We start from the raw sequence: 57,041 nt of genomic DNA, 5'->3' as shown, positions 1-57,041 counted from the left end.
GGAGCAGCGTGCTTTTCCCGCACCCGCTCGGCCCGATGACGGCGATGAACTTGCCGCGGGCCGCTTCGAAGCTGATCCCGTCCAGCACGCGAATTTGGGTTCGCTGCCCTGGCGACGGAAAATCCTGTCCTATCCCGTCGAACACAAGCACGCGATCGTCCATGCCGATCAACCCTCAAGCCAACATGTCTATACATATTCCAAGCCGCCGAAATGAGCAAGCCGAGGCCGGTGGCGAGAGTTTGAGCTTCGTTGCCCGAATGAAATGCATGTGCCGGCAGCCGAACCCGCAGCCTACCGCCTGCAAGCTGCAACGCGCGGTCAACGTCCGTCCGGTCGTGCCAGGCGCGCCAGCCGACGCTATCGAATGTAGTCAGCTCTGACATCTGGAGCGCGGCACGTTCGGGAACCATCTGAATCCGACCGGATTGGTTCGACCATGACGGACCCACTTCGACCGATCAGTTCTAGAGCCGGGCCAAGGCTCAACCAACGTGCTTTCAGCTCGCCTCGTCAGACAACGCATTACCACGAATGTGGGCCGGCCGACGGACCGCTGATGATCTTCGTCCATGGCTGGCCGACCATCGGCTTGATGTGGCGCGCTCAGATGGATGCGTTCGCCGCCGTCTGCGCGGCTACGGCGGCTCCTCCACGCCTGCAGACAACGACGCCTACGCCATCGAGGAGGTCGTGGCAGACATTGCGGAACTCCACGACCACCTTGGCGGCAAGTCTGCGATCTGGGTTGGCCACGACTGGGGCTGTGTTGTGGTCGGTGAACTGGCCGCGCATGAGCCCAGGCGCAGCCGTGGCGTCGTGCTGACCTCGCTGGCCTATCAACCCGCGGGGCACGCCCTGCGCACGGTCGTCCCGCTGGTCGACCGAACGATTTACCCGGCCGACCAATATCCGGACGGCCAATGGGACTACTACCGCTACTACACGACGCACTTCAAAGCGGCAGTCGCAGACCTCGATGCAGACCCTGCCGCATCGCTGGCGTCGATCTTTCGACCAGGCAACCCCGCTGGGATCGGCAAGCCTTCGCCGAGCGCGACGATTACGCGCAACGGAGGGCGCTTTGGCGCCGCACACCACGCCCCGCCGACTGAGCCCGATCCGGCTCTTTGGCCGCCGGGGGACCTCGACGTGCTGGTGCAGTCGTTTCGGGCTCACGGCTTCCGTTCGTCCTGCGCGTGGTACCTGAACGACGATGCCAACATCACCTACGCGCGCAAGGCACCCGATGGCGGCCGCCTGTCGCAGCCGGTGTTGTTCATCAACGGCGACTTCGATCAGATCTGCAGCATCACCGGAAATCGCCAAGGTGACCCGATGCGCGCGGCCTGCCCGGACCTTACCGTGACGAGTTTGGCCGCCGGGCATTGGCTGCCGCTGGAACGCAAGGCGGAACTCATCGAGGCCATCCGCACCTGGCTTCAGAGCAAAAAGCTGTGATGGTGTCGTGCCGGTGTTTTGCCCGACGTGTCAACGTCGACGCGATTCGAGGGGTCGTTGCCTCCACCTCTGAAGAAGCCCTTTACTTTCAAGGGCGTTCTACTGTGCATGGGGTTGTTTTCGGTCTCTTGTTCTGGCCGTCTGACAAAAGCAGTTGCGGCTCACTCCGCCTGCAGGATCTCCGCGATCGCAGCGCCCGCTGCGATCGTGCCGAGCCTGCCGCCGACGTCGCGCGTCGCCCTGCCCTCACCTAGCGCCTTCGCCACCGCCGCCTCGATCGCACGCGCCGCTTCCTCGTAGCGGACCGCGCCGCTCCTCTCGCCATGCCAGGCGAGCAGCAGCGCGGTCGAGAGGATCAGCGAGACCGGATTGGCGACGTCCTGCCCTGCGATATCGGGGGCCGAGCCATGGGCGGCCTGCGCCATGGCGTAGCGGTCGCCGACATTGAGCGAGCCGCCGAGACCGAGGCTGCCCGACAGCTCCGCGGTGAGATCGGACAGGATGTCGCCGAACATGTTGGTCGAGACGATGACGTCGAAGCGCTCGGGGCTGCGCACCACATGCGCCATCATGGCATCGACGAGGATGTCGTCGACCGCGAGCCCGGGATACGCCTTCGCCACCGCCCGGCAGATATCGAGGAACATGCCGTCGCCGATCTTGAGTACATTGGCCTTGTGCACGATGGTGAGATGCTTTCGTCGTTTCATCGCCAGGCGGCAGGCCGCGTGCGCGATGCGCTCACAGCACGCCCGCGTGATCCGGCGCAGCGAGATCGCAACGTCGGGCGTGACCAGCATCTCGCCGCTGCCCTGCTCCATGTTGCGGTCGGCGTAGAAGCCCTCCGTGTTCTCGCGAACGACGACCAGATCGAAGTCACCGACGCGGCCGGGACGGCCTGCATAGGTGCGCGCGGGCCTGACATTGGCGTAGAGGTCGAGGTTCTTGCGGAAGTGCCTCGACGGATTGATCTCGCCATGCGCCTCGTCCTTGAAGTCGAAGGTCGCGGTCGGTCCGAGGATCAGGCCGTCGGCGGCGCGGACGATGTCGAGCAGCTCCGGGCGCACCGTCGTGCCCGACAGCTTCAGGCTGGCATGTCCGACGGCGTGCTGCTCCAGCCGCAAATTGAGCTGGAAGCGCTCGGACGCGGCGCGCAGCACGCCCGATGTCGCGGTCGTGATCTCCGGCCCGATGCCGTCCCCCGGCAGAACGACGATTTGCATGGGTGATCTCCCTTCCGAAAGCGGCGTCTGATCGTCGCGCATACAATGCATGCAAGCATGCGCCTGTGGAAGCAGCCTCAGGCGTAGTACATGCCTCAGACCATCGACGCCAGACCGCCGGAGCAAAGCGCTGAGGCAATGACATCAACGTTACCTGCCGCTGCGCGCCAGCCCGATCACCCTGTTGCCGATGGCCTGCCGGCCGAGCAGCGCCGCTGGGCGATCGCGGCGATCTTCACCGCGCTGGCGATGGCCTCGCTCGACACCGCGATCGCCAACATCGCACTGCCTGCCATTGCGGCCGATCTGCATGTCAGCCCGGAGCAGTCGGTTTGGGTGGTCAACGTCTACCAGATCGCGCTGGTGGCAACGTTGCTGCCGCTCGGGGCGCTCGGCGAGATCGTCGGGCACCAGCGCATCTATCTCGGCGGCCTCGTGCTGTTCACCATCGCCTCGCTGTTCTGCGCGGTAGCCTGGTCGCTGGACAGCCTGCTGGTCGCGCGCACCCTGCAGGGCCTCGGGGCCAGCGGCATCATGAGCGTCAACACGGCGCTGGTGCGCTTCGTCTATCCCGGCCGGATGCAGGGCCGCGGCTTCGGCCACAACGCGCTGGTGGTCGCCACCGCCTTCACCTTCGGCCCCTCGATTGCGTCGGCGATCCTGGCGGTCGGCCCGTGGCCGTGGCTGTTCGCCGTCAACATCCCGTTCGGCCTCGTCGCTGCCGGCATCGGCTTTGCGATGCTGCCGAAGACGCCGCGCGCCGATCACGGCTTTGATTTTCCCGGCGCGCTGCTCGCCGCCGCCTGCCTCGGCCTGTTCATCACCGGCATCGGCAGCGCCGCGCATAATCTGTCGCCGATCATCGTCGGCATCGAGTTGGTCTCGGCCCTCGCGCTCGGCTTCATCCTGACGCGCCGTCACGCCGACCACCCCGCACCGATGCTGCCGATCGACCTGTTCGCCCGGCCGATGTTCGCGCTGTCGGCCGCGACCGCGGTCTGCTCCTTTGTGGTGCAGGGCCTCGCCTTCGTCTCGCTGCCGTTCTATTTCGAGGACGTGCTCGGACGCTCGCAGGTCGAGACCGGCTTCTTCATGACGCCCTGGCCGCTGGTGGTCGGCATCATGGCGCCGATCGCCGGTCGCCTGTCCGACCGCTACGCGGTCGGCCTGCTCGGAGGCATCGGGCTCGTGCTGCTCGGCCTCGGCATGGCGCTGCTGGCGTTGCTGCCGGCGAGCCCGAGCGTTCCTGACATCGTCTGGCGGATGGCGATCTGCGGCATGGGCTTCGGCTTCTTCCAGGCGCCCAATATGAAGGCGGTGATGGGAAGCGCGCCGCCGCATCGCAGCGGCAGCGCCTCGGGCATCGTCGCCACGGCGCGCCTGACCGGGCAAACCACCGGCGCGGCGCTCGCCGCGGCGTGCTTCGCCCTCGCCGGTCACAGCGGTGCGACCGTCGCGCTGGCGCTCGGTGCCGGCTTTGCCGCGCTCGGCAGCGTGATGAGCTTCTTGCGGCTGGCGGTGAAGTAGGCCGTATCTCACGGCGCCTTCTGCACGATCGGACGGGTCACGACGGAAGCCGCATCGAGCGGCCCGCATGTGATCGTCCGTCTCAGCTTTGGCGGACCGGCCCAGCCCGCGGTGTCGCTCACGGGCACGAATGTATCTCCCTGCGGCGCGAGAATGATCGGCTCCGACTTCAGGCAGGCATCGGGAAACGCGATGGCGTGGCCCGCGCTCTTCGAGAAATGGCCGACCAGCATTTGCGAGGCCTGCATCCTCGCGGCCGGCGAGGCCCGCATCGAACGATCGGGATCGAATGGGCGATAGCAAGGCCAGTCGGTGTGGTGAGGTGCGAACTCATAGGTGATGCGGCACGTCGCGCCGGCTGATTTCACGAACGGCGCATCCGACGGCGCCGCGGCGTCGCGCTCGAACACCAGCGTCTGCAACGTCAGCGCTTCCGTCGTTGCGTCGGGCCGGACCGGCTTGTCGGGATCGATCGCGATTTCGCCGCGCGAGAACACCAGCCTGGTCTTGGCCTGCGCCTCCCGGGTTTCCAGCACCATCATCGGCCTTGCCACCCAGCTGCGATCCAGCTCCACGTCCCCGCCGCCGATTGTCAGCCTGATAGTGCCGATGGCGGGATTGTCCTCGGCGAAATCGATCTGCCGAAGGCGCACAGTCTCTTTCGATGCCTCCAGGCTCAGGAAGCGCAAATCGTCGACCTTGCGCGTGAGCGGCATCATTGGGTCGAAGCGGTCGTCAATGTTAAAGCGGACGATCTTCTTCAGCTTGGCCAAAGCGGGCCCCTTGGGCGTGGCCGGCGCTGCGACGTCGATCACGAGTAGCGCCCCGCCCGGCGAAAAGGTATTCCCGAAGGCCCGCTGCCAAAGCGCCGTCAGCGCCGAATCCGTGCGCTGATCGACGTCACGTGCGAAGACGATCTGCTGTCCGGGACGGATGACCGGAAAGTCCTGGAATGCGCCGAGCGCTGCTCCCTTGGAGACGTCGTCCCCCGTGAAGTTGATGCATTTCGATTGGTCGTCACCACCGGCTTGATCGACCGGCCTGGATGCCGAGCGGGAGCAGAAGCTGAGATCGTTGTCGACCGTCTTCTGCGGGCTGATGGCCGTCGCATAGATCGGGTCCGCGGCACCTGGAATTTCCATCGGCAGCGGCGAGGTCGCGAACATGTCGACCTCCACCATGGTCAGCGACGAGCCGGAATCGACCGAGCACAGATCCCGCCGTGGCAATGTATTGGTCAGAAGCCGCGCGGCATCGGAACGGACGATGCAGGACATGGTGTCCTGCGGATTATTCCGGCTCATCCAGATCAGGTGATCCTTGCCCGCGGCATCAACCAGCAAGTGCGGCGCTGCATGATGGCGACGCGGCGGCAGCCAGATCGGAACAGTTTCCGACAAGATCGGCTCGCGCTTGAGCAACGCCTCCGGCAGCTTCGTCACGCCGACCGAGCGCAACTCGGCATCGACATCGTTCGGATCCTGCGTGTATTCGAACACGGGCTGTTGTCCGCAGGTCATGCAAGTGACGGCGATGTCGGATCGAACGTTCTCAAACGACAGGATGACCTGATCGGGATCGTTGCGATATTTGACGGGATCGACGGTCTTGAACGGATGGTCCACGACGCGGCTGGCCTGGTAACCAACGGAACGGAACGGATCGGATTCGAACTCGAAATAGGTCGATCGATCCCAGCCGCGAAAGGCGTTGTATCCACCCATGCTGACACCTGCCAGGACCATCTTCGAATCGGTCTGGCACCGGGTCGCGCTGCCGGTCCCGCTGCCGTTGCGGATATAGACGCACAGCCGGAACGCCGCATTCTGCAGGATGCGGTCGCAATCGTTCTGGTTATAGCCGTAGGTGGCGAGGCCGTGGCGGTAGCAGAGGTCGTGGAAGACGCAGGCCTGCCGGAAACGCTGCAACACGAGATGGCGTTTGCCCCGGGAATCCCTGCTTCCGTCGAAGAAGATGTTGGTCAGCGCAGGAAGGCTGCAATTCAGTCCCTCCCCGCTGCCGCCGATCGTGCTAACGACGTCCGGTCCCGATTCAAAAGAGGTGACGGTGGCAGGCATCTCCCCGTCGGTGATGTCGTCGACGTTCTTGTAGAGGGAGTCGGCGACGAACGAAGGCAGGTAATTGAAGAGGAAAAAGATCGCGACGATCGCCGCGATTGACCCACCGATCACCTTCCTGAACATGCCGCGCTCCGCTGCCGCCGCAATCCGGGCTATCCGGAGAACGATCGCCTCCAGGTTGTTGCGCTGTCAAGCATCGGGCTCACAATCGCGGCTGAGAATTTCGGCGGCAGCGTCTGATGTCAGGTCAGATTCCGCACCGCGGCGGTGCCGGCGGCAACGGCCCGAACCGGCATCTGCTCATCCAGCGCAGCCAGGCGCGCGTCGATGGCATCGATGACCTTGCGCGAGAACGGCCCGAGATGGGCATAGGCCGCGATCATCTGCACGGCAATTCGTGCCGACGAGGTATCTCGCTTGGCGCAATTCATGAAGGTCTGCCAGAGCGGCCCGCGCGCCTCGGGAATCGCGGTGACGACGCGATGCACGGTCTCCATCGCGCCGACCCGCGCGCGGATGTCGCCTTCGGCAAGCTCGTGGCGCTGCCTTGATCGGTCGAGCAACGTCATCAATTTATCGACACGGCCGGCATAAGCGGCCGGGCTGTAGATCCGCTCCAGCACGGTCCTGTAGTCGATCAGGATATCCCGCAGCGGCCGCACCGGATCGAAATTGATGCCGCCTGTGCACTGATCGCCGCCCTGCGTCGAGGCGAGATCGTGACCCGCGTGCAGCCGGCCCTCCTTGGCAAGCCGGCGAGTGAGTTGGGTGTTCGGCAACGCGTAGAGCAGGCCGACCATGGCGACGGGAATGGCGGCCTCCTCGATGAAGTCGATCATCGCTTCCGCCATCGAGACCTTCTCGTTGTCGAAGCCGACGATGAAACCCGCGGTGACGAGCATGCCGGCGGCGTAGATCTTGTGGATGCTCTCGGCGATGTTGCGCCGCGTGTTCTGTTTCTTCCGCATCGCGACCAGGGTTGCCGGATCGGGGCTTTCGATGCCGACGAAGATGCCGAAGAAATTCGCCGCTCCCATCAGTTCCAGGAGCTCGGGGTCATCAGCCAGATTGACCGAAGCTTCGGTCGACAGCTCGAAGGGATAGCCGTGTGCGCGCTGCCATTCGGCGAGCCGAGGCAGGAACTGGCGCAGCGACTTCTTGTTGCCGATGAAATTGTCGTCGACGAAGTCGAGATGGCCGCGATAACCCATCTGATAGAGCCGCTCGAGCTCGACGAACATCTGCTCGGTCGTCTTGGTGCGCGGCACACGGCCGTAGAGCTCGATGATATCGCAGAACTCGCAGGTGAACGGACAACCACGCGAATACTGTACACCGAGGTAGAGATAGTCTTCGAATTTGAGCAGGTCGAAGCGCGGCACCGGCGTCTTGGTGACGTCGGCCTGGAATTTCGGCGCGGTAAAGACGCCGGAGCGCTTCCCGCTCTCCCAGGCCGAGATGAACTCGTCGATCACACCTTCGGCCTCGCCCAGCACCTGAAAATCGGCACGAGCGTAGACGTGCGGGCTCGACGTCGGATCCGGACCGCCAACCACGACCGGCTTGCCCGCGGCTCGGCACGTCTCGATCAGCCGCAGCGTATCAGCCTGCTGCGGCAACATGCCGCCCGTGAAGACCACGTCGGCCCAGGCGAGATCGTCGTCACCGAAAGGCTGCGTGTTGCAGTCGATCAGCTTGACCGTCCAGCTCTCCGGCAGCATGGCCGCAACGGTGATCAGCCCGAGGGGAGCCGCCGGGCGCCGGACGCCCATCAATTTGCAGGACTCACCAAAACTCCAGAAGGATTCCGCGGTGAACAGCGGATAGAGCATGAGCACGTTGCAAGGCTGCGGCACGTTCGGGGAACTCCCAGGGAACTTTCGAAAGCTTCGCCTCAGTGTAGCAAAGCGTCGCGGTCTTGCATCCGGGCAAAAGGGACAAACTGTCGCTCACACCGCTCGCCCGGGCGTCGCCTCAGGCCATCCCATTGACGTTCAGGGAGATGGCGCGATCAGGGTGCTGGCCGGACTTTCTCAAGGCGTGCACAACACCGCCCCGTCCGAAATCTTCCCCAAGCTGCGAGAATCTTCGATAGCTGCCCCTCGGACTCTTGATTTGAAAGGTTCCAATTTGCCGGACACATTGCGTGCCTGAGTCCATCGGTGGATGGGCCAATCAGGGGACTTGCGATGGCAAACCTAACAATCAACGGAAAATCCTTCACGCTCGATGTCGAGCCGGACACGCCGCTGCTCTGGGCGATCCGCGAGAATGCCGGGCTGACCGGCACGAAATATGGTTGCGGCATTGCACAATGCGGCGCCTGCACCGTGCACATGGACGGAGTTGCCATCCGCTCCTGCGGAATCTCGGTCGCCGAGGCCGAGGGCAAGAAGATCACCACGATCGAGGGTCTCGCCTCCGGCAGCACGCTGCACAAGGTGCAGCAGGCCTGGATCGCCAAGGACGTTCCGCAATGCGGCTACTGCCAGAGCGGCATGATCATGGCTGTGGCGGCGCTGCTCAACGAAAAGCCGAAGCCGACCGACGCCGACATCGACGAGGCCATCACCAATATCTGCCGCTGCGGCACCTTCCAACAGGTGCGCGAGGCGATCCACACGATCGCAAGCGCGTAAAGGAGCCGGCACATGAACAAGCATGTCTCTCCCAGGATGAACCGCCGCGCCTTCGTCATCGGTACCGCCGCGGTCGGCGCCGGCCTTGCCATCGGCCTCGATCTGCCCTTCGGCGGCCCCGCCGTGGTCCGCGCAGCCGACGGCTCGCCCGAGGTCAATGCCTGGGTCGTGGTCCGGCCCGACGACACCGTGGTGATCCGCATTGCCCGCTCCGAGATGGGCCAGGGCTCGCTCACCGGCCTCGCGCAACTCGTCGCCGAGGAACTCGAATGCGACTGGTCGAAGGTCACGACCGAATATCCAACGCCCGGCCAGAGCGTCGCCCGCAAGCGCGTGTGGGGCGATTTCTCGACCGGTGGCAGCCGCGGCATCCGCTCCTCGCAGGACTATGTCCGCAAGGGCGGCGCCACCGCGCGCGTCATGCTGATCCAGGCCGCCGCCGACGCGTGGAAGGTGCCGGCGTCCGAATGCACCGTCGACAAGGGTGTCATCACCCACAAGGCCTCGGGCAGGACGACGACCTACGGCAAGGTCGCGGAAGCCGCGGCGAAGCTGACGCCGCCGGCCGACGTCAAGCTGAAGGATCCCAAGGACTGGACCATCGCCGGCAAAGGCCTGCTGCGGCTCGACACCGCCGACAAGACCACGGGCGCGATGGTCTACGGCATCGACATCAAGCTGCCGGGCATGCTGAACGCCGCGATCAAGGATTGCCCGGTGTTCGGCGGCAAGCTGAAGAGCTATGACGAAGCCAAAATCACCGGCATGAAAGGTGTCAAGAAGGTGGTCAAGGTCGGCGATTCCGCCGTCGCGGTCGTTGCCGACACCTGGTGGCACGCCAAGACCGCACTGGAAGCGCTGCCGATCGTCTGGGACGAAGGCGACAACGCCAAGGTCTCCAGCGAGACGATTGCGAAATGGCTGGCGGAAGGCCTCGACGATGCGCAGCCCGCCTATGTCGGCAACAAGAACGGTGACGTGAAAGCGGCGATCGCCGGTGCCGCCAAGAAGATCGAGGCCGTCTACAACTATCCCTATCAGAACCACGCCACGATGGAGCCGATGAACGCCACCGCGCTCTACACGGCGGACAAATGCGAGGTCTGGTGCGGCACACAGAACGGCGAGGCGGCTTTCGCCGCCGTGCTGGAAGCGTCCGGCCTGCCGGCCGAAAAGTGCGACGTGCACAAGGTGATGTTAGGGGGCGGCTTCGGCCGGCGCGGCATGACGGACTATATCCGCCAAGCCGTCGCGATCGCCAAGCAGATGCCGGGCACGCCGGTCAAGCTGCTGTGGTCGCGCGAAGAGGACATGACGCACGGAAGGTATCACCCGGTCACCCAGTGCAAGATGACCGGCGCGTTCGATGCCGACAATAATCTGGTCGCGCTGCACTACCGCCTGTCCGGGCAATCGATCCTGTTCTCGCTGCGCCCCGAAGCGCTGCAGAACGGCATGGATCCGGCGGCGTTCCAGGGCGTCGCACAATCCGGCGAAGCCGCACTCGGCTACTCAGTCCCGAATCTGCTGATCGAGCATTCGATGCGCAACCCGCACGTTCCGCCAGGTTTCTGGCGCGGTGTGAACGTCAACCACAACGCCATCTACATGGAATGCTTCATGGACGAGCTCGCCCATGCCGCAGGCCAGGACCCGCTCGAGTTCCGCCGCAAGCTGATGGGCAAGAACCCCAAGCATCTGGCGGTGCTCAACGCCGTGGCCGAGAAGATCGGCTGGACCACGCCTGCGCCGCAAGGTGTCTATCGTGGCATCGCGCAGGTGATGGGATACGGCAGCTACGTTGCCGGTGCCGCCGAAATCTCGGTCACCGACGGCAACAAGATCAAGGTGCATCGCATCGTCGCCTCCACCGACCCCGGTTACGTCGTCAACCCGGCGCAAGTGGAGCGGCAGATCGCAGGCTCCTTCGTCTACGGCCTTTCGGCGCTGTTCTATGGCGGCTGCACCGTCAAGGACGGCAAGATCGAGCAAACCAACTTCGATACCTTCAACTCGATGCGCATCAACGAGATGCCGAAGGTGGAATCGGTGATGGTGCCGAGCGGCGGATTCTGGGGCGGGGTCGGCGAGCCGACCATCGGCGTTGCGGCGCCGGCGGTGCTCAACGCCTACTTCGCGGCGACCGGCAAGCGCATCCGCTCTGTGCCGCTGCGCGACCAGAACATCACCTTCGCTTGAGAAATCGCCGCGGCGGCCACAATGGCCGCCGCGGCATCTTGCCCGGATGATCCTGATGACCTCGCGCCCGATGACACGGCGAACTGCCGTGCTCGGCATCACCGCCGCCGCCGCGACATTGGCGCGGCCATCGATCTTGCGCGCGCAATCGACCGGTCGCGTCGTCGTGGTCGGCGGTGGCTTTGGCGGAGCAGCTTGCGCCCGCGCGCTGAAGCGCGCGCAAGGCGACTTGCAGGTGATCCTGATCGAACCCAATGCAGTCATCACCTCCTGCCCTTTCAGCAACGAGGTGATCGCCGGCCTGCGCGACATCGAAGCGCAGCAGTTTGGCCATGACAGGCTCGCCGCCGACGGCATTACCGTGATCGGTCAGGCCGTGACCACCATCGAGCCGCAGCAGCGCAGCGTCTTGACGGCTGATGGTGTCGCGCTGCCCTATGACCGTCTCGTGCTCTCCCCTGGCATCGACTTCCATTTCGAGGCGCTGCCCGGCTACGACGAGGCCGCATCGGAGAAAATGCCGCACGCATGGAAAGCCGGCGCGCAAACGCTGCTGCTGCGCAGACAGCTGGAGGCGATGGACGACGGCGGCACGGTCGCCATCGCGGTCCCGGCCAATCCCTCGCGCTGCCCGCCGGCGCCCTACGAGCGCGCCAGCCTGATCGCACACTATCTGAAGACAAAGAAGCCACGCTCGAAAGTGCTGGTCCTCGATGCCAAGGACAATTTCTCGCAGCAGCGGCTGTTCGAGAAGGCATGGAAGGAGCTCTACGGCGACATGATCGAGCGCATCGGCCTATCGCAAGGCGGCCGCGTGACTTCAGTGGATCCTTCGACCAGGACCATCATCACCGAGTTCGGCAACTACACGCCCGATGTCGCCAACGTCATCCCGCCGCAGCGCGCCGGCCGCATCGCGGAGATCACGGGCGCCGCAGACTCGACCGGCTGGTGTCCGATCGATCCCACGACCTTCGAATCGAAGCTGGTCAAGAATATCCACGTCATCGGCGATGCCTGTCTCGGCGGCGGCATCCCCAAATCGGCATCGGCCGCGAGCGCGCAAGGCAAGGCCTGCGCCGCTGCGATCGTTGCCATGTTCGCCGGACGCGCGCCTGATACGCCACGCCTCACCGGTGTCTGCTACAACACTGTCGCGCCCGGTTACGGCTTCTCGCTGGCCGGCAACTACCAGCCCCGGGGCGACATCTTTGCCGAGATCGAGGGCGGTGCGACGAGCCCGCTCGATGCACCGCGGGAGCTGCGGGCCCGCGAAGCTGACGAGGCGGAGCGCTGGTTTCAAACCATCACGGCGGACACCTTTGGCTAGATCGACGGTCTGCATCGTTGCAACGCTTGCAAGTCTCGCATTGGCCTCCCACACTCGGGCCGACGGGCTCGTGCCCTACACGATCGTTGGTGACGGCATCGCGGATTCGCTGACCGGCATGCCCGGCGATGCCGCGCGCGGACGGGCGTTGGTGCTGGCGCGGACGACGACCTGCATCCTCTGCCATTCCGGCCCGTTCCCGGAAACGCGGTTCCAGGGCGATCTCGCGCCGGACCTCAGTGGTGCCGGGACCCGCTGGTCGACGAGCCAATTGCGGCTTCGACTGGTTGACGCCTCGCACTTCAACCCGGACACCATCATGCCGTCCTATTATCGGACTGATGGCCTCGTCCGTGTCGGACGCAATTTCACGGGCAAGCCGATATTGTCGGCGACCGAGATCGAGGACATCGTGGCTTTTCTCGCAACGCTCCGGGACTAGGACTGCTCATGCCGACGCGACGACAATTCTTGAGCCTGGCTGGCGGCGTTACGGTCATTCCGGTCCTGACGCTGCGGCCGCTCGACGCAACGCCCGCGATGCTCAACACCGCAATTCGCAACGTCGTCGGTGAAGCCCCCATCCGCACCGGCAAGGTCAAGCTCGACATTCCGCCGCTGGTCGAGAACGGCAACACGGTGCCGATGACAGTGAGCGTCGCAAGCCCGATGACTTTGGACGATTACGTCAAGAGCATCCATGTCTTCAACGAAAAGAACCCGCAGCCGAACATCGGCAATTTCTATCTCACTCCTTCTTCCGGTCGTGCCCAGATCTCGACGCGGATCCGGCTCGCCGACACCCAGAAGGTGGTGGCGATCGCCCGCCTCTCCGATGACAGTTTCTGGCAGGTCTCGGCAGATATCGTGGTGACGCTGGCTGCGTGCACCGAGGAGCTGAACTGATGGCTGCCCTCATCAACGTTCCGGCGAAGGCCAAACGTGGGGACATCATCGAGATCCGCACGCTGACTTCGCACATCATGGAGACCGGCTTCCGCCACACCGTGGAGGGCGCGCTGGTGCCGCGCGACATCATCACGAGCTTCACCTGCCGCTACAACGGCACCGAGATCTTCCGTGCCGATCTGTTTCCAGCCATCGCCGCCAATCCCTACCTGTCCTTCTTCACGATCGCCAAGGAGAGCGGCAAGTTCGAGTTCGAATGGACCGGCGACAACGGCTATTCGACCACCGCATCGGCATCGATCACCGTCGAATGATCTTGTGGCGCGCGATAGCGGCGGCAATTCTGTTCGCCGGGATCCCGGCCTTGCTCGCTGGCGAAATCCCGCCCGATGCGCGCCGCTCCGGCTATTCCTTCATGGGCCCTGACACACGCGCCATGCAGGATGACGACACGTCCAATCCGGGCATGCTGTTCGTCCTCGACGGCGAGACCCTGTGGAGGAAGAAGACCGGCAGCGCTGACAAGTCCTGCGCGGATTGCCACGGCGATGCGCGCAGCAGCATGAAGGGCGTTGCGGCACGCTATCCTGCTTTCGACAAGGCGCTGGCGCGCCCGGTCACGCTCGACCAGCGCATCAACCTCTGCCGCACCAATCACCAGCAGGCGACGCCCCTGCCTTACGAGAGCCGCGACATCCTGACGCTGTCCGCTTTCGTCGCCCACCAGTCCCGCGGCATCGCTATTACCGCGGGCGAGGATCCGCGGCTTGCCCCCTTCGTCGAACAGGGCCGCAAACTCTATTTGCAACGCGAAGGCCAGCTCAATCTCGCTTGTACCAATTGCCACGACGACAACTTTGACAAGCGCCTTGCAGGCTCGCCCATCACGCAAGCTCAGCCGACCGGCTATCCGCTCTATCGGCTGGAGTGGCAAACGCTGGGATCCCTGGAGCGACGCTTGCGCAGCTGCATGACCGGCGTGCGCGCCCAGGCCTATGAATACGGCGCGCCCGAACTGGTCGCGCTCGAGCTCTATCTGATGTCGCGCGCCCGCGGAATGCCGATGGAAACGCCCGCCATCCGGCCCTGATCCGCTGGAATTAGGACTAGGCAGGCGTGGCACGGTCGCTAGTATCCCTCCCAAAGAAAATGAGTCACAGGGAGGAACTACAAGTGGTCAACCACAAAATCTCGCGTCGTACGCTCTTGACGGGCACCGCAGCGGCCGGCGCACTCAGCCTGACCGGATTGCCGGCCCGTGCCGACATCAGCTGGAAGAAATATTCGGGGACCAAGCTGGAGGTGATCCTGGCCAAGGGTCCTCGCGGTGACAATCTGCAGAAGTACATCAAGGAGTTCACCGACCTCTCCGGCATCCAGGTCGAGTCCGAGCAGATCCCCGAGCAGCAGCAGCGCCAGAAAGTGGTCATCGAACTGACTTCCGGCCGTCCCAGTTTCGACGTCATCCACCTCAGCTATCACGTGCAGAAGCGGCAGTTCGAGAAAGCGGGCTGGCTCGCCGATATGACGCCCTATTTGAAGGATCCGACGCTGACCCCGCCGGACCTCGTCGAGAGCGATTTTTCGGCCGCGGGCCTGCAATACGCCAAGAACGACAAGGGCCAGATGCTGTCGCTGCCGTGGTCAGTCGACTATTTCATCCTCTACTACAACAAGGAGCTGCTGCAGAGGAAGAGCATCGAGGTCCCGAAGACACTGGAGGAAATGGCAACTGCCGCCGAAAAGCTCACCGATCCCAAGGAAGGCATCTATGGCTTCGTCGGACGCGGCTTGCGCAACGCCAACATGGCGATGTGGACCAATTTCTACCTGAACTACGGCGGCGAATTCCTCGACGCCAAGGGCAACATTCTGAGCGACGGTCCGGAGGCGATCGAAGCCACCAAGCTCTATCAGCGGCTCCTGACCAAGTCGGCACCTCCCGGCGTTGCCGGCTTCAACTGGATGGAGTCGATGGCCTCGTTCACGCAGGGGCGCGCCGCCATGTGGATCGATGCCGACGGCTGGGCGCCGCCGCTGGAAGACCCGGCCGCCTCGCGCGTGGTCGGCAAAGTCGGCTACACGCGGGTGCCTGCGGGACCCAAAGGCCAGTTCTCGTCAACTTATGGCGACGGCATCGGCATTGCCGCGGCGAGCAAGAACAAGGAAGCCGCCTATCTGCTCTGCCAATGGGTGGCCTCGAAGGGACAGGGTGCGCGCCTGCTGCAGGCCGGCGGCGGTGTGCCGTTCCGCAACTCCATCGTCGATGATCCGGAAGTCGCCAAGGGCGTAAAGACCAAGGAGTGGCTGCAGTCGGTGATCGACTCCGCAAAAATCTCCAAGCTCGGTCTGCCCGTCATCATCCCGGTCGCCGAATACCGCGACACCGTCGGTGCTGCGCTCACCGCGACCTTGTCCGGCGCCGACCCGGCAACGGAGCTGAAGAAGGCGCACGAGCAATTCCGGCCGATCCTGGAGCGCAGTGAGAAAACGTGAGCGTGATAACTCAGACCTCTCCGGCGGCGGCAAAAGAGGCCGCGCCGGAGAAGCAATGGCGTCGGCCATCCTATTGGCCGTTCGTGGTGCCGGCGCTGGTCGTCGTGCTCGCCATCATCATATTTCCGTGGCTGTTCACGATCTGGATGAGCCTGCACGAGTGGAAGGTCGGCGTGCCAACCACCTTCGTCGGTCTGTCCAACTATCTGCGGCTGACCGGCGATCCCCGCTTCATCGAGGCGGTGGGCCACACATTGGTCTACACCGCGCTCTCGGTGCTGCTGCCGCTGATGCTCGGCACGCTGGCGGCCGTGGTGTTTCACCAGAAATTCGCCGGCCGCGGCTTCCTCCGCGGAATCTTCATCATGCCGATGATGGCGACTCCGGTGGCGATCGGGCTGGTCTGGACCATGATGTTCCATCCCCAGCTCGGCGTGCTGAACTACCTGCTGTCGCTGGTCGGGATACCCGCCCAGCTCTGGGTATTTCATCCGGCGACGGTGATCCCCTCGCTGGTGCTGGTCGAGACCTGGCAATGGACGCCGCTCGTGATGCTGATCGTGCTCGGCGGCCTCGCCGCAATCCCGACCGAGCCCTATGAGAGCGCGCAGATCGACGGCGCCAGCTTCTGGCAAGTGTTCCGGTTCATCACGCTGCCGCTGATCATGCCTTTCCTGTTCATCGCCGGCATGATCCGCATGATTGATGCGGTGAAGAGCTTCGACATCATCTTCGCGATCACCCAGGGCGGACCGGGCTCGGCATCAGAGACCATCAACCTCTACCTCTACAGCGTCGCCTTCGCCTATTACGACATCGGCTATGGCTCGGCGATCGCGGTCATCTTCTTCCTGCTGATCGTCGCGCTCGCCGCCGTGATGCTCTACGTCCGTCAGCGCATGCTGTGGACCGAGATGGGGGGCGGCGCATGAACCTGCGCAGCATCCTCGGCAGGATCGGGCTGTGGTTTGCCATCCTCGTCATCGTGTCGCCGGCCATCCTGTTCTTCCTCTGGATGCTGTCGCTGTCGCTCAAATTCGAGATCGACAACGCCGCCTATCCGCCGGTGTTCTTCCCTGAGCATATTGCCTGGAAGAACTATGCCGACGTGCTCGCCTCCAATCGCTTCCTGACCTACTTCCTCAACAGCCTGGTGGTAACGGGCAGCGCGACCGCGCTCGCGCTGATGGTCGGCATTCCCGCCGGCTATGGCATCGCCCGCATGGCCGCGCACAAATCGGCAATCGTGATCCTGATCGCCCGCATCACGCCCGGCCTGTCCTACCTGATCCCGCTGTTCCTGCTGTTCCAGTGGCTGGGACTGCTCGGCACCCTGGTCCCGCAGATCATCATCCATCTCGTGGTGACTGTGCCGATCGTGATCTGGATCATGATTGGCTATTTCGAGACGACGCCGCTGGAGCTGGAGGAAGCCGCGCTGATCGACGGCGCTACGCGCTGGCAGGTCTTTCGCCACGTCGCGCTGCCGATCGCCAAGCCCGGCATCGCGGTTGCCTTCATTCTCGCGGTGATCTTCTCCTGGAACAATTTCGTGTTCGGCATCGTGCTGGCCGGACGCGAGACGCGCACGCTGCCGGTCGCCGTCTACAACATGATCTCGTTCGACCAATTGAGCTGGGGCCCACTGGCCGCCGCCGCGCTGATCGTCACGCTTCCGGTGTTGTTGCTCACGGTGTTCGCGCAGCGGCAGATCGTGGCAGGACTGACAGCAGGGGCCGTCAAGGGCGGGTAGTCACGTCAATCCCGATCGTCAGGGAAGCGCGATTTTGCACGCTTCCAGTCCAGAAGTGCACCTGCGCTCTACGTTGAGTTGACGCAGGCTCCGCGCGCACATATGCTACGATCTGTAACGCTGCCGCTGCGCCAAAATCGCGCCTGCGCGCAAACCGTCAGCGAGAAGCCACATGACAGCTCGCCCCCTGATCCCGCGCCGAAAGCTGTTTGGCAATCCGACTTATGTCGGCGCCAAGCTATCGCCGGACGGTCGATTGCTGTCCTGGCTCGCGCCTGTCGACGGCGTTCTGAACATCTGGATCTCGCCAGTCGACAGCATTGCGGCCGGACAGCCCGTGACACGCACCACGGGCCGACCCATCACTTGGCAGAATTGGAGCCCGGACGGCCGTCACATCATGTTTCTCAACGACGAGAACGGGGATGAAAACCTGCATCTGTTCGTCGTTAATCCCCATACGCAGGAACTCCGGGATTTGACGCCTTTCGTGAACGTCCGGGCGATGCCGACGTACTGGTCCCACATCGTTCCAGACAAGATCGCGATCAGCATCAATGACCGAGACACGCGCTGGCATGATGTCTTCCTGCTCGATCTCGCAACCGGTGAACGCACGCTGGTTTGGGAAAATCGCCAGGAGTTTCACCACGTCGGCCTCGATTGGCGGTTGAAGCCCCGCTACGCGCAGAGCAATGCGCCTGACGGCGGCACGCGGCTCTGGCGTATTGACGGCGGCAAGGTCGCGCATTGGCGCGACGTCCCCTACGAAGCCTATATCAGCACCCGGCTCTGGACGTTCGATGCCGGATGCAGTCACCTTCACATGTGCTCAAGCCTTGAGCGCGACAAGTCGGCGCTGCTGCGGATCGACTGGTCCACCGACGAAGAGCGACTCTTGTATCAGAGCGACCGCGCCGACGTGACGGGCGCCATCTTCAACGCCAGAACCTTCGAACCGGAGGCGGTTTGCATCGACCCCGGCCGGCCGGAGTGGACGGCTTTAACGCCGGCCGTCACAACCGAGCTTGATCTGATCAAGGCGCGACTGCCGGACCATGCGTTTCACGTCGAAAGCCAAAGTGACGATGGCCGCCGATGGATCGTGGCGAGCCACGCGCCAGATCAGCCCGTCACATATCATCTGCTTGACCGCGACAGGCAGACCATTACCGAGCTGTTCACGGCGCGCCCCGAACTGAAGCCGTACCGCCTCGGGCGTATGCAAGAGGTGCAGGGCAAGTCGCGCGATGGATTGACGCTCGTCTCCTATCTTACGCTGCCAGCGGATATCGAAGCCGATCGGCCGCCTCGGCCGTTGCCGATGGTCCTCATCGTCCACGGCGGTCCGTGGGGCCGCGACATCTATGGCTATCGCAGAGACCACCAATGGCTGGCCGACCGTGGCTATGCCGTGCTTTCGGTCAATTATCGGGGATCGACCGGCTTCGGCAAGGCGTTCGTTGCCGCCAGCGAGAAAGAGCATGCGCGAAAGATGCACGACGATCTCATCGACATGGTCGATTGGTCAATCGCACAAGGGATCGCGCAAAAGGACAAGGTCGCGATCTTCGGCGTATCCTATGGCGGCCTCGCCTCGTTCATCGGCGCGACCTTCACGCCCGAGGTGTTCTGCTGCTCGGTGCCGGTGGTCGGCATCTCCAATCTGCAAACGCTGCTGGAATCGATGCCGCCGTACTGGGCCGGCTTCGCGGAGTTCATGTATCGCAGCTACGGCGATCCCCGCACAGAGGAAGGCCGCAAGCTGCTCGCCGAGCGCTCACCGATCAACAAGGTAGACAACATCAAGAAGCCCATGCTGATCTTTCATGGCGCCAACGACGTTCGCTGCAAGATTGCGGAAAGCGACACTATCGCGGCGGCCATGGAGGCAAAAAACATTCCTGTGACCTACATCGTCTATCCCGATGAGGGACACGGATTCCAGAGGCCGCCCAACCAGCTCTCCCACGTCGCAATTGCCGAGGCGTTCTTTGCGCGACATCTGGGCGGCGCCTGCGAACCTGTCGGCGAAGATTTCGAAGGATCCAGCCATGAGGTTCGCGCCGGGGCCGAGATCCTGGCCGATCTCGGCGTAGCATGAAAAATGGCCGGGCAACAATGGCGTCACCCGGCCGCCTTTCATGTGTTGGCCGACGCCTACTCCGCCGGAGCGGCGTGCATCTCCGGATGCGCGGCGTAATGTTCACTGGCGCCGAGCTTGCTGGCTGCGAACAGGCCGGCCGCCATCACGGCATAGGCAAACGCCACCGCGGGCGTCACACCAAAGCCGCCGCCGATGCCGACGGCTTCACCATGCATGAAGCCGAAATAGGTCAGCACCGCGCCGACCAGTGCGAAGCTTGATGCTTTCTCGAAATCGCGCTCGATGACGAAGACGCCGATCGCTCCCAGGATCAGGCCGCCGAGGATGGAGCCGCCGCCCATGACCTCGAGACCGCGATAGAACACGCCCTGCTGCGGCAGGGCTGCGATCGCGGCCGCCTTGACCGCGTCGGCCTTGTCGGCGGCCATGCCGCCGACGGTTGCCGCCGCATTCATGGTCGATCCCAGCATGGTGTCGATCTGCAGCTTGGCCCAGGCCGCCAGATGCGGCGTCAACGCCAGCACGATCGCAGGCGCGTGCTTGACCGGCGTGGTCTGGAACGCCTGCGCGCCGATGAGCATGCCGATATAGAGCAGGATCGGCGAGATCGCGACGACAGGTACGAGCGCCAGCAGCACCGAGATGATGCCAAACCAGGCCAGCACTACGACCATGATGCCGGTCGCAGCCGAATAGCCGATACGGCCCCCCATCGCCTTCCAGCCGGGATGGCCGATATAGACGGCGTTGATGAAGGGATTGCCCATCAGGCAGCCGATCAGGCTGACGACGCCGTCGGCAGTGAGCACGCGCGTGGTCGGATATTCGTCGCCGGCGGCCTCCGCGCTCTCGACATTGTCCATGGCCTCGACGAGGTCATAGATGCCGAATGGAATGGCGGTGACCAGGATGACGCCGAGATATTCGAATCCTGAGAAGACATGGCCTACTGCCGGGATCGGCACCGAGAAGCCGAAATTGGCAAACGCCGCGCCGACGCCCGCGATGCTCAATCCGCCAAGCCCGAGGCCGAACAGGTTCGAGCCCCAGGCGATGATCATGCCAGCGGCAATGGCGACGAGGCCCGCAGGAATGCCCTTCGCATATTTCACCCCGCCGAACCAGCTCACCAGGATGATGGCGAAGCAGACGAGGCCAATCTGCGGCGTCATGTACATCTCGAGCGCGGGCCGCATCGAGATGAAGGTGACGGAGACGCCCGCGAGCGTGCCGAGCAGCGCCGCACGCGGCGTGATCTTGCGGATGAACGGCGCGATGAAGCCACCGATCATGAGAATGAAGCTCTGGAAGAACACCCAGACGAGGCCAGCCGACCAGCCCTTCAGCGGGTCGCCGGTCTTCAGCGTGATCGGCAGCATGATCACGAAGGTGACGATGAACATGTGCGGCACGCTGACGCCCGAGGGCAGCGCGCAGACGTCGCTGCGGCCCGTCTTCTGCGCGAGGCGATAGGCGAGAAACGCGTAGTAGAAGGTCGACAGGCACATCATCAGCCCGAGCGCGGGCAGGATGCGGCCGAACACGAGACTGTCCGGCATCTTCAGCACGAAGCGAAGCAGGCCCGTGAGCACCAGCATGTTGACGAGGATGTTGGTGCCGAAGCCGAAAAACGCGTTCCAGTCGCCCGATGTCCATAGTGCCGGTTGAAAAGTGGACTTGCCGGCCGTCCCCGTCGATGTGCTCATGATAACTCCCCTATGTGGTCGAAGTCTTCATCGCCTCCAGTACTGCGGTCGAGTCTGCGACCCAGCCGAAGATGCCGCCCTGGGCCTTGATCATCTTCAGGCCCATCTCGTGAAACTCGGGGAAATAGGAGGCGCAGCCATCGGAGATGACGACGCAGCGATAGCCGCGGTCATTGGCCTCGCGCACGGTGGTGTTGACGCACACCTCTGTGGTGACGCCGCACACCAGGAGATTCTCGATGCCGTATTTCTCCAGCACGTCCGTGAGTTCGGTCGCGTAGAACGCGCCCTTGCCGGGCTTGTCGATCACGACCTCACTGTCGAGCGGATAGAGCTCCGGGATGATGTCGTGACCGGCCTCGCCACGGATCAGGATGCGACCCATCGGGCCGGGATCGCCGATGCGCAACGATGGCGCGCCGCGCTCGATCTTGGCCGGCGGCGCGTCGGAGAGATCGGGCAGATGCCCCTCGCGGGTGTGAACCACGAGCATGCCGGTGTCGCGCGCCGCCCTCAGCACGGCGCCGATCGGCTTCACCGCGCGTGCAAGCTGGCTGACGTCATTGCCGAGCGTCTCGCCGAAGCCGCCAGGCTCCATGAAGTCGCGTTGCATGTCGATGATGACGAGCGCGGTGGCAGACCAATCGAGCTTGATCGGCTCGGGCTCGGCGCTGATGACGCCCAATGTCGGCTTGGTTGAGTTCAACATGACGCCCCCGCAAGAACTCTCTTTGTCCAGAGTTCTGCAAGCGTCGTGCCATTGTGTACAATTGCGGAGGCGTGCGGGCCGTGATGGAAATCGCTGCGTACTCAGAAGGTTACGTTAGCGATCGACGTCTGCTCATTCCCTGTGCGACGGCTTTGCGACGTGCATTTGCTCAAAGGATGAGCTGGCAGCGGGGCTATCGGACCGCCCCATACAGCTGTCGATACTCATCCTCGTAAGGCGCGTAAGACTCCTTCAGCGTCGCCATGTTGAGCAGCATGGTCGCGACCATCGTGCCCGTCTTGTCGAACACGCGCGTCTTGACCCAGGCGCTCTCGGTGCGGCGGCTGCCGGAGAGCGCGACCACCTCGCGCTCGACCTCGTACTCTTCATCGACGAACAGCGGGCCTTTCAACAGGCAGATCTCCTGGTCGGCGAACAGGCCGACGGCCGGCCCCTTCGCCGGCAGCGGATCGTCCTTGGAGCGGTATTGAAACAGCACGCTCAGCATCTCCATCGGGATGATCGCTTTGCCCCACGGATTGTCGGCGCCGGAATAGTAAGGTGAGTTCTCGGTGATGACTGCCAGCTTCTGCCGCAGCGAGAACGGATAGAGGTCGCCCATGTTCTGGTCGAACGCCATCCGCACCGTTTGCCGCCTGCTGGTATGGGCCACCCGCACGTCGCGCAGGATGACGGGGTCCGTGAGTGGCTTGAGCTCGGTCAGGCGCGTCTCGAGCGCCGTCGCCGCGTGGGGATCGCCGACAGAGGCCGTGCCGCGCAACACCTCGGTGCCGTCGCGTTTCACCATCTGGATCTGGCATTGGCTGGTGCCCGGCAGCGGTTTCGACAGGATCGCCTGCACCTCCTCACCTTCGAAGCAGGCGTTGCGGTAATGCGCGGAGAGACAGCCGCTCTCGAACCAGGCCCGTCCCCACAGCCGCGCACCGAGCGGCGCAAACTGGCTGAAATGCGTCGGACCCTCGATGGTGCCGCCCTTGAAGCCGAGCTTCTGCGCGGTCGCATCGTCGTGGATGGAGGCATGCGCATCGTAAATCTGCGCGTGCAGCATCTGGCGCGGCCGACGCCACGGGCCGATCAGGGCCTCGGCGGTTTCGGCGATCTCGGTATTGAACGCGTTTGCAGTCATGGTCTCCTCCACAGGCAGCCATGACTAGCAGGCCCGCCACGGGTGCGGCCAGCGATATTGACTTCGATGCTCCATGCTCTTCACTGCCGATACCCGCTTCGCAAGTCGCCCTCTTTCCGCGGCGCAAAATTCCTCCTGATACGACGACAAGGACTTTCCGAAATGACGCTGATGCAGGTCGAGCTGGACGACAAATACCGGCTCGAATCGAAGCGGATCTTCCTGTCCGGGACCCAGGCGCTGGTCCGCCTGCCCATGTTGCAGCGCGAACGCGACCGGCTCCTGGGGCTCAACACCGGCGGCTTCATTTCCGGCTATCGCGGTTCCCCGCTCGGCATGTACGACCACGCGCTGTGGCGCGCGAAGGCGCATCTGCAGCGGCACGACATCGCCTTCGTCCCCGGCCTGAACGAGGACCTGGCGGCAACTGCCGTCTGGGGCAGCCAGCAGGTCGGCCTGTTTCCCGGCGCCAAGGTCGATGGCGTATTCGGCATCTGGTACGGCAAGGGCCCCGGCGTCGATCGCTCGGTCGATGCGCTCAAGCACGCCAATGCGGCCGGCACCTCGCGCAACGGCGGCGTCCTCGCGCTCGCCGGCGATGACCATGGCTGCCAGTCCTCGACACTGGCGCACCAGAGCGAGCAGGTGTTCGCCGCGGCGCTGATCCCCGTGATCAATCCGGCGACGCTGCAGGACTATCTCGATCTCGGCCTCTATGGTTTCGCGCTGTCGCGCTTCTCGGGTTGCTGGGTCGGCTTCAAGGCGATCAGCGAGACCGTCGAGAGCTCTGCGTCGATCTATAGTGACCCCGAGCGCATCAAGATCGTGCAGCCCGATGATTTCGAGATGCCGCCCGGCGGCCTCAACATCCGCTGGCCGGATCCGCCGCTGGAGGCCGAGCGGCGCCTGTTCGGCCCCAAGATGGCGGCGGTGCAGGCTTTCGCCCGCGCCAACCAGCTCGACCGCATCGTGCTCGATTCCACGCCGGCCCGGCTCGGCATCGTCGCGACCGGCAAGGCCTATCTCGATCTGCGCCAGGCACTGGCCGACCTCGGCATCACCGACAAGGACGCGCAGGACCTCGGCCTTCGCATCTACAAGGTCGCGCTGACCTGGCCGCTGGAGGAGAGCGGTGCCAGGCGCTTTACCGAAGGCCTGCAGGACGTGCTCGTCGTCGAGGAGAAGCGCGGCTTCATCGAAGACCAGCTGATGCGCATCCTCTACAACATCGATGCATCGAAGCGCCCGACCGTCACCGGCAAGCGCGACGAGCGCGGCGCGCCGCTTTTGCCGAGCGAGGGCGAGCTGACGCCGACCATCGTCGCAGGCGCGCTGGTGGCGCGCTTGCGCAAGCTCGGCCATCACAGCCCGGTGCTGGAACAGCGCCTGGCGCGTCTGGAGGCGTTCGACAATCCCGTCACGACAAGCACCCAGATCAAGCTCGCGCGTACGCCCTTCTTTTGCTCCGGCTGCCCGCACAACACCTCGACGCGTGTACCCGAGGGCAGCCGCGCCATGGCCGGCATCGGCTGCCACGGCATGGCCTTGAGCATGCCGACGCGACGCACCGATCTGATCTCGCATATGGGCGCCGAGGGCGTGAACTGGATCGGCCAGTCGCCCTTCACCACCGAGAAACACATTTTTCAGAATCTCGGCGACGGAACTTATACCCACTCCGGTCTTCTGGCATTGCGCGCGGCCTCCGCCGCCGGCATCAACATCACCTACAAGATCCTCTACAACGACGCCGTCGCGATGACCGGCGGCCAGCCGGCCGAAGGCGCCTTCAACGTCGCGCAGATCGCGCACCAGGTCTGGGCCGAGGGCGTCAAGCGGCTCGCGATCGTCTCCGACGATCCGGGCAAGTACCCCGAAGGCAATTACTTCCCGCAAGGCGCGACCATCCATCACCGCCGCGAGCTCGATGCCGTGCAGCGCGAGCTGCGTGACATCAAGGGCCTCACGGTCGTAATCTACGACCAGACCTGCGCCGCGGAAAAGCGCCGACGCCGCAAGCGCGGACTCTATCCGGATCCCGCCAAGCGCGCCTTCATCAACGAGCTGGTCTGCGAAGGCTGCGGCGATTGCTCGCAGGCCTCCAACTGCGTCTCGGTGCAGCCGCTGGAGACCGAGTTCGGCCGCAAGCGCCAGATCGACCAGTCGAACTGCAACAAGGATTTTTCCTGCGTCGAAGGCTTCTGCCCGAGTTTTGTCACCGTGCATGGCGGCACGCTCAAGCGCATGAAGACATCGGCCGTGGATTCCGGCCAACTGTTCGCCGATCTGCCGCTGCCGCCCGCGCGCGAGCTGGACGGCCCCTACAACATCCTCGTCACCGGCATCGGCGGCACCGGCGTCATCACCATTGGCGCGCTGCTCGGCATGGCTGCCCATGTCGACGGCCGCGGTTGCTCGGCGCTGGACTTCACCGGCCTGTCGCAGAAGAACGGTGCCGTGATGAGCCATGTGCGCATCGCGCCGAAGCCCGAGGACATCTCGGCCGTCCGCATCACCACGGGCGGCGCCGACGTCATCCTCGGCTGCGACATGATCGTCTCGGCCGGCCCGACCGCGCTCAGCCGCGCCGAGCGCGGCGTGACCAGGGCCTATATCAACGCCGATTTGCAGCCGACCGCGAGCTTCGTGCAAAACCCCGATATCGATTTCGAGATGGGCACGATGCAGACCGTGCTGCGCGATGCCGTCGGCGACAAGAATCTCGACATCATCGATGCCACGGGAATCGCCGCCGCGCTAATGGGCGACAGCATCGCGACCAACCCCTTCATGCTCGGCTTTGCCTTCCAGAAGGGCGCGATCCCGCTGTCACTGGAGGCGCTGCTCCGCGCCATCGAGATCAACGGCGCCGCGATCGAGATGAACAAGCTCGCCTTCACGTGGGGGCGCCTCGCCGCCCACGACATGTCGCGGGTGCGCAGCGTGCTGCAGTTCAAGAGCCGGGCCTCCGCGCCAACCAAATCGCTCGACGACATCATCGCGACCCGCGCCGACTTCCTGACCGGCTACCAAGACAAGGCCTATGCCGAGCGCTATCTCGCGGCCGTCGCCAAGGTGCGGAAGGCGGAGAGCGCCGCTTTGCCTACCTCCACGGAGCTGACCGAGGCGGTCGCGAAGAACCTGTTCAAGCTGATGTCCTACAAGGACGAGTACGAGGTCGCGCGGCTCTATACTGACGGCAGCTTCGCCAGGAAAGTGTCCGAAAAATTCGACGGCGATTTCACACTGAAGTATCATCTGGCGCCACCGATCTTCGCAAAGCGCGACAAGACCACCGGGCATCTCCAGAAACAGGAGTTCGGCGGCTGGATGATCCACGCGTTCCGCGTGCTTGCAAGGCTGAAATTCCTGCGTGGCGGCGCGTTCGATCCGTTCGCCCGCGCCGAGGAGCGCAGGACCGAGCGGAATCTGATCGCGGATTATCTCGCCATGATCGATCAGCGGATCGCCGGGCTGAAGGCGGAACAAATCCCGCTGCTCGTCAGGCTCGCGCGCGTGCCGGAGATCATCCGCGGCTTTGGACATGTCAAGGAAGCCAACGTCAAGCTGGCGGCAGCGGAGAAGGCCCGGCTGGAAGCGGAGTTGGAGAACAGCCGCTTTGCAGCTGCTGCGGAGTGACGAAGAGACGCGAGCCTCTCTTCGACGTCATTGCGAGGAGCCCTTGCGACGAAGCAATCCAGACTGCCTCCGCGGAAAGATTCTGGATTGCTTCGCTACGCTCGCAATGACGGAGAATGTTGATGCGGCGGAAATAGTCAGTAGGCTAAGGATTCGGCGGCACTCGTCACCTGCACGGCCGCCCCGTCCGCCAGATGCCGCCCGGCAAGATACCCGAACGTCAGTGTCGGCCCGAGCATGATGCCCGGCGCCGGACAATGCCCGTTCATGATCGAGCCCATGTCGTTGCCGCAGGCGTAAAGTCCAGCGATGGGCGCGCCGTCCTCGCGCAGCACGCGCGCCTGCGCATCCACCTTCATGCCGATTGCCGTGCCGAGATCGGCGGGATAGATCCGCATTGCGAAGAACGGCGGCTGAACGATCGGCGCGACGCATGGATTGGGTTTGCGCGAAGCATCGCCAAGGTGGCGTTGGTAAACGGTGCTGCCTCGGCCGAATTCAGGATCGCGGCCTTCCTTCGCGTCGAAATTGTAGCTCGCGATCGTCGCCGAGAGCACGGACGGTTTGACGCCGAGCCTCGCCGCCAATTGCACAATATCAGGAGCTTCGATCAGCTCCCCGCTCGCCACGAAGCGCCGCACATGACGCGTAAAGGGCTTGATGCGGCCAAGACCGTAGCTCCACAGGAACGGGCGGTCACAGATCAGATGGAATGGCCGATCCGACTCGCCATTGCCGTCGCGCAGCATGGCGAGCACGAACTCATGATACGGCAGCGCCTCGTTGGCGAAGCGGCGACCCGCGGCATTCACGGCGATCACGCCCGGCTTGGCGCAATCAATCATGTGCGGGAAGACACCGCTGCTGCCGTCGGCGCGCCGGAACAGCGAGGCCGGCACCCAATATGCCGGGCTCGTCGCCTCCGTGTTGAGCGCCGCATTGGCCGTCATCGCAAGCCGAAGTCCGCCACCCGTGCTTGCCGTGATGGTTGCCGAGGCAGATTCGGCCGCTGCAGGAAAGAAACGCTTGCGCAAAACGGCATCGTGCGAGAAGCCGCCCGTTGCCAGCACAACCCCGCAACGTGCGGCGATCGAACGGTCGCGAGAGCCATGGCGGATGACCACGCCAGTGACTCGATCGCCCTGCATCGACAAATCCGCGACGTCGGCGCTGAACAGCATCTCAACCTGCCGCGCCAGCAGCGAGGCGTACAATCGCGCAGCCAACGCATTGCCGAGATAAAGCGTCGTGCCGCGCGGGCTGCGCAGCCGTTGCAGGACGTATTCAGAAACAAGCCGGGCGGCCCGCAAGGTCGAGCGCAATGACCGTCCGACCTTGCGCAGATGCGGGATATCGAGGCGATTGACCATCATCCCCCCGAACAGCGTAGATTCCGGCAATGGTGGGCGCAGCCGCGCAAAAGCTTGACCCAGCCGCGCGCCGTCGAACGCAACCGGCTCCAGCACGCGCCCGCCGGATGTCGCGCCCAGCCGCTCCGGATAATGGTCCGGATGGGCCGTCACCGCCTGGAGCCGCACTTCGGTCTTGGCCTCGAGATAGGCGATCGCCTCCGGCCCGCGCGCAAGGAAAGCGGCGCGCAAGCCCGCATTGGCGGGCTCTGGCACCGTGCTCGACAGATATTGCACGGCATCCGCGATGCTGTCCGAAATCCCCGCCTCTTTCATCTTGGCATTGGCGGGGATCCAGACCATGCCGTCGGACCATGCCGTGGTGCCGCCGACAAAGGCGGTTTTCTCGATCACCAGCACACGCAGCCCTTCGGCAGCCGCGACGGCCGCCGCCATCATGCCGCCGGCGCCCGCGCCGACGACAATGACGTCGTAGATCTCATGGGCCGGCATCATGCGGCAGGGGTCCGGAGCCGAGGCATGACACCGTCATACCCCGCCAGCAGGCCGGCAGCTAGCGCGCCGGCTTGCGCTCGATCGGATCGATATCGATCGCCCGCAGCCGGCCGAGCCGCAGCACGTCCATGGCGAGCCGCCGGCCAATCCGGTCACGGTCGAGCACGCGGATCAGGTCGTCGACGCCGTTGATCTCGACACCGTCCAGCCTGATCACGACGTCGCCGGGCAACAGGCCCGCCTTGGCCGCGGGGCCATCCGGCTCGGTCTGCATCAGCAGCGCGCCCATCTTGTTCTCGACGCCGGCGAGCACCGCATGGCGCCGCGGGATCGGCGCGGTCTGTCCGGCGACGCCGATGAAGGCGCGGCGGACATAGCCGTGACGAATGATCTCCGACAGCACGAATTGCGCGGTGTTGCTGGCGACCGCAAAGCAGATGCCCTGCGCGCCGTTGATGATGGCCGTGTTGATGCCGATCACCTCGGCATGCGACGACACCAGCGGCCCGCCGGAATTGCCGGGGTTGAGCGCGGCATCGGTCTGGATCACGTCCTCGATGGTGCGGCCACTGACCGAGCGGATCGAACGCCCAAGCGCGGAGACCACGCCGGCGGTGACGGTCGATTCGAAACCGAGCGGATTGCCGATCGCGATCACGAGCTGGCCGCGCCGCAACGTCTTGGAATTGCCGAGCGCGGCATAGGGCAGATCGCGCACGCCATTGGCGCGCAGCAGCGCAAGATCGGTGTCGGGGTCGACGCCGAGCACCCGGGCGTCGCCGACATGGCCCTCGACATCGCGCAGCCGGATCTCCTTGGCGGAGCCGACCACGTGGCTGTTGGTGAGCACGAGGCCATCGGGCGAGATCACGATGCCGGAGCCGAGGCCGCCGCGCTCGCGGCCGTTCGGCGTCTTCGGTCCGGTCTCTACGCGGACGACCGCGGGTCCGACGCGGTCGGTGACATCGATCACGGCATTGGAATAGGCGTCCAGGAGAGCCCGGTCATCGACCGGGGCAGACGCCGTCGTTCGCGATGACGTGACGTCATCGGCGATATCTGAGGTGAAATCCAGCATGGCTAAAGTCCTTTAGGCTCACACAGATGGTGGCCTGTTCCCTCACGCGCAAGGTGCCTGAAGGGAGCGCAAGGCTGGACTGCCCAGATGGCTAGGGCGCTCGCCGCAGCGTGCCGCCCCTTGCCTTGACGGGATCGAGCAGCGACCAGTCGCCATCCGGAAGGACATGGCCCTTGGGAAACGGCGCGCGCAGCTCGAGCCCGAGCGAGCGCAGCACGCGGTCATCGCGATAGTAGCATTGCAGCACGACCCGAACCAGCGTAGCCGCGGCCGCACCGCCGTTCTTGCGGAACTCCTGCGCAACGGCATTGCGCTTTGCGAAATCGAGCTCCGCGAGTGGCTGGCCTGCGAGCTGCGCCAGATGATCGAGCGCCGCCGTTACCATTTTGGTATCGCGGCCGAGCGTCGCAAGAATATCGGCCTGGATCGCCGGATCGTCGGCGCCGGGTACCTTGTACTCGTCGCTGGCGGGAATGATCATGGCGGCGACGGTGCGGAGGTCGTTGCGCTGGGCGCGCGTGAGCTGATTGTCTGCGGTCATGACGGCCTCAGTCGAACAGGTTGGCGAGGCGCTGCTTCATCTGGTCGGCGATGTAGAGCGCGAGGGCCTGGATGGTGGAGGTTGGGTTTACACCGCCCGAGGTGACGAAGATGCTGCCGTCGACGATGAAGAGGTTCTTGACGTCATGTGTGCGGCCCCATTCGTTGACGACGGAGCGCCTGGGATCTGTGCCCATCCGCGCGGTGCCGAGCAGGTGCCAGCCGCCCCACGGGATCGGCGAGTTGACGCAGATGTCGGTCGCTCCGGCTGCTTCCAGAACCTCGCGGCCGCGGGCGAGCGCATGCTCCATCATCTTTCGGCTGTTTTCGGAGATCGTGTAGTCGATCTTCGGCGCGGGAATGCCGTGGCTGTCCTTCAAGACAGGATCGAGCGTGACCTGGTTGTGCTCCTCCGGCAGATCCTCACAGATCGCGGAAAATCCGAGCCTGTGGCCATTGAGCTTGCGAAACACGCGGTGGTGATCCTCGCCCCACGGCAGGATACCCTTCTGCTCGCTGACGACGGCTTCGAACACCGGCCCGGCCCCGCGCACGAACTGGACGCCATAGCCGCGCACGAAGCCGCGCGAGAGGTCCGTGTCGTACCACTGCTTGCTCCACAGGCAGGTCGGCGGCGCGCGATTGGAGTCGGTCGGCTCCTTCACATAGCCGTAGATCTGCGCGTAAGGGTGAAACATCAGGTTCTTGCCGACGAGGCCGGACGAATTGGCAAGGCCGTTCGGGAAGCGGTCGGATTTCGAGTTGAGCAGCAGCCGCGGCGTGCCGATGCCGTTGCAGGCGATGATGACGACATGCGCCGGCTGGAACTGCTCGACGCCGTCCTTGTCGTAGTAGACCACGCCCGAGGCCATGCCGTTCTCATCGGTCGTGATCTCGCGCACCCGGCAATGGGTGCGCAGCTCGACACCGGCACGCACCGCATGCGGCCAATAGGTGATGTCGGTCGAGGATTTTGCGCCTTGCGCGCAGGCCGGCGTGCAATGGCCGAGATTGATGCAGCGCGCGCGGCCCTCATAATCCATGGTCGCGACCGTCGTGTCCGACGGCCACCAGTGCCAGCCCAGCTTGTTCATGGCCTTGGCGACGATGGCGCCGGACAGGCCCATCGGCTGCTGCGGCATCGGCGGATGCGTCAGCGGCGAGAGCGGATCGCCTGATAGCCCCGACGTCCCCATCATCCGGTCGTTCTCTTCGAAGAACGGCGTCAGCGCGTCGTAATCGATCGGCCAGTCGTCGGCGACACCGTCGAGCGTCTTGACCTTGAAATCGGACGGATGCAGGCGCGGCCAGTGCGCGGTGTACATCACCGTCGAGCCGCCGACCGCGTTGTAATTGACCACCTTGATCGGCGAATTGTCGTCGTTGACAGGATAGTCCTCGGGACGGCCGCGCACGTTCGGGCTCGACGACCACTCGCCGTAGAACTTGGCCTCCCAGTCCCGGCCCGTGCTTGGGTATTCCGCCGGGTTCATCCAGCCGCCCTGCTCCAGGCAGAGGATGTGCATCTTGGTCTCCGCCAGCGACCATGCCACCGCTGCGCCTGAAGCGCCCGCGCCGATGATCAGGACGTCCACGGGATCTTTCGCCAAAATATTGTCCTCCCGCCCTCGCCGTTTCGCGGACGACTCGGCCATTACGACTTGCAAACGTGAGAACGATAGGGGCAGACCGGCCGGCGAGTAAAGGCTGGCGCGCGAATGTCGCACTTCGCATAGCGCAGACCATTGGTCTGGAGACTGCCGGATGCTAGGAACGTCAGCCAGGAGCAATCGATAGCGAGAAATTATGTCTGCCAGGAATTCATTCGCCGCCACACGCGCCTTCGCGCTTGTTTTATCTCTCGCTCTGTCCGGATTCCTGGGGACTTCCAGCCCCGCCGCCGCACTGACCGCGGCTGCGACGGTGCGGGATGCCAACTCGATCCAGCTCGGCGATGTGACCTACCGACTCGACGGCGTCGATGCGCCGGAGCTCGACCAGGTCTGCATCGACGACCACGCCGATCCCTGGACCTGTGGTATCGAGGCCCGCGACCAGCTCACCAAGCTGATCGGCGGCAAACAAGTGCGCTGCGACGACGTCGGTCCCGAGAAGAGTTTTGGCAAGCGCCATCGCGCGATCTGCACGGTCGAGGGTGACAAGGTGTCGTTGAACGAGCAGCTGGTCAGGCTGGGCTTTGCAATCGCGCGTGAACCCCTCAAGGCCAACGTCAAGCCGGCCGCGGCCGAGGCCAAGACCGCCTCGGCCGGCATCTGGAAGGGTTGCTTTGTTGCACCGCAGGAATTCCGTACCGGCAAGAAGGACGGGCCCCTCCTCGGGGCGGCCTGTCGTGCCGACCGGGACAAGGAGATTCGCACGGTGCTGTTTCCGGAGGAGCTGACCGCGCCGCCGAGCTGCGCCATCAAGGGCAAGCTTGCGGTGCGCGCGCGGGTCACCGGCAATATCGGCATCTATCACCTGAGAGGATGCCCGAGCTACGCCGCGACCACCAAGCCGGACCGCTGGTTCTGCTCGGAGGACGACGCCCAGGCCTCGGGCTTCCGCAAGGCCTATAATTGCCGCCGGCCAAAGTGAACAATTGGTTCACGCAGCCGTGAGTAGTATCCGGAGACAGTATTGATCCGGAATTGAACTCTGAGGGGAGTTGCTGCACTTATATGTGTACGCAAGCGCTTCGCGCGAGCGTTTCCTTGGCGGCAATCCGGCTTCGGTCCGATTGCTTTGCTCGGGCGTTTCCTCCCTAGACTTGGGCCGCTTGTGACAAACAAGCGGCTCTTCTTTTTGGACCGTCCTACATCGGCTTCGGCATGATCTGGTCCATCGGCGGCATGTTCGCATTCAGATGTGCCATGATCCAGACAGTTCCGCCGACCACCAGGAAGACGACCAAAAGCCCGAATGCCAGCGCCAGCACGTTGTTGGTGTTGTCCGGCCCAGTGGTGATGTGAAGGAAGAAGACGAGGTGCACGCCCATTTGCGCGATCGCGAGCACGATCAGCGCGACGGGGATCGAGGGCTGCCAAACCAGATCCGTGCCGGCAATGAAGAACGAGGTTGCCGTGAGCAACAACGCAAGGACAAGTCCGACGACATAGCCGAGGATGCGTGTGCCGACATCATGTTGCTCCTCATCGCCCGGGGCGAGATCATGTCCGATGTGCGCTTGATCACTCATGAGCCGCCTCCAAGCAGATAGACAACGGAAAACACTCCGACCCAGATGATGTCGAGTGCATGCCAGAACAGCGCAAAGCACATCATCCGGCGGAGGACGTCGGCCCGAAAGCCCTTGGCGAAGACCTGGGCCATCATGGTCAGCAGCCAGAGCACGCCGGCCGACACGTGCAGGCCGTGACATCCGACCAGCGAGAAGAAGGCGGTCAGAAAGGCGCTGCGCGACGGGCCATAGCCGCGGGCGACGAGATCGGCGAACTCCCGGAATTCGATGGCGAGGAAAATCAGCCCGAGCACGCAGGTGACGGCCATACCGAGATAGAACCAGAACCGGTTGCGGACGTCGGCTGCGATGCTGGCCATGCCGCAGGTGAAGCTCGATAGCAGCAGGCAAACCGTCTCGATCGCGACATTTCGCTGCTCGAAGATCTCCGAGCCTTTGGGACCGCCGGCGGTTTGACTGACCAGCACGGCGTAAGCCGCAAAGAAGCAGGAGAACATCACGATGTCGGAGAGCAGGAACACCCAGAAGCCATAGGCGGTGACGATCCGCTTCGGAGCAGGCCCAGGATGCTCGACGACGAGCCCGATATGATGGGGATCGGCATGCGCGTCGCCGACGGCCGCGGTCATCGACATCAGACCGCTCCTGCCATGCTGACGAGGCTGCGCCGTTCCTCGAGATTGACGCGATCGATCGCCGCGACTTCGGCGGCTGGAATGACGTATTCGTCATGGTCGCGCCAGGCGAACACGACGAAGGTCGCGAACGCGCCGATGCCGCCCAAAATCACCATCCACCAGATGTGCCAGATCAGCGCGAAGCCCATGATGGTGGCGAAGAACGCGCAGACGAAGCCGGTCGGCGAATTCCGGGGCATCTCGATGTCATGATATTCGGGCTCTTCGTGCTCGAGCGATTGCTGCCGGGCACGGACCTTCATGTTCCAATAGACGTCCTCGCCACGGACATCGGGGTCGAAGGCGAAGTTGAACACCGGCGGCGGCGACGAGGTCGCCCATTCCAGCGAACGACCATCCCAGGGATCGCCGGTTCGATCCCGCAGGGCCTCGCGATTGCGAATGCTGACCACGAGCTGCATGATCTGACAGATGACGCCGATCGACAGCATGGCCATCCCGACCGCGGCCACGATCATCCATGGCCGCCACTCCGCGACGTCGTAGTGCTGCATCCGTCGCGTCATCCCGAGCATGCCGGCGACATAGAGCGGCACGAAAGTGACGTAGAAGCCGGTGAAGGTGAACCAGAACGCGAGCTTGCCCCAACGCTCGTCGAGGCGAAAGCCGAATGCTTTCGGGAACCAGTATTCGAAGCCGGCGAAGGCGCCGAACAGCACGCCGCCGATGATGACGTTATGGAAGTGAGCGACCAGGAACATGCTGTTGTGGAGCATGAAATCGGCTGGCGGCACCGCGACCAGCACGCCGGTCAAGCCGCCAATGATGAAGGTGACCATGAAGCCGACCGCCCACAACATCGGCGTCGCGAAGCGGATACGCCCGCCATACATCGTGAACAGCCAGTTGTAGATCTTCACCCCGGTCGGCACCGCGATGATCATGCTGGCGATGCCGAAGATGGCGTTGACGTCGGGACCGGCACCCATCGTGAAGAAATGGTGCAGCCAGACCATGAAGGAGATGACGCAGATCGCCATGGTCGCAAGCACCATGGAGCGGTAGCCGAACAGCGCCTTGCCGGAGAAGGTCGAGACCACCTCGGAAAAGATGCCGAACGCGGGCAGCACGAGGATGTAGACCTCGGGATGCCCCCAGGCCCAGATCAAATTCATGAACATCATGACGTTGCCGCCGGCCTCGTTGGTGAAGAAGTGGAAGCCGAGATAACGGTCGAGCAGCAGCATCGCGAGGGTCGCGGTGAGGATCGGGAATGCCGCGACAATCAGAAGGTTCGATGCCAAGGTGGTCCAGCAGAACATCGGCATGCGCAGATAGTTCATACCCCTGGTGCGCAGCTTCAGCACGGTCGTGACGAGATTGATCCCGGCCACCAGCGTGCCGACGCCGGAGATCTGCAGCGACCAAGCGTAATAGTCGACGCCGACCCCGGGCGAATAAGACAATTCCGACAGTGGCGGAAAGGCGAGCCAGCCGGTGCGCGCGAACTCACCGATCACCAGTGACAGATTGACCAGCAGCGCACCGGTCGCGGTGAGCCAGAAGCCGACCGAATTGAGCGTCGGAAAAGCCACGTCGCGCACGCCGAGCTGAAGCGGCACGACCAGATTCATCAGCCCGATCACGAACGGCATCGCCACGAAGAAGATCATGATGGTGCCATGCGCCGAGAAGATCTGGTTGTAATGCTCCGGAGGCAGATAGCCCTGCGACTGATAGGCGATCGCCTGCTGGATCCGCATCATGATGGCATCGCTGCCACCGCGCAGCAGCATTACCGAGGCCAGCAGGATGTACATGACGCCGATGCGCTTGTGGTCGACGCTGGTGATCCATTCGTTCCAGAGATAGGGCAGATGCCCTTTCACGACCACCCAGATCAGCACCGCGAGGATCGCGACCAGCACGACGGCGCCGGCAATGAGCGGAATGGGCTGATCGAACGGAATGGCCGACCAGTCGAGCTTACCGAGCATCATGGCCTCCAATGTGGGCGCGGCCGGCATCGGAGATCAGCTCCGGCCCCGGTCCCGGCGGAATGTGCTGCGTGGCGATCAGGTCGAACAGGCGCGGATCTTCGAGCCGATAAGTCGGCCTGCCCTTCTCAACACCCTGCTGCATCAGCTTCTTGTAGCTGTCCTCGTTCAGCACAGCGCCGGCCTTCGCGGTGGTCGCGACCCAGTCCGGAAATGACAGCGGCGAGACCACATTGACGTCGAACATCATGTCTGGAAAGCCGTCGCCGGAGAAATGCGCCGACAGGCCCTGCAGCTTGCCCTCATTGTCGGCGCGCAGGTTCAGCTTCGTCACCATGCCGTTCATGGTGTAGATCATGCTGCCGAGCTGCGGGATGAAGAACACGTTCATCACGCTGGACGATGTCAGCTGGAGATTCAGCTCGGCGCCGGCTGGCACCGTCAGTGAATTGACGGTGGCGATGCGCTGGTCCGGATAGATGAACAGCCATTTCCAGTCGAGCGAAACGGCCTGAATGCGCACGGGGCTGCCGGTGCCCGGTACGGGCGCTGCGGGATCGAGCTGGTGCGAGCCGATCCAGGCGACGCCGCCGAGCAGGATGACGGTCAGCGCGGGGATCGCCCACACCACCATCTCGACGCGGCCGGAATAGACGAAGTGGGGCTGGAAGCGCGCTTTCGGATTGGACGCGCGAAACCAGAACGCAAAAGCGAGGATCGCGACAATGGTCGGCACCACGATCGCCAACATGATGAAGACGGAATCGACCAAAATCGTGCTGTTGGCCGCAGCCACGGGCCCTTGCGGATCGAGCAGATTCATCGGCAAGCCACTGGTGGTTGGGAGTCCCCGGACACGGAGCCTAGCGCGGGAAAGGCTCCGCGGGAAACGCGATCACGTGAAGTCGGTTCCTCCAGAGGCGCGCCGGCGCTAGTGCAATCTCGCCCCGCGGCATGCAATTCCGTGCGATGTCAATGAGATCGGCGCGGAACGGCCGACCTTCTCACGCTCGGGGCCCATTGCTAACTTGCACGAAAATATCGGGATGGAACGAGATGCAGGGCTCTGAGGACGATGCCGGTCTCGGCGGCAGGGTGGCACCGATCGGTGGCGCTGCCGCCCGCGCTGCAGCAATTCTGCTCGCCCGCGCCGGTGGTGGACGACGGCGGCATAACGTTGCAAACATCCGGACGCGCGTCACAAGAACACTGGAGGAAACACAGAAATGGCCCGCCTGCCCTATCTCGAGGCCGATCAGGTCGCGCCCGAATATCGCGACATGCTCAAGCGTAACACCAATTTGCACAAGCTCTTGGTCAACTCGCCGGAGATGGCGCGCGCCTTCAACGGCGTCGGCGGCTACATCCGCTTCACGAGCAAGCTCGATCCGCGGCTGCGTGAGCTTGCCATTCTCCAGGTCGGCTGGATGGAGAAGTCGGAATACGAATTCACCCATCACGTGAAGATCGGCAAGGAGTTCGGCGTCACCGACGAAGACATTGCCGGCCTGATGGCGGAGACCGAGGGCAAGCCGTCGACGCTGGAGCCGCTCGCCAAGGCCATCCTCAAAGGCGCCCGCGAGATGGTGCGCGATCTTGCGATGTCGGACGCGACTTTCGCCGAGATCAAGACCCATCTTTCCGACGAGCACATGGTCGATCTCGTGCTCACCATCGCCTTCTACTGTGGCGTGGTGCGCGTGCTCGCGACCATGAAGATCGACAACGAGCCCACTTACAAAGAGGTACTGCAGCAGTACCCGATCCCGGGAGTGAAGTGACATGCGCTTGAAGGACAAGATTGCGATCGTGGTCGGCGCCGGCCAGAGCCCCGGCGAGGGCATGGGCAACGGCCGCGCCACCGCACTCACTTTTGCCCGGGAGGGTGCCAAGGTACTCTGCGCCGATCATCACCTGGAATCGGCGCAGGAGACCGTCGCGATGATCGCCGAGAAGGGCGGCGTCGCTATAGCCTTCAAGGCGGACGTCACCAAATCTGGCGACATCAAGGCGATGGTCGCCGACACGACATCGCGCTGGGGCCGTATCGACATATTGCACAACAATGTCGGCGTCAGCCTCGCCGGCGGCGACGCCGAGCTGCTGCAAATCACCGAGGAGGCGATCGATCGCGTCGTCGCCATCAACCTGAAGAGCTGCATTCTCGCGGCCAAGGAAGTCATCCCGATCATGCGCGCGCAGCGAAGCGGCGCCATCGTCAACATCTCCTCGATGGCGGCGATCACCACTTATCCTTACGTCGCCTACAAGGCGACGAAGTCGGCGATGATCGCGTTCACCGAGCAGCTCGCCTACCAGAACGCCGAATACGGCGTCCGCGCCAACGTCATCCTGCCCGGCCTGATGAACACGCCGATGGCCGTCGATACCCGCGCCCGCGAATGGCACAAGACCCGCGCCGAAGTCGAAGCCGAGCGCGACAGCAAGGTGCCGCTGCGCAAGAAGATGGGGACGGGCTGGGACGTCGCGAATGCCGCGCTGTTTCTGGCGTCTGATGAAGCGAATTTCATCACGGGCGTCACGCTGCCGGTCGACGGCGGGGCGAGCGTAAGAAGGGGCTAGGTCGTTGTCTCCCTTGTCTTGCTTGCGGGAAAGGCAAAATCTGCGTCAGTGCGTCACCCGCCAGATCGTGCCGCCGGTATCTTCGGAGATCAGCAGCGCCCCGTCCTTGGCCACGGCGATCCCGACCGGCCGTCCCCACACCTGGGTGTCGTTCACCACAAAGCCGGTGACGAAATCCTCGTACGCGCCGGTCGGCTTGCCGTCCTTCATGCGGATGCGGATCACCTTGTAGCCGGTGCGCTTCGACCGGTTCCAGGAGCCATGCTCGGCCGCGAAGGCGTCGCCCTGATATTCAGAGGGAAACTGCGTGCCCTGGTAGAAGGCCATGCCGAGCGAGGCCGAGTGCGGCTGCACCAGCACGTCCGGCACGGTCACCTTGTCCTTGAGGTCCGGCCGTGCGCCGGCGTGACGCGGATCTTCGTTGCTGCCGATATAGAACCACGGCCAGCCGTAGAAGGCGCCTTCCTTCACGCTGGTGACATAGTCGGGGACGAGATCGTCGCCGAGCCCGTCGCGCTCGTTGGTCGAGCACCAGGGCAGGCCGGTCTGCGGCTGGATCGCGAGGCCGACGCAGTTGCGGATGCCGGTGGCATAGAGCTTGCGATCCCGGCCATCGGGATCGAAGGAGAGCACCGCCGCACGTTCGGCCTCATAGCCCCAGGACGCTCCGACCGCCTGCGTGCGCGCCCAGGCCTCGAGCCCGCCGGGTGGATTCCCCATGCCTTCACCGACATTGCTGGCGGAGCCGACCGACACCAGCATGCGCTTGCCGTCAGGGGTGAACACGATGTCGCGGGTGGAATGTCCGAACCCTTGCGCCAGATTCGCCACCACGATTTCCGGCTTGCCCGATGCCTTCAGATCGCCGGTGTGATATCGGAAGCGAACGACATTGCCGGCATTGGCGACATAGACCCATTGCGGATTGTCGCCGTTCGGAAAGAAGGCGATGCCGAAAGGACGGGTGAGCCCGCTGGCAAAGACCTCGTTGCTCGCAACCTTGGCGCCGCCCTCGCCGAGGCGGAGCACGCGAATGCGGCCGGGTCCGGTCTCCGCAACGAAAATATCTCCATTCGGCGCGACGCGCAGCACGCGGGGGTCGGACAGGCCCTCCATCAACAACTCGATCTTAAATCCCTCGGGCACCTGCGGGGTCGCGCCTCCGCGTGCGGTGAGGCGCGTCGGATTGGAGACCGAGGGCGAGGCACCCGGTTTAACCAGATCCTGCGGGCGGATCAGTCTGACGGTGCCGGGCTTGTCGGCCTGCCAGCTGCCATAGGCATCCTTGCCTTGCAGCACGGACTCGGCGTGCGCGCCGACGCTGGCGGCCAATAGCCATGCGGGCACCGTCATGCAGCAAACACGAGATGTCACGTCGCCTTCCTCCCGGATTTCATCTGCCAAATCCCACATCAGCTCATGCCCGCACGATGTGCATTTGGTCTGCCCCATCGTACTGGAAAACGGTGCGGAACGGTGCAACACATTGTAGGGGCGCGACCACCGGTTGCGATCATCAAAGCTGCGGCATCGGCGTCGCGATCGATTGGGGTGATCATGTGGGGATCAATCGTATCGGAGTGGGCGAGCCTGCTGCTGCGCTGGCTGCACGTGGTGGCCGCGATCGCCTGGATCGGTAGCTCGTTCTATTTCATCGCCCTCGACCTCAGCCTCAAACCCAAGGGCGATTTGCCTGACGGCGTCCAGGGCGAGGCGTGGCAGGTCCATGGCGGCGGCTTCTACCGGATCATGAAATATCTGGTGGCTCCCAGCCATATGCCGGACGAGCTGACCTGGTTCAAATGGGAGGCGTACACCACGTGGCTGTCCGGCTTCGCGCTCATGGTGGTGGTCTACTATCTCGACGCCGATCTGTTCCTGATCGATAAATCGATCCTCGACCTGACGCCGGTCCAGGCGGGATTGTTCAGCTTCTGCAGCCTCGCGCTGGCCTGGCTGCTTTACGAGGTCGCCTGTCGCACCGGGCTGGCGCAGCGCGAGCTGCCTTTCGCCATCGGCGGCTATCTATTCCTGGTGGCACTCACCTATGCCTTCACCCATGTGCTGAGCGGCCGCGGCGCCTTCAATCAGATCGCCGCGATCATCGGCACCATCATGGTCGCCAACGTCTTTGCGGTGATCATCCCGAACCAGAAGAAGATCGTCGCAAGCCTGATCGCGGGCCAGACCCCCGACCCGAAGCTCGGCAAGACCAGCAAGGAGCGCTCGGTCCACAACAACTATCTGACGCTGCCGGTCGTCGTGCTGATGATCAGCAACCACTATCCCCTACTCTATGCCACGCGCTTCAACTGGATCATCGTCGCGATCGTGCTGGCGCTCGGGCCGGTCATCAGGCACTTCTTCAACGAGGGCCATGCCGGGCGCAAATCGCCATGGTGGGTGTGGGGCGTCGCCGCCGCTGGTGCGATTGCAATTCTCTTCCTCTCCGCGGCCGGTCCGCGCGAAGTGAAGACGGGCGCCGTGTCGGCTCCGGTCACGCTCGCCAATGTCGAGGAGATCGTGATGTCCCGGTGCAGCATGTGCCACGCGGCCGAACCGGTCTGGGCCGGCATCGTGACCGCGCCGAAGGGGATTTTGCTCGACGCGCCCGAGCACATCCACCGCAACATCCGCCTGATCGGCCGAGTCGCGGCCTGGTCCAACGCGATGCCGCCGGGCAACGTCACCGAAATGACCGGCGAGGAGCGCGCCATCCTCGCGGCCTATGTCGGCGCGCAGGATCACTGACGCCGGAACGTGTCCCTGCGCCATGTCGCGGAATGAAATTCCAGATCCTCCACTGAATTGAAAATGACTTGATCGCCCATCCGGCGTAGACAGGGCGAGCGGCCACTCGAGCCGTCCAAAGTCATTCTGCATTCCGGGAAAATCACAGTGGCCCTCAAGAACGTCATCGGTATCGACCACGCCGTGGTCATGGTGAAGAACCTCGACAGCGCCGCCGAAAACTATCGAAAGCTCGGCTTCACCCTTTCGCCGCGCGGCACCCACAGCGCGCATATGGGCACCGGCAACTACACCATCATGTTCGATCCCGATTACATGGAGCTGCTCGGCGTGCTGGTGCCGACCGAGCACAACGCGCCGGCGCGCGCCTTTGTCGAGCGGCAGGGCGAAGGCATCGAGCGCATCGCCTTCACCGCGATCGATAGCGCAGCCGGTGCCGAGGAGATCCGCGCGCGCGGCCTCACGCCGATCGGCCCGACCGATTTCGAGCGGCCGGTGACCCTGCCCGATGGCACGGTCGCGGCCGCCAAATTCCGCACCTTCATGTGGCCCACCGCGGAGGCGCCCGGCGGCGTTCGCATCTTCGCCTGCCAGCACAAGACCCGCGAGACGGTGTGGATCCCCGAGCTGATGAAGCACGCCAATGCGGCGAAGCGGATCAGCCAGGTGCTGATCGCAGCGCCCGAGCCGGCGACGGAAGCGGCGCATCTGGCACGGCTGATCGACCGCGAAACCACGGCAGAGCCCGACGGCGCGGTGACGGTGACCTCAGGCGGCGACCGTGCCGACTTCGTCTATCTGACGCTCGACCAGCTCGGCAAACGCTATCCCGGCGTGCCGCTCGCAGGCTTGTCGAGCCGCGGCGGCGCGGCGCTGGTGCTCGTCAGCGGCGATCTCGCGGCAACCGAGAAGGCCCTCGGCTCCGCCGGCATCCGCAGCAACGCTGCGATCGTCGTGCCTCCGTCCAAGGCGAACGGCACCCTGCTCGCCTTCATTGCCGGCTGATTTGAACCAAATCTTTAACGCGCGTTTACCGGGCCTGCCCTAGGATTTTCCCCTAAGTCCAAGCCGCCCGGGACCACGCGCATGTTCAAAGAGGGATCGCCGATCGCTTACGACGCGCCGGCCGAATTGAAGAAGTGGCCGTCGCTGAAGGGCGAGCGGCAGAAGGACAGAGGTCCGCCCTATCTCGTCTACAACGGCACGCTCGCCGATTGCGTCCGCGAGCTCATGGGCAAGCCGCTCAAGGGCATCTCGCTCTACGACATCATGACGAAGCCGCAGGCAGCCTTCGAGCAGTCCGTGCTGTCACCCGGCGATGCCGCCGAGATCGCGATGCGCAAGGATTTTCCCAAGGCGTAGGCGCCGCGCCGCCGCTCGCGGGTCGCCCGCCCCCGTAGTTCCGCGGGACCGGCGGCGCATGTTCTCCTCTTGGACTCCCGTACTAACACCTGCCGGCTGACGGAATCGCAGCTTCGCCGCAATTACGGTTAAGAAGTCCTTGTCACCGGCGCACCGCCGGTCGTTCCCCCACAGTTCGAGGACTTTTACGAGATGCGATTTCTCGTCGCGGCTTGCGCTGCGTTCCTGATTCTGATGTGCGACGTCGGCACGCCGCCGACCTGGCAAGTCTCCAATTTCGACAACGAAGCGCCCAAAGCCGATCGCGCGCCCTCTTTGGTTCCCCTGGTCGAACTCTTCCTCACAAGCGTGCAGGCGATCGAGCTTGCCAATGCGCGCGCGTCCTACGAGGAGACGATCGAGCCTGAGGTGGCGGTCGAAACGATCGTGCGGGCTCCCCCTTCGCCGACCGAACAATTCTGCCGCGCTCTGAAGGAAGCGGCCGAAGAGAGCGGCATTCCGGTGCCGTTCTTCGCCCGCCTGCTCTGGCAGGAGAGCCGCTTCCGTTCCAACGAGGTCAGCCAGGCCGGCGCCCAGGGTGTTGCGCAATTCATGCCGGAGACGGCGGCCGAAGTCGGGCTGGACGATCCCTTCGATCCGATGAAGGCGCTGCCCGCCTCGGCAAAGTTCCTGCGCAAGCTCCGCGACGATTTCGGCAATCTCGGCCTCGCCGCGGCCGCCTACAACGCCGGCCCCGGTCGCATCCAGAAATGGCTCGCCCGCGAGAGCGAGCTGCCGCGCGAGACGCGCGACTATGTCCGCATCATCACCGGCACCAAGGCCGAGGACTGGACCGAGCGCGCGGACGCGCTGGCGATCCGGATCGACCTGCCGCGCGAGGCGCCGTGCGAAGGCGTCGGCAGCCTGTCCAAGACCAGGGACGTCGCCTGGGTGCCCGTGAGCCTCGCGCCGTCGACCGCCACGATCATCCGCAAGGCCGAGCAACTCGCGGCGCGGCTCGCGGCCAACCGCGGCCGCAAGCACCTCGTGTCCCTGCTGCACAGGAACACAGCCAGCCACGGCAAGGCGCGCGGCATGATCGCGGCCCGCGCCGCAAAGGGCGCGAAGTCACGCGCCATCCGCCTCGCGGCGCGCGAGCGGGCGTCGGGCTAGACATCGCCCTACTCCGCCTTGATGTTCGCGGCCGCGACGACCTCGGCAAGCTCACGGGTCTCCTTCGCGATCTTCGCGGCATAGTCGGCCGGGCTGAGCACGCTCACCACGCCCTGCGAGCCGAGCCGTTCCGCGACCGCCGGATCGTTGGCGGCCGCGACGATCTCCCGGTGCAGCGTCTCCAGGATCGGCGCAGGCACAGCCTTCGGCATGAAGAAGCCGACCCAGAACGACAGATCGAAGCCGGGATAGCCGGCCTCCGCGACGGTCGGCACGTCGGGCAGCGACGGCAGCCGCTCGGCCGAGGACACCGCGAGCGCGCGCAGCTTGCCGGCCTTCACCAGCGGCACGGCGGAGAGCGGATCGAACACCGCGAGCACCTCCTGCGCGAGGATCCCGACTTCGGATGCAGCACCGCCCCGATACGGCACGTGGATCATCTTGATGCCGGCGCGCTGGCTGAGCAGCTCCATGGCAAGATGCGCAAGGTTGCCATTGCCGCCCGAGCCGTAGGCGAGCGCGCCGGGGGCGGCCTTCGCGGCGGCGACGAGATCGGCGAGGGTCTTGATGTCGGCGGTCCCTGGATTCTCCGGATTGACCACTAGCACGAGCGGGGCCGAGACGACGGTGGTCAGCGGCGCGAAGTCGCTGACCGGGTCGTAGCGGATCTCCTTGAACAGCGTCTTGTTCAGCGTGATGGTGGAGGAGTTGCAGGCGAGCATGGTGTAGCCGTCGGCCTCCGCATGCGCGACGCCCTCGGCGGCGATCATGCCGTTGGCGCCGGCGCGGTTCTCGACCACGAAGGGCTGCCCGAGCTTGGCGCCCAGCCGGTCGCCGACGATGCGCGCGACCACGTCGACCGGCCCGCCCGCGCTGAAGCCGACCATGATCTTGACCGGCCGCACCGGAAATTTCTGGGCGAGGGCCCCTGTCGAGACCGCGCAGGTGCAGAGCGCGGCGATGAGCGCCAGCAGGCGGGCCGTTGGTTGCATTGGTTCTCTCCCCAGACCTCAGGCCGCCGATGCTTGTTGTTGGTGCGGCGCGTTCGCCGGTCATGAATAGCGGTCACGGCGATTTTCGCAATCGCGTTTGCTTTGGGCATTCCGCCGTGCGGCAGGTGCGCGCGGCTATCCAGGCAAAATGACGAAAACAACCCCATGCACAGTACCCGGCGATGTCAGACGCGAGGATCGGTGCGGAGCAACTTACGGAATTTCAGAAAATTCGTTGACCCGTCGGGCAAAACAGGAGCATGATGCCATCATCGCGATCTCAGCCACTGCCCACGTCACGCCCGGTAAGGGACGGTGGGCATGGCCGCGCGAGAAACTCGCCATCGACATCCAACATTTCAACCGCCGCTCGGCAGGCGGGGGATCGGCTTTCCTTGCCGCACACCCCCGCGCCCGCGCCGGCAAAGGATATCCCATGACCACATCCCTGGTACATAACGACACGACCGCCGTCACGGCAGCCGATCGCGCTCCGATCATCGCAAGCCCGAAGGTCAAGCTCCGCCGCAGGCGCGTGGTGATCGATCACCCCGATACGCGCAGCGGCGAAAGGCTGCTGGCCGAGGCGCTCGGCGCCGTCGACCGCGACGCGCTGCATGGCCTCCTGGGCCAGCTGGCGAGAGCCAGCGTGGTCGCGCGCAAGCCCGACCAGGGCAATCTCTCCTTCATGGTCTCGATGCTCAAGAGCATCACGCCGAAGGATTCGCTCGAGGCCATGCTGGCGACGCAGATGGTGAGCATCCACGTCGCTTCGATGCGCTGCGCCTGCCGCCTCGCCTGCACCGACGATGTGACGCAGCAGGAGAGCCTGACGCGCACCCTCACCCGTCTGGCCCGCACCTATGCCGGCATGATGGAGGCCCTGAACCGCCATCGCAGCAATGGCGCCTGCGCGATCACGGTGCAGAACCTCTCGGTGCAGGACGGCGGCAGGGCCGTCGTCGGTCATGTCACGCAGCACGCGGCCCTGATCGCCGCGCAGCCCGCGCCGGCGGACGCCGTCACCGCATGAGCCACCCCCGCAACACCGGCGCGATGCGGGCAAGCCCGCGTTGCGGCGCGCGAACGCGCAACGGCGAAACCTGCCGCGCCCCGGCCCTGCGTGGCAAGGCGCGCTGCCGCATGCACGGCGGCGCATGGGGATCGGGCGCGCCATTTGGAAACGGCAATGCCTTCAAGCATGGTTATTTCACCGGCGAGGCGATCGAGGAACGGCAGTTCGTGCGCGCCGTGCTTGAAGAAGCTGAGGATCTGCTGCGCAGGCTGCCCGCGGCTGCGGAAGCCATCCGCAGCCCTCACGAGCGCGAGACCGAATACCGTGCGCCGGGAACGGATTCCTCCCCTTCGCACTTAGCAATTGACAACAAGTGAGGTGCAATCGTGCCCCAGTCAAAGTCGATCCGGCCGACCGCGCTCGTCGTCGAGGACGACGACATCCAGCGCGAGATGCTCGCGCTGCTGCTCGAACAGCGCAATTTCGAGGTGCTGCAATGTGAGGATGCCGAGACCGCCGCCTTGGCGCTGAAGGCACGGCACCCGTCGCTGATCGTGACCGACATCAACCTGGCCGGCACCATGGATGGCGTGGATCTCGCTCACCTCGCGCGGCAGCAGAACGCCGACGCGCGGATCATCGTGATCTCGGGTCGTCCCCTGCCGCGGCCGCTGCCGGCCGGCGCAAAGTTCTTCAACAAGCCGGTCTACCCGACGGCGCTGCTGGCGGAAGCCGGGCAATAGTCTCGTTCGCGGCCCCCGTGGCTTGCGAGAGCGGCCGTGCACGCGCGCGTTTCAATCCGATGGTGCCTTCGCCGAAACCGACTGGGTCGTCCGGGCACCCTCACCGCTATCGGGATCAAGCGCTGCGGCATCTCCGGCCAGCACCACGACAATGACCGATACGTCATTAGGGTGCACATCCTGGCTAAGCACTCCACATCTCGCTAAGCGCGCGTGTGTTTGTTGAATGTGCCGGTCTGTGCAAAACCGGATTTTTTCTTTCGTGTTGCAGAGCAGCAACAAAACTGAAAATGCCTGACATTTCAAAGTAATCACCATTAGTTGCAACTGAATGATCACTCTCTCCGGAACTTGACCCGAAATTACGAATTTGTTAACTGCATCGAAAGATACTCGCAAATTGAGGCTAGGCGGAGTATAAAACGAGGTCTATTTTTGGTTGCATGGCCGACTTGTCAGTAGAATTGGGATACTGCTACGGTTCCGTTGTTCTTGTTGACGGGATTGCTTGTAACCAATGTCCGATGACCAGCCGGCAACTACCTCCGAAGAAAGACCCCTTGGTAACCTGCGCCGGGATGAAAATCCGGGCGACATTATTCTAGAGCCTGACGTGTGGGTTGAGGATGTTCGAGTGGTAGAAGAGTAGGACGTGTTTTCGAACTGGACCGCCCACATTTGCAGGAGAAGTTGAATGCCGAGACTTCAAATCGACGTTGCAGAGCAGAAGCTCAGAGCGATTGAATTGCTTATGGAAGAATGCGGTTTTTCAACGAAGAAGGATCTGTTCAACAATGCTTTGACCCTCTTTCAGTGGGCCGTAAACGAGCGAAAGCGCGGAAATACGATTGCCGCCATCGACAATTCATCGAAGAACTACCGCGAGCTTCATATGCCTTCACTGGACGACGTAAGGGTCGTCGCGACAATGGGCGGCAGGGCTAAATCCTCGGGCAAGTAGACGAATGCCTCGGGGGCCGGCAAAGAGGGCGCGAAAGACCAAGCGACCTCAAAAGGCGAAGCACCCATCACGCAAGAAGCACCCATCACGCAAGATGGCTCTACCGCCACCCGCAGCTCCAATACATCTGACCATTCAGTTGTTCGTCGAAAAGGTTGTTGCGCCTCCCCGGGCAACAGGGCAGGGACCGACGCCCCCTAAACTCAAGGTCCTGTTCTTGTCCGCTAATCCTAGCGGAACAGCTTCCCTTGATCTGAGCGAAGAGGCGCGAGAGATTCAAGAGAAGATCTCGAAGAGCGCGCATCGCGACTCTATCGAGTTCATCACGGCGTTGGCGGCCCGTCCAGATGATTTACTTCAAGCGCTGAACCAGCACAGGCCTCACGTCGTACATTTCAGTGGCCATGGCAACTCCACCGAGGAGTTAAAGTTTCTTGATAAGCATGGTGAACCTAAGCTCGTCAGCAAGAGGGCGCTGGTCCAGCTTTTCCGCACGCTAAAACGCAACATTCGTCTCGTTGTTCTGAATGCATGCTCCACTCTAGGGCAAGCCGAGGCGATCACCGGCCCTGGCCCTATCGAATGCGCAATCGGGATGACGCGGGATATCGGCGACCACGCGGCGATCGTATTTGCCTCCTCCTTCTATCGCGCGATCGGATTCGGCGAGTCTATTGAGCAGGCCTATGAACAGGGAAAGGCTGCACTCTTACTCGAAGGGATTGAGGAAGCAGATACGCCTGTACTCCTGTGCAAAAAGGGCGTCACCCCCGCAAAGATCATGTTGATCGATCCTGAAGACAGGAAGCTCCTCTAAATATATTCGATCCAACCAAGGGGCAGCCAAGATGAGACAGATTGCCAATCAGTGCGAGAGCTCGACTGTCGACGCTACTCGGATCGAACTTTAAGTTGGGGAGAGGGTGTGTCCATAACGGGACAATCCCCAAGAGGAAAGAACCCTCACCCGCCCCGCGCGGGACGATGCTTCGCGTCGCCCGGCTCTCGGCCTCTCCCGCAAGCGGGAAAACCGAACCCGCCGACAATCCCTGGGAAATCCATCAGCGATGCCCACTCGTCTTCCGCATACGATAGCCGCAGCATTCTTTCCCTAAAGCAAACGTGATGGCGCCGGCCGTGCCTACAATCACCGGCTGCCGTCTTTCGCGAATGTGTACCTTGCAATAAAAGGTACCTTGCAATATACTCTCTGGCACGGCCCACCGCGCAGTTGCCATGACCGAACAGATCCAAGTCCAGCTCAAGAAGGGTGCACTCGAACTGTGCGTGCTGGCGCTGCTGGCGCGCGGCGAAAGCTACGCCTATGAAATTGCCAGTGCGCTCGCGGCCGGCGTCGGCATGGGAGAAGGAACGATCTACCCCCTGATGCGACGGATGCAGGACGACAGGCTCGTCGAAACACGCCTCGCCGAATCGAACAGCGGCCCGCCTCGCAAATACTATCGTCTTACCGCCACCGGCCGTGCTGCCTATGCAGCGCAGAAGCGCGAGTGGCGGGCGTTCACAGATGCCGTCAACCAGTTGCTGGGAGAGCGCTGAATGAACCGCGTCGCCTTCTTGACCATTCTCAATGACGGGCTCGCCGGACTTCCAGCGCGGGAGATCGACGACATCCTCGCCGACTACATGTCCTATTTCGACGAAGCCGAGGCATCCGGGCGAAGCGAGACCGATGTAGCAGCCGCGCTCGGTGACCCCAGGCGACTAGCGCGCGAACTGCGCGCCGAGACCGGGCTGCGGCACTGGGAAAATCACCGCAGTCCGGGCAACTCCGCCGCCGCTCTGCTCGCGCTCGGAGGGCTGGCCACGGTCGATGTTCTGTTCCTCCTGCCGCTGTTGTTCACTGTCGGCCTCATCATGCTGGTGATCGGCCTCGTCGTCTTCGCGCTCGGCATCGCCGGAATCGGATTGCTGGTGAGCCTCGTGAAGATCGGGCACTTTGCCTCGATCGCCGCGATGCTGCTCCGCGCGGTGGCCGGCATCGGGCTGATCGCCGGCAGCGCCGGAATTGGCGCACTCCTGCTGCTGGCGCTCGACGGCGCAGTGAAGATGCTCGGGAATTACGCCCGGCTGCACTACCGGCTGCTCAAACCGGAACAAGACCCGACTTAACAAGATAGGAGGAGAGTCATGCGCGGACGTCTATTGGGGATCGCAATGGTGTCGCTGAGCATTGCCGCGGCATGCGCGGTCATCACGATTCTGGCCTCGGCAACGGAATGGATCGACGGTGACCACCGATCCTGGGCCGGAACGTTGCGAACCTGTGCTTCGGCGAAAGCGACCGGTTCTGGCGAGCGTCGCACCGTCGATCTCGAATGGACCGGGAGCGATGCCGTCAAGATCAGAATTCCGGCGCAGGTGCGCTATCAGCCTGGACCCAAGCCGCAGGCCAGCGTCAGCGGGGATGCTGACCTGGTCAGCCATGTGCGCCTGCACGACGGCACGCTGGAATGGGACACGGTGGAATGGGACCACCTGGTTGACTGCTTTCCCGCGAGCGATCTCGTGGTCCAGCTCTCCGGCCCTGCAGTCACGGCGTGGACGCTGAACGGCTCGGGCGAACTCAGCCTCTCCGACATCAAGCAGGATGAGCTGCGCGTCACCGCGCACGGCAGCAGCGTCGTGACGGCAAGCGGGGAAGCGAAGGAGTTGTGGTTCGATGCCTCCGGTTCCGGCCGAGCCGATTTCGGCCGGCTTGTCGCGCAAAAGACCAACGTGAATTTGTCGGGCAGCACGAAGCTCAAGCTCGCCGATCTCAAGCAGGACGCGCTGCGCATCGTCATGCACGGCAGCAGCGTCGTGACCGCCAGCGGAACGGCCCATGAGGTGTCGCTCGAATCTGCCGGCTCCGGCCGCGCCGATCTCGGCGGGCTGGTCACCGAACAAGCCAGCGTGAAAATCCACGGCAGCGGCGACGTCGACCTCGCGCCGCGCCAGGATGCCGATATCTCGGTCTCCGGCAGTGGTGTCGTGAAACTGCACGGTAGCGTGGCGCGGATCAATTCGCACGTGTCGGGCTCAGGCGAGATCAAGCGGGTGCCGTAGGAATGTGGATCGCACGAGAGCTTGCGCGCCCTCACCTGCTTGCTTGCGGGAAAGGGAGCCCCAGTGCCGATGCCGCCGCATCGCGCAACACATGTGATTACCCTGCGCAACAGGGGAGGCCACAGTTCGCGAGAAGCTCAATTCGAGCATAGCCTGACAGCGCAAGTGAGCTATTCGATCACTTCGTCCGCACGCGCCAGGAACGACGTAGAGAACTCGAAGCCGATCGCCCTGGCTGTCTTGAGGTTGACGACCAGATCGAACTCGGTCGGCTGCTCGACAGGCAGGTCATCGGGCCTTGCTCCTCGCAGGATCTTGTCGACATATTCGGCAGCGCGCCGGAACAGATTGGCCGTGTTGGGCCCGTAGGACATCAATCCACCGCTGTCGACGTATTCTCGAAAGCCATGCAAGGTCGGCAAGCGGCGCCTTTGAGCGAGCTGGTTGATGAGAACGCGGTTGGTGTTGACCAGGATGTTCGGGGGCACGTACATCGCCTGCACTTGAAGATCGAGCGTTCCGAACGCGGGCTCGATGTCACTTGCACGATGGATGGGGATGGTGACGGCCATGACATCGATGTTCTTGCTGATGGCATGAATGGCTTCGACGTCACGCACGGTTCCGGCATAATCGACGTAGGCCAGGATCGCAAAACGCTTGAGCGTGGGGATCGCTTCCTTCAAGAGCTCGATCCGTTTCCCCGCAAGGTCGGTGGATTGTATGGACATCCCGGTGAGATTGCCGCCCGGTCGCGCGAGACTGGACACAAGACCGGTCCCGACCGGGTCCGACATCAAGGCAACCACGATGGGAATTGTCGAGGTGGCTTTCCTGGCGGCATCCCCGCCCACCGCGACAAGAACGTTGGCACCGAGCCTGACGAACTCTGCGCCGATCTGATCGTAACGCTCTTCGCTTCCTTCGGCCCAACGATACTCGATCCTGACCGTCTTGCCGTCGATCCAGCCAAGCTCTTCCAGGCGCCGGGCGAATGCCGATGTCCAGGGGCTCCACGCGGCAGGCGTGGCCGCGCCCATGAATCCGACAACCGGCAGCCTGGTCTTTTGCTGTGCCCTGACAGCAAATGGCGAAGCCGCAATTCCGCCGACCGTCACCAGAAAGTCCCGCCGCCGCATGCACGACCCCCTCAGCCCGATGGAGGGCAATTTAGCCCAATGCCGACAGGGTGGGAACGTGCTTCGTCACGGGCAGCCTGCCTTCGGTTAAAAAGCCGATGTGCGGAGCAGCTTCCCTGCGGCGCATCCCAGGTCGCTCAAAACGCCCATATGCGATAGCCCTACACCCAGCCCGTAGCGATCGCGTTTCCCCACACCGGCATGCCCTTGTCGCGGGCGAGGGCCGCCATCGCCGTGCTGTCGTAGGGCACGTAGCGGATCGTTGCCGACCATCCGGCGCTGGTGCGCTCCAGGACGGCGTAACAGGCATGGGGCGTGCCGACCTCGACCACATAGGGAACAGGCGTCCGCCCATCGTAGCCGGGCAGTCCGACGCTGCCGGGATTGACGACCATTCGCCCGTTCCTCAGGCGGACCACGCGCGGAATGTGCGTGTGTCCGCAGAGAATGAGCTCCGCGTCGATGCCCGCGGCGCCGGCCTCGATCATCTGGAGCGGGCTGGGACCGACGCTGCCGTCAGTTGCGATCTGATCGAGCCAGAAGGCGGCGTCATCCGCAGGGCTCGCGTGGCAGAGAAACACCTGCTCGCGATAGCGCAGCGTCGGCGGCATGGCAGCCATCCAATCGAAATGCCGGCGCTGCAACTGCCGGACGTCGCTGCGGGCCGATGTCCCGGCCTGCCGGAGCTCGACGAGAATGCGATCCTGGTCGCCCCTCACCGAAGGAAAGCCGCGCTCGATCAGCAGATCCGCCGTCTTGGCGGCCTCGAGCGGGCCGCTGACGTGATCGCCGAGATTGACGACCTCGCTGATGCCGAGCTCGGCAATGTCTGCGAGCACGGCTTCGAGCGCCGGGCAGTTGCCGTGGATGTCCGCAATCGCGGCAAATTTCATCGCGCCTTCCTCCATCAGGGACGGCCGACGACATTTCCGGTGCGGGACAATGCAGGCTGAGCAGTTTCGCTTTAGCGGCATTTTGAAGAAGCGCCCGCAAGCTGAGTGTCAAATCGGCGCTATCAGGAAAACTATCACCGGCCGGGCGGCGCATGCAAGTGAGGCCCCGCGCCACGCGGCGCTGCGCCGCCACGTCGGACGGGCCATGCGATAGACCGGACCTTTCCGGCATTGGCACGCCCTCCCCAATCATGTAACCCGGCAAAAAGCCTTGCCGGGACGGGACGCTGATGAGTGCGGTTGCCAAGGATGAAGCGGGATATGGCACCCGCGCGCTGATCTTTGCGCTGGTCGCGCTCGCCTGTGGGCACATGCTCTCGACCTTGCTGCGCACCATCCCGGCGCTGAGCCTCGACCTGATGGCCGCGGATTTCGGCGTGCAGCCGCAGGCGCTGGCGAGCCTCACATCGATCTATCATTTTGCCTTTGCCGCCTCGCAGATCCCGGTCGGCGCGGCGATGGACCGCTTCGGCGTGCGGCCGGTATCGCTGAGCCTGCTGGCGGGAACCGTGGTCGGAGCGATCGCATCGGGCTCCGCGACGGGACCGGAGAGTTTTGCCTTCGGACAATTGCTGCTGGGCATCGCGACGTCGGGCATGCTGATGTGCCCGATGACGCTGGCGGCCAAGCAGCTCTCGGCGGCGCGCTTCGGGGTGTGGTCCGGCGCGATCCTGTCGATCGGCAATATCGGCATGCTGCTGTCGTCGAGCCCGCTCGCCTTCGTGGTCGACACTTACGGCTGGCGCGCCGGCTTCTGGATCGCGGCGCTCGGCGGGCTCGCCGTGGCCCTCGCGGTGTTCGCGCTGGTGCCGAACCAGCCGGCCGAGCACAAGGACGATTCCTCGGCCCTGACGCAGATGAGCGAGGTGCTCAGGCTCGGCCTGTCGCGCCCCCTGCGCGGCCTGATCGCGCTGGCCATGGTGTCGCTGGCGACCTCGCTGGTGCTGCGCGGGCTGTGGGGCGGGCCGTGGCTGATGCAGGTCAAGGGCCTGTCGCGGGTCGAGGCCGGCAACCAGCTCGGCGTTTACACGCTGGCGCTGATCGCGGGTCCGCTCTGCATGGGCATGATCGACCGCAGGATCGGCCGCCGCCGGGAGCTCGTCGCCGCCACGCACACGCTCACCGCGACGCTGGTCGCGCTGATGGCGCTGGGCGCGCCGCACTATGCGGTTGCATGGCTGTTCGGCGTGACGGTCATGCCGCCGCAATATGATCTCGTGCTGTTCGTGCTGATTGGCCTTGCGACCTCCGCCCAGCCGCTGCTGTTCGGCATGTGCCGGCAACTGGTGGACGCGCAAACGGCGGGCAAGGCATTGGCGGCGGTGAACCTCGCCTTCTTCCTCGGCACCGCCTTGATGCAGTCGATCACCGGCGCGGTCGCCGCGGTCGCGGGCCTGCCGGCGGTGCTGCTGTTCATGGCCGCGGCGCTGCTGGTGGGTGTGCTGATCTTTTTGACTTACACGTCGGCGACTTCGTAGGATGGCGGTCCGTGCATCAAGGGAATTCAGTCCATGCCTGTCGACACCAAAGCCGCCACCGACCGTCTCATGCGCTTCCTTTCCGTGGAAGGCGTCACCGGACAGGAGGCGGCGATCGGGCGTGAGCTCACCGCTGCATTGAAGGAAAGCGGGGTCCCAGCCAAGGCGATCCGGCTCGACGATGCCAACACGCGCATCCCGGTGCCGACCGAAACCGGCAATCTCATCGTCGACCTGCCCGGCCGCGGCGCGCTGCACAACCAGCCGCGCATCATGTTCATGACCCATATGGACACGGTGCCGCTCTGCGCCGGTGCCAAGCCGAAGAAATCCGGCCGCAAGATCGTCAACGAGGCCAAAACCGCGCTCGGCGGCGACAACCGCTGCGGCTGCGGTGTTCTGGTGACGCTTGCCGCCGAGCTCGAAAAGCAGAAGCTCGATCATCCGCCGATCACGCTGCTGTTCTGCGTGCGCGAGGAGAGCGGGCTCTACGGTGCGCGTCACGTCAAGCTGGACGAACTCGGCTCGCCGGTGATGGCTTTCAACTATGATGGCGGCTCGGCCTCCAACGTCGTGATCGGCGCCGTCGGCGCCGACCGCTGGACCGTCGAGATCTTCGGCCGCGCCTCGCATGCCGGCGTCGCGCCGGAGCGCGGCATCTCCTCGACCATGATCATGGCGCTGGCGCTTGCCGACGTGAAGGCCGGCGGCTGGTTCGGCAAGGTGGTGAAGGGCAAGGGCGCGAACGCGCGGATGGGCACCAGCAATGTCGGCCCCGTCACCGGCGGAGAAGGCCGGCCCGCCGGCGATGCCACCAACGTCGTCACCGATTACGTGCATGTGCGCGGCGAAAGCCGCAGCCATGACGGCAAGTTCTTCAAGGAGATCACTAAGGCATACAAGGCCGCGTTCGAGAAGGCGGCGAAGCAGGTGACGAACGCGCAAGGCAAGTCCGGCAAGGTCAAGTTCAAGGCCGAGACCGACTATTATCCGTTCCGCATGAAGGACAGCCAGCCCGTCATCAAGCGCGCCGTGGAAGCCGTGTCCGCGGTCGGCGGAACCCCAAACGTCCGCACCGCCAATGGCGGCCTCGATGCCAACTGGATGGTCCGCCACGGCATTCCGACGGTGACCTTCGGCGCCGGCCAGAACGAGGCGCACACGATCGACGAATGGATCAATCTCGACGAATACGACCGGGCGTGTGCATTGGCGGTGCAGCTCGCGACGATGCGGTAGGGAACTTGTAGGGTGGGTTCGCCCTGCGACTGCGCGAAGCGCAGCTCGCACGGCGTAACCCACCGCTTCTGTCGCCGCGGAGACTAAAGAGGTGGGTTACGCCGAGCAGACGCGCTTCGCGCATCCGCTCAGCTAACCCACCCTACGAAGAAAAAAGAAAATCCAGGGAGGCCCCATGCCACGCATCGCGACGATCGAATCCGCGCTCTACCGGATTCCCCTCCCCGTCACGCTGTCCGACTCCACGCATGGCGACATGTCGGCGTTCGAGCTGATCACCTGTCGCGTGCGCGATGCCGATGGCGCCGAAGGCGTCGGCTATACCTATACGGTCGGGCGCAATGGCGGCGCCGTCGCCGACATCTTGAAGCGCGAGATTCCGCCGCTGGTTGCAGGGCGCGAGGCTGATGACACGGAAAGCCTCTGGCATCACGTCTGGTGGGGCCTGCATTATGGCGGGCGCGGCGGGCCGACGGTGCTGGCGCTGTCCGCGCTCGACATCGCGCTGTGGGACCTGAAGGCGCGGCGCGCTAAATTGCCGCTGTACCAGCTGCTCGGCGGCTTCGACGCGCGCGTGCCGTGCTATGCCGGCGGCATCGACCTCGATCTCTCCGTCGAGGCGCTGCTGGCGCAGACCGACGGCAATCTCGCCAAGGGCTTTCGCGCCATCAAGATGAAGGTCGGCCGGCCCGACCTGAAATCCGACGTCGCCCGCGTCGCGGCGATGCGAAAGCATCTCGGCGACGGTTTTCCGCTGATGGCGGATGCCAACATGAAGTGGACGGTGGAAGAAGCCATGCGCGCCGCGCGCGCCTTCGTTCCCTACGACCTCACCTGGCTGGAAGAACCAACCATTCCCGACGATGTCGCGGGCCACGCGCGCATCATGCAGGCCGGCGGCGTGCCTGTTGCGGCGGGCGAAAATCTGCGCTCGCTGTGGGAGTTCAAGAATTACATCACCGCGGGCGCGGTGTCCTATCCCGAGCCCGACGTCACCAATTGCGGCGGCGTGTCCGTCTTCATGAAGATCGCGCGGCTGGCGGAGGCCTTCAACCTTCCCGTCACCAGCCACGGCGCCCACGACATCACCGTGCATCTGCTCGCGGCCTGCCCGAACCGCTCCTACCTCGAAGCGCACGGTTTCGGGCTGGACACCTATATCGAACATCCGCTCGTGCTCGAGGACGGCAAGGCCCTCGCGCCGGCCCGTCCCGGCCACGGCATCAGCTTCGACTGGAAGGGACTGGCGAAGCTGGCGGCGTAGGACGCATTGCTGCACGCGAGGCATTCCGAGCGGCTTGATGCGGCGGGCAGATAATCGGCTAGAGTGGTGACAGCTGACACCATCAGAGAGAGCCGCA

General features: G+C 64.1%; 52 protein-coding genes (1 of these 52 only partly in view). 32 read left to right on the top strand and 20 right to left on the bottom strand.

Annotated features, from left to right (window positions below):
- A protein-coding gene (locus tag G8O24_RS15270) for an ABC transporter ATP-binding protein (protein WP_188100550.1) crosses the window boundary here: on the bottom strand, positions 1-163 show its 5' portion. Its footprint begins 629 nt before the window's first position; 163 of the gene's 792 nt are visible here — the first part of the coding sequence; its start codon is at positions 161-163; its stop codon lies beyond the left edge, outside the window.
- Between the two features lie 371 nt (positions 164-534).
- Between G8O24_RS15270 and G8O24_RS15265 the strand changes: the two genes are divergently transcribed.
- On the top strand, positions 535-1,461 hold the full coding sequence (locus G8O24_RS15265; protein ID WP_244645861.1) for an alpha/beta fold hydrolase: 927 nt from the start codon (positions 535-537) through the stop codon (positions 1,459-1,461).
- Between the two features lie 161 nt (positions 1,462-1,622).
- Here the strand turns inward: G8O24_RS15265 and G8O24_RS15260 are convergent, their stop codons facing one another.
- Positions 1,623-2,684, bottom strand: coding sequence for an isocitrate/isopropylmalate dehydrogenase family protein (locus tag G8O24_RS15260; protein ID WP_188100548.1), 1,062 nt, complete (start codon positions 2,682-2,684; stop codon positions 1,623-1,625).
- Positions 2,685-2,822: 138 nt separating this feature from the next.
- Here G8O24_RS15260 and G8O24_RS15255 point away from each other — a divergent pair, with 138 nt between their 5' ends.
- On the top strand, positions 2,823-4,211 hold the full coding sequence (locus tag G8O24_RS15255) for an MFS transporter (RefSeq protein ID WP_188100546.1): 1,389 nt from the start codon (positions 2,823-2,825) through the stop codon (positions 4,209-4,211).
- An 8-nt stretch (positions 4,212-4,219) separates the two neighbouring features.
- Here G8O24_RS15255 and G8O24_RS15250 read toward each other — a convergent pair whose 3' ends face one another.
- On the bottom strand, positions 4,220-6,415 hold the full coding sequence (locus G8O24_RS15250; protein WP_188100544.1) for a hypothetical protein: 2,196 nt from the start codon (positions 6,413-6,415) through the stop codon (positions 4,220-4,222).
- A gap of 119 nt (positions 6,416-6,534) precedes the next feature.
- Positions 6,535-8,124 carry a B12-binding domain-containing radical SAM protein gene (locus G8O24_RS15245; RefSeq protein WP_188100603.1) on the bottom strand — a complete coding sequence of 530 codons (1,590 nt, stop codon included), beginning with the start codon at positions 8,122-8,124 and terminating at the stop codon, positions 6,535-6,537.
- A gap of 357 nt (positions 8,125-8,481) precedes the next feature.
- Between G8O24_RS15245 and G8O24_RS15240 the strand changes: the two genes are divergently transcribed.
- The 11 genes from G8O24_RS15240 to G8O24_RS15190 all read left to right on the top strand — a co-directional run bounded on the left by G8O24_RS15240 (position 8,482) and on the right by G8O24_RS15190 (position 19,722).
- On the top strand, positions 8,482-8,931 hold the full coding sequence (locus G8O24_RS15240) for a (2Fe-2S)-binding protein (RefSeq protein WP_188100542.1): 450 nt from the start codon (positions 8,482-8,484) through the stop codon (positions 8,929-8,931).
- Between the two features lie 12 nt (positions 8,932-8,943).
- The gene (locus G8O24_RS15235; RefSeq protein ID WP_188100540.1) at positions 8,944-11,130 is read left to right on the top strand and encodes a xanthine dehydrogenase family protein molybdopterin-binding subunit; all 2,187 of its coding nucleotides are present in this window, start codon (positions 8,944-8,946) and stop codon (positions 11,128-11,130) included.
- 46 nt (positions 11,131-11,176) lie between these two features.
- Positions 11,177-12,460, top strand: a complete 1,284-nt coding sequence (locus G8O24_RS15230; protein WP_188100538.1) for an NAD(P)/FAD-dependent oxidoreductase — start codon at positions 11,177-11,179, stop codon at positions 12,458-12,460.
- A 40-nt stretch (positions 12,461-12,500) separates the two neighbouring features.
- Positions 12,501-12,902, top strand: a complete 402-nt coding sequence (soxX, locus tag G8O24_RS15225; protein WP_376708068.1) for a sulfur oxidation c-type cytochrome SoxX — start codon at positions 12,501-12,503, stop codon at positions 12,900-12,902.
- A gap of 8 nt (positions 12,903-12,910) precedes the next feature.
- Entirely contained in the window at positions 12,911-13,366 is a 456-nt protein-coding gene (locus tag G8O24_RS15220) for a SoxY-related AACIE arm protein (RefSeq protein WP_188100535.1), read from the top strand.
- Positions 13,366-13,683: a thiosulfate oxidation carrier complex protein SoxZ gene (gene soxZ, locus G8O24_RS15215; RefSeq protein ID WP_188100533.1), complete on the top strand. Its 318-nt coding sequence runs from the start codon at positions 13,366-13,368 to the stop codon at positions 13,681-13,683. The genes G8O24_RS15220 and soxZ overlap by 1 nt, the downstream gene beginning before the upstream one ends.
- Positions 13,680-14,459, top strand: coding sequence for a sulfur oxidation c-type cytochrome SoxA (soxA, locus tag G8O24_RS15210; RefSeq protein ID WP_188100531.1), 780 nt, complete (start codon positions 13,680-13,682; stop codon positions 14,457-14,459). The genes soxZ and soxA overlap by 4 nt, the downstream gene beginning before the upstream one ends.
- Positions 14,460-14,518: 59 nt before the next feature.
- Positions 14,519-15,865 (top strand): ABC transporter substrate-binding protein, encoded by a 1,347-nt coding sequence (locus G8O24_RS15205; RefSeq protein WP_188100529.1) that lies wholly within the window; start codon positions 14,519-14,521, stop codon positions 15,863-15,865.
- A complete protein-coding gene (locus G8O24_RS15200; RefSeq protein ID WP_188100527.1) occupies positions 15,862-16,797 on the top strand; it encodes a carbohydrate ABC transporter permease in 936 nt (311 codons plus the stop codon). Before G8O24_RS15205 ends, G8O24_RS15200 begins: the two co-directional genes overlap by 4 nt.
- Positions 16,794-17,618 carry a carbohydrate ABC transporter permease gene (locus G8O24_RS15195; protein ID WP_188100525.1) on the top strand — a complete coding sequence of 275 codons (825 nt, stop codon included), beginning with the start codon at positions 16,794-16,796 and terminating at the stop codon, positions 17,616-17,618. The genes G8O24_RS15200 and G8O24_RS15195 overlap by 4 nt, the downstream gene beginning before the upstream one ends.
- A gap of 172 nt (positions 17,619-17,790) precedes the next feature.
- Complete coding sequence (locus G8O24_RS15190) at positions 17,791-19,722, top strand: S9 family peptidase (protein ID WP_188100523.1); 1,932 nt, start codon at positions 17,791-17,793, stop codon at positions 19,720-19,722.
- 56 nt (positions 19,723-19,778) lie between these two features.
- Here the strand turns inward: G8O24_RS15190 and G8O24_RS15185 are convergent, their stop codons facing one another.
- The 3 genes from G8O24_RS15185 to G8O24_RS15175 all read right to left on the bottom strand — a co-directional run bounded on the left by G8O24_RS15185 (position 19,779) and on the right by G8O24_RS15175 (position 23,287).
- Positions 19,779-21,431, bottom strand: coding sequence for a regulator (locus tag G8O24_RS15185; RefSeq protein WP_188100521.1), 1,653 nt, complete (start codon positions 21,429-21,431; stop codon positions 19,779-19,781).
- A gap of 10 nt (positions 21,432-21,441) precedes the next feature.
- A complete protein-coding gene (locus G8O24_RS15180; protein WP_188100519.1) occupies positions 21,442-22,140 on the bottom strand; it encodes a cysteine hydrolase family protein in 699 nt (232 codons plus the stop codon).
- Between the two features lie 193 nt (positions 22,141-22,333).
- Positions 22,334-23,287: a hypothetical protein gene (locus tag G8O24_RS15175; protein WP_188100517.1), complete on the bottom strand. Its 954-nt coding sequence runs from the start codon at positions 23,285-23,287 to the stop codon at positions 22,334-22,336.
- Positions 23,288-23,449: 162 nt separating this feature from the next.
- On the opposite strand from G8O24_RS15175, the gene G8O24_RS15170 reads away from it, so the two are divergent.
- On the top strand, positions 23,450-26,926 hold the full coding sequence (locus G8O24_RS15170) for an indolepyruvate ferredoxin oxidoreductase family protein (RefSeq protein ID WP_188100516.1): 3,477 nt from the start codon (positions 23,450-23,452) through the stop codon (positions 26,924-26,926).
- A 137-nt stretch (positions 26,927-27,063) separates the two neighbouring features.
- Here G8O24_RS15170 and G8O24_RS15165 read toward each other — a convergent pair whose 3' ends face one another.
- From G8O24_RS15165 to G8O24_RS15150, 4 genes are all read right to left on the bottom strand, one after another.
- Entirely contained in the window at positions 27,064-28,791 is a 1,728-nt protein-coding gene (locus tag G8O24_RS15165) for an FAD-dependent oxidoreductase (protein WP_188100514.1), read from the bottom strand.
- A 58-nt stretch (positions 28,792-28,849) separates the two neighbouring features.
- Positions 28,850-29,869 (bottom strand): S1C family serine protease, encoded by a 1,020-nt coding sequence (locus G8O24_RS15160; protein WP_188100513.1) that lies wholly within the window; start codon positions 29,867-29,869, stop codon positions 28,850-28,852.
- Between the two features lie 91 nt (positions 29,870-29,960).
- Entirely contained in the window at positions 29,961-30,410 is a 450-nt protein-coding gene (locus G8O24_RS15155; protein WP_188100511.1) for a hypothetical protein, read from the bottom strand.
- Between the two features lie 7 nt (positions 30,411-30,417).
- The gene (locus G8O24_RS15150) at positions 30,418-32,064 is read right to left on the bottom strand and encodes a GMC family oxidoreductase (protein ID WP_188100509.1); all 1,647 of its coding nucleotides are present in this window, start codon (positions 32,062-32,064) and stop codon (positions 30,418-30,420) included.
- A 151-nt stretch (positions 32,065-32,215) separates the two neighbouring features.
- On the opposite strand from G8O24_RS15150, the gene G8O24_RS15145 reads away from it, so the two are divergent.
- On the top strand, positions 32,216-33,004 hold the full coding sequence (locus tag G8O24_RS15145) for a thermonuclease family protein (protein ID WP_188100508.1): 789 nt from the start codon (positions 32,216-32,218) through the stop codon (positions 33,002-33,004).
- Positions 33,005-33,221: 217 nt separating this feature from the next.
- Here G8O24_RS15145 and cyoD read toward each other — a convergent pair whose 3' ends face one another.
- Genes cyoD through G8O24_RS15125 form a run of 4 tightly spaced genes read right to left on the bottom strand, consistent with a single transcriptional unit; the run spans position 33,222 to position 37,066 of the window.
- The gene (cyoD, locus tag G8O24_RS15140; protein WP_188100507.1) at positions 33,222-33,605 is read right to left on the bottom strand and encodes a cytochrome o ubiquinol oxidase subunit IV; all 384 of its coding nucleotides are present in this window, start codon (positions 33,603-33,605) and stop codon (positions 33,222-33,224) included.
- Positions 33,602-34,243 carry a cytochrome (ubi)quinol oxidase subunit III gene (locus G8O24_RS15135; RefSeq protein ID WP_188100505.1) on the bottom strand — a complete coding sequence of 214 codons (642 nt, stop codon included), beginning with the start codon at positions 34,241-34,243 and terminating at the stop codon, positions 33,602-33,604. The genes cyoD and G8O24_RS15135 overlap by 4 nt, the downstream gene beginning before the upstream one ends.
- Positions 34,243-36,243, bottom strand: coding sequence for a cytochrome o ubiquinol oxidase subunit I (cyoB, locus tag G8O24_RS15130; protein WP_188100503.1), 2,001 nt, complete (start codon positions 36,241-36,243; stop codon positions 34,243-34,245). The genes G8O24_RS15135 and cyoB overlap by 1 nt, the downstream gene beginning before the upstream one ends.
- Positions 36,233-37,066 (bottom strand): cytochrome ubiquinol oxidase subunit II family protein, encoded by an 834-nt coding sequence (locus G8O24_RS15125; protein ID WP_188100502.1) that lies wholly within the window; start codon positions 37,064-37,066, stop codon positions 36,233-36,235. Before G8O24_RS15125 ends, cyoB begins: the two co-directional genes overlap by 11 nt.
- A gap of 403 nt (positions 37,067-37,469) precedes the next feature.
- Here G8O24_RS15125 and G8O24_RS15120 point away from each other — a divergent pair, with 403 nt between their 5' ends.
- Both G8O24_RS15120 and G8O24_RS15115 read left to right on the top strand, forming a co-directional pair.
- Complete coding sequence (locus tag G8O24_RS15120; RefSeq protein WP_188100500.1) at positions 37,470-38,024, top strand: carboxymuconolactone decarboxylase family protein; 555 nt, start codon at positions 37,470-37,472, stop codon at positions 38,022-38,024.
- A gap of 1 nt (position 38,025) precedes the next feature.
- Positions 38,026-38,826, top strand: coding sequence for an SDR family NAD(P)-dependent oxidoreductase (locus G8O24_RS15115; RefSeq protein WP_188100499.1), 801 nt, complete (start codon positions 38,026-38,028; stop codon positions 38,824-38,826).
- A gap of 45 nt (positions 38,827-38,871) precedes the next feature.
- Here G8O24_RS15115 and G8O24_RS15110 read toward each other — a convergent pair whose 3' ends face one another.
- Positions 38,872-40,179: a PQQ-dependent sugar dehydrogenase gene (locus G8O24_RS15110; RefSeq protein ID WP_188100602.1), complete on the bottom strand. Its 1,308-nt coding sequence runs from the start codon at positions 40,177-40,179 to the stop codon at positions 38,872-38,874.
- Between the two features lie 204 nt (positions 40,180-40,383).
- Here G8O24_RS15110 and G8O24_RS15105 point away from each other — a divergent pair, with 204 nt between their 5' ends.
- The 4 genes from G8O24_RS15105 to G8O24_RS15090 all read left to right on the top strand — a co-directional run bounded on the left by G8O24_RS15105 (position 40,384) and on the right by G8O24_RS15090 (position 44,091).
- Positions 40,384-41,577: a urate hydroxylase PuuD gene (locus G8O24_RS15105; protein ID WP_188100497.1), complete on the top strand. Its 1,194-nt coding sequence runs from the start codon at positions 40,384-40,386 to the stop codon at positions 41,575-41,577.
- Positions 41,578-41,724: 147 nt separating this feature from the next.
- Positions 41,725-42,582, top strand: a complete 858-nt coding sequence (locus G8O24_RS15100; RefSeq protein ID WP_188100496.1) for a VOC family protein — start codon at positions 41,725-41,727, stop codon at positions 42,580-42,582.
- A gap of 81 nt (positions 42,583-42,663) precedes the next feature.
- Positions 42,664-42,939, top strand: a complete 276-nt coding sequence (locus G8O24_RS15095; protein ID WP_188100494.1) for a hypothetical protein — start codon at positions 42,664-42,666, stop codon at positions 42,937-42,939.
- Positions 42,940-43,131: 192 nt separating this feature from the next.
- Positions 43,132-44,091, top strand: a complete 960-nt coding sequence (locus G8O24_RS15090) for a lytic transglycosylase domain-containing protein (RefSeq protein WP_188100492.1) — start codon at positions 43,132-43,134, stop codon at positions 44,089-44,091.
- A gap of 8 nt (positions 44,092-44,099) precedes the next feature.
- Here G8O24_RS15090 and G8O24_RS15085 read toward each other — a convergent pair whose 3' ends face one another.
- Positions 44,100-45,083 carry a Bug family tripartite tricarboxylate transporter substrate binding protein gene (locus G8O24_RS15085; protein ID WP_188100490.1) on the bottom strand — a complete coding sequence of 328 codons (984 nt, stop codon included), beginning with the start codon at positions 45,081-45,083 and terminating at the stop codon, positions 44,100-44,102.
- A gap of 436 nt (positions 45,084-45,519) precedes the next feature.
- On the opposite strand from G8O24_RS15085, the gene G8O24_RS15080 reads away from it, so the two are divergent.
- Genes G8O24_RS15080 through G8O24_RS15070 form a run of 3 tightly spaced genes read left to right on the top strand, consistent with a single transcriptional unit; the run spans position 45,520 to position 46,841 of the window.
- The gene (locus tag G8O24_RS15080; RefSeq protein ID WP_188100489.1) at positions 45,520-46,116 is read left to right on the top strand and encodes a hypothetical protein; all 597 of its coding nucleotides are present in this window, start codon (positions 45,520-45,522) and stop codon (positions 46,114-46,116) included.
- Positions 46,113-46,475 (top strand): HGGxSTG domain-containing protein, encoded by a 363-nt coding sequence (locus G8O24_RS15075; protein WP_244645860.1) that lies wholly within the window; start codon positions 46,113-46,115, stop codon positions 46,473-46,475. The genes G8O24_RS15080 and G8O24_RS15075 overlap by 4 nt, the downstream gene beginning before the upstream one ends.
- A gap of 9 nt (positions 46,476-46,484) precedes the next feature.
- A complete protein-coding gene (locus G8O24_RS15070) occupies positions 46,485-46,841 on the top strand; it encodes a response regulator transcription factor (protein WP_188100487.1) in 357 nt (118 codons plus the stop codon).
- 51 nt (positions 46,842-46,892) lie between these two features.
- Here G8O24_RS15070 and G8O24_RS15065 read toward each other — a convergent pair whose 3' ends face one another.
- On the bottom strand, positions 46,893-47,180 hold the full coding sequence (locus tag G8O24_RS15065) for a hypothetical protein (protein ID WP_188100485.1): 288 nt from the start codon (positions 47,178-47,180) through the stop codon (positions 46,893-46,895).
- Positions 47,181-47,535: 355 nt separating this feature from the next.
- On the opposite strand from G8O24_RS15065, the gene G8O24_RS15060 reads away from it, so the two are divergent.
- From G8O24_RS15060 to G8O24_RS15040, 5 genes are all read left to right on the top strand, one after another.
- Positions 47,536-47,802 (top strand): hypothetical protein, encoded by a 267-nt coding sequence (locus G8O24_RS15060; protein WP_188100484.1) that lies wholly within the window; start codon positions 47,536-47,538, stop codon positions 47,800-47,802.
- A gap of 139 nt (positions 47,803-47,941) precedes the next feature.
- Positions 47,942-48,619 (top strand): CHAT domain-containing protein, encoded by a 678-nt coding sequence (locus G8O24_RS15055; protein WP_188100482.1) that lies wholly within the window; start codon positions 47,942-47,944, stop codon positions 48,617-48,619.
- Positions 48,620-49,038: 419 nt separating this feature from the next.
- Complete coding sequence (locus G8O24_RS15050; protein ID WP_188100480.1) at positions 49,039-49,362, top strand: PadR family transcriptional regulator; 324 nt, start codon at positions 49,039-49,041, stop codon at positions 49,360-49,362.
- Positions 49,363-49,935 (top strand): DUF1700 domain-containing protein, encoded by a 573-nt coding sequence (locus tag G8O24_RS15045; RefSeq protein ID WP_188100478.1) that lies wholly within the window; start codon positions 49,363-49,365, stop codon positions 49,933-49,935.
- A gap of 18 nt (positions 49,936-49,953) precedes the next feature.
- Positions 49,954-50,871 (top strand): GIN domain-containing protein, encoded by a 918-nt coding sequence (locus G8O24_RS15040; RefSeq protein WP_188100476.1) that lies wholly within the window; start codon positions 49,954-49,956, stop codon positions 50,869-50,871.
- Positions 50,872-51,041: 170 nt separating this feature from the next.
- On the opposite strand, the gene G8O24_RS15035 is transcribed toward G8O24_RS15040, so the two are convergent.
- Both G8O24_RS15035 and G8O24_RS15030 read right to left on the bottom strand, forming a co-directional pair.
- Complete coding sequence (locus tag G8O24_RS15035) at positions 51,042-52,010, bottom strand: ABC transporter substrate-binding protein (protein WP_188100475.1); 969 nt, start codon at positions 52,008-52,010, stop codon at positions 51,042-51,044.
- Between the two features lie 161 nt (positions 52,011-52,171).
- Positions 52,172-52,903, bottom strand: coding sequence for a metallophosphoesterase family protein (locus G8O24_RS15030; protein ID WP_188100473.1), 732 nt, complete (start codon positions 52,901-52,903; stop codon positions 52,172-52,174).
- Between the two features lie 290 nt (positions 52,904-53,193).
- On the opposite strand from G8O24_RS15030, the gene G8O24_RS15025 reads away from it, so the two are divergent.
- The 3 genes from G8O24_RS15025 (at position 53,194) to G8O24_RS15015 (ending at position 56,944) form a co-directional block, all read left to right on the top strand.
- Positions 53,194-54,441: an MFS transporter gene (locus G8O24_RS15025; RefSeq protein WP_188100471.1), complete on the top strand. Its 1,248-nt coding sequence runs from the start codon at positions 53,194-53,196 to the stop codon at positions 54,439-54,441.
- 33 nt (positions 54,442-54,474) lie between these two features.
- A complete protein-coding gene (locus tag G8O24_RS15020; protein WP_188100469.1) occupies positions 54,475-55,680 on the top strand; it encodes a M20/M25/M40 family metallo-hydrolase in 1,206 nt (401 codons plus the stop codon).
- Between the two features lie 175 nt (positions 55,681-55,855).
- A complete protein-coding gene (locus tag G8O24_RS15015; protein WP_188100467.1) occupies positions 55,856-56,944 on the top strand; it encodes a mandelate racemase/muconate lactonizing enzyme family protein in 1,089 nt (362 codons plus the stop codon).
- Positions 56,945-57,041: the final 97 nt, after the last annotated feature.

This window comes from Bradyrhizobium campsiandrae (genome assembly GCF_014529705.1).
GTDB lineage: Bacteria > Pseudomonadota > Alphaproteobacteria > Rhizobiales > Xanthobacteraceae > Bradyrhizobium > Bradyrhizobium campsiandrae.
This window is presented reverse-complemented; position numbering and strand designations above follow the sequence as displayed.

Excerpts from the sequence above, each read along its gene's own strand:
- G8O24_RS15265 (WP_244645861.1), top strand. The coding sequence starts at position 535 with ATGTGGGCCGGCCGACGGACCGCTGATGATCTTCGTCCATGGCTGGCC.
- G8O24_RS15260 (WP_188100548.1), bottom strand. The coding sequence starts at position 2,684 with ATGCAAATCGTCGTTCTGCCGGGGGACGGCATCGGGCCGGAGATCACG.
- G8O24_RS15255 (WP_188100546.1), top strand. The coding sequence starts at position 2,823 with ATGACATCAACGTTACCTGCCGCTGCGCGCCAGCCCGATCACCCTGTT.
- G8O24_RS15250 (WP_188100544.1), bottom strand. The coding sequence starts at position 6,415 with ATGTTCAGGAAGGTGATCGGTGGGTCAATCGCGGCGATCGTCGCGATC.
- G8O24_RS15245 (WP_188100603.1), bottom strand. The coding sequence starts at position 8,124 with ATGCTCTATCCGCTGTTCACCGCGGAATCCTTCTGGAGTTTTGGTGAG.
- G8O24_RS15240 (WP_188100542.1), top strand. The coding sequence starts at position 8,482 with ATGGCAAACCTAACAATCAACGGAAAATCCTTCACGCTCGATGTCGAG.
- G8O24_RS15235 (WP_188100540.1), top strand. The coding sequence starts at position 8,944 with ATGAACAAGCATGTCTCTCCCAGGATGAACCGCCGCGCCTTCGTCATC.
- G8O24_RS15230 (WP_188100538.1), top strand. The coding sequence starts at position 11,177 with ATGATCCTGATGACCTCGCGCCCGATGACACGGCGAACTGCCGTGCTC.
- G8O24_RS15220 (WP_188100535.1), top strand. The coding sequence starts at position 12,911 with ATGCCGACGCGACGACAATTCTTGAGCCTGGCTGGCGGCGTTACGGTC.
- soxZ (WP_188100533.1), top strand. The coding sequence starts at position 13,366 with ATGGCTGCCCTCATCAACGTTCCGGCGAAGGCCAAACGTGGGGACATC.
- soxA (WP_188100531.1), top strand. The coding sequence starts at position 13,680 with ATGATCTTGTGGCGCGCGATAGCGGCGGCAATTCTGTTCGCCGGGATC.
- G8O24_RS15205 (WP_188100529.1), top strand. The coding sequence starts at position 14,519 with ATGAGTCACAGGGAGGAACTACAAGTGGTCAACCACAAAATCTCGCGT.
- G8O24_RS15195 (WP_188100525.1), top strand. The coding sequence starts at position 16,794 with ATGAACCTGCGCAGCATCCTCGGCAGGATCGGGCTGTGGTTTGCCATC.
- G8O24_RS15190 (WP_188100523.1), top strand. The coding sequence starts at position 17,791 with ATGACAGCTCGCCCCCTGATCCCGCGCCGAAAGCTGTTTGGCAATCCG.
- G8O24_RS15185 (WP_188100521.1), bottom strand. The coding sequence starts at position 21,431 with ATGAGCACATCGACGGGGACGGCCGGCAAGTCCACTTTTCAACCGGCA.
- G8O24_RS15180 (WP_188100519.1), bottom strand. The coding sequence starts at position 22,140 with ATGTTGAACTCAACCAAGCCGACATTGGGCGTCATCAGCGCCGAGCCC.
- G8O24_RS15175 (WP_188100517.1), bottom strand. The coding sequence starts at position 23,287 with ATGACTGCAAACGCGTTCAATACCGAGATCGCCGAAACCGCCGAGGCC.
- G8O24_RS15170 (WP_188100516.1), top strand. The coding sequence starts at position 23,450 with ATGACGCTGATGCAGGTCGAGCTGGACGACAAATACCGGCTCGAATCG.
- G8O24_RS15165 (WP_188100514.1), bottom strand. The coding sequence starts at position 28,791 with ATGATGCCGGCCCATGAGATCTACGACGTCATTGTCGTCGGCGCGGGC.
- G8O24_RS15160 (WP_188100513.1), bottom strand. The coding sequence starts at position 29,869 with ATGCTGGATTTCACCTCAGATATCGCCGATGACGTCACGTCATCGCGA.
- G8O24_RS15155 (WP_188100511.1), bottom strand. The coding sequence starts at position 30,410 with ATGACCGCAGACAATCAGCTCACGCGCGCCCAGCGCAACGACCTCCGC.
- G8O24_RS15150 (WP_188100509.1), bottom strand. The coding sequence starts at position 32,064 with ATGGCCGAGTCGTCCGCGAAACGGCGAGGGCGGGAGGACAATATTTTG.
- G8O24_RS15145 (WP_188100508.1), top strand. The coding sequence starts at position 32,216 with ATGTCTGCCAGGAATTCATTCGCCGCCACACGCGCCTTCGCGCTTGTT.
- cyoD (WP_188100507.1), bottom strand. The coding sequence starts at position 33,605 with ATGAGTGATCAAGCGCACATCGGACATGATCTCGCCCCGGGCGATGAG.
- G8O24_RS15135 (WP_188100505.1), bottom strand. The coding sequence starts at position 34,243 with ATGTCGATGACCGCGGCCGTCGGCGACGCGCATGCCGATCCCCATCAT.
- cyoB (WP_188100503.1), bottom strand. The coding sequence starts at position 36,243 with ATGCTCGGTAAGCTCGACTGGTCGGCCATTCCGTTCGATCAGCCCATT.
- G8O24_RS15125 (WP_188100502.1), bottom strand. The coding sequence starts at position 37,066 with ATGAATCTGCTCGATCCGCAAGGGCCCGTGGCTGCGGCCAACAGCACG.
- G8O24_RS15120 (WP_188100500.1), top strand. The coding sequence starts at position 37,470 with ATGGCCCGCCTGCCCTATCTCGAGGCCGATCAGGTCGCGCCCGAATAT.
- G8O24_RS15115 (WP_188100499.1), top strand. The coding sequence starts at position 38,026 with ATGCGCTTGAAGGACAAGATTGCGATCGTGGTCGGCGCCGGCCAGAGC.
- G8O24_RS15110 (WP_188100602.1), bottom strand. The coding sequence starts at position 40,179 with ATGACGGTGCCCGCATGGCTATTGGCCGCCAGCGTCGGCGCGCACGCC.
- G8O24_RS15105 (WP_188100497.1), top strand. The coding sequence starts at position 40,384 with ATGTGGGGATCAATCGTATCGGAGTGGGCGAGCCTGCTGCTGCGCTGG.
- G8O24_RS15095 (WP_188100494.1), top strand. The coding sequence starts at position 42,664 with ATGTTCAAAGAGGGATCGCCGATCGCTTACGACGCGCCGGCCGAATTG.
- G8O24_RS15090 (WP_188100492.1), top strand. The coding sequence starts at position 43,132 with ATGCGATTTCTCGTCGCGGCTTGCGCTGCGTTCCTGATTCTGATGTGC.
- G8O24_RS15085 (WP_188100490.1), bottom strand. The coding sequence starts at position 45,083 with ATGCAACCAACGGCCCGCCTGCTGGCGCTCATCGCCGCGCTCTGCACC.
- G8O24_RS15080 (WP_188100489.1), top strand. The coding sequence starts at position 45,520 with ATGACCACATCCCTGGTACATAACGACACGACCGCCGTCACGGCAGCC.
- G8O24_RS15075 (WP_244645860.1), top strand. The coding sequence starts at position 46,113 with ATGAGCCACCCCCGCAACACCGGCGCGATGCGGGCAAGCCCGCGTTGC.
- G8O24_RS15060 (WP_188100484.1), top strand. The coding sequence starts at position 47,536 with ATGCCGAGACTTCAAATCGACGTTGCAGAGCAGAAGCTCAGAGCGATT.
- G8O24_RS15050 (WP_188100480.1), top strand. The coding sequence starts at position 49,039 with ATGACCGAACAGATCCAAGTCCAGCTCAAGAAGGGTGCACTCGAACTG.
- G8O24_RS15045 (WP_188100478.1), top strand. The coding sequence starts at position 49,363 with ATGAACCGCGTCGCCTTCTTGACCATTCTCAATGACGGGCTCGCCGGA.
- G8O24_RS15040 (WP_188100476.1), top strand. The coding sequence starts at position 49,954 with ATGCGCGGACGTCTATTGGGGATCGCAATGGTGTCGCTGAGCATTGCC.
- G8O24_RS15035 (WP_188100475.1), bottom strand. The coding sequence starts at position 52,010 with ATGCGGCGGCGGGACTTTCTGGTGACGGTCGGCGGAATTGCGGCTTCG.
- G8O24_RS15030 (WP_188100473.1), bottom strand. The coding sequence starts at position 52,903 with ATGAAATTTGCCGCGATTGCGGACATCCACGGCAACTGCCCGGCGCTC.
- G8O24_RS15025 (WP_188100471.1), top strand. The coding sequence starts at position 53,194 with ATGAGTGCGGTTGCCAAGGATGAAGCGGGATATGGCACCCGCGCGCTG.
- G8O24_RS15020 (WP_188100469.1), top strand. The coding sequence starts at position 54,475 with ATGCCTGTCGACACCAAAGCCGCCACCGACCGTCTCATGCGCTTCCTT.
- G8O24_RS15015 (WP_188100467.1), top strand. The coding sequence starts at position 55,856 with ATGCCACGCATCGCGACGATCGAATCCGCGCTCTACCGGATTCCCCTC.